Below are 56,533 nucleotides of genomic sequence, written 5' to 3' on the forward strand. Positions count from 1 at the left end.
GGTGTTCGCCGACGGCGACATCGACATGGCGCTGCTCGCGTTCGGCATCCTCGGCGACCAGGCACACGACGAGCGCGAGCCCGCACGCGCGGTCCGGGTCGCCCAGACCAACTACACCGGAGCCGTCTCGGCGGGCCTGGTCACCGCCCGCGCCCTCCAGACCCAGGGGCACGGCTCCCTGGTGGTCCTCTCCTCCGTCGCCGGCGAGCGGGCGCGCCGCGCCGACTTCATCTACGGCTCCAGCAAGGCCGGCCTCGACACCTTCGCCCAGGGCCTCGGCGACGCGCTGTACGGGACCGGCGTGCACGTCATGGTCGTACGCCCCGGATTCGTCCGTACCCGGATGACGGCCGGCCTGCCCCGTGAACCGTTCGCCACCACCCCCGAGGCGGTCGCCACGGCCATCGAACTGGGCCTGCGCCGCCGCTCGGAGACGGTGTGGGTGCCGGGCGCCCTGCGCCTGGTGACGGCGGCCCTGCGCCATCTGCCGCGGGCGGTGTTCCGGAGGCTGCCGCTCTGACGGCGTGCCAGGTCCTGTCGTCAAACTCCCGCCGTCCGCCCGAAGGGCGGGCCCTGCGGCGTCAGCCGCGTGCTCCGGGGGAGTGCCGGGCGTGGGCCCTCGTACTGGATGTACTCGGGTCTGCGCCCGGTGCGGCGAGTGGGGGTACCGCCCACGCCCTTAAGGCAGTGGCGGAACGTGCATGGCGCCGCGGGGCAGACGGGAGTTTGACGACAGGGCCTAGCGGCTGGCGATCGTCCCTCGTTCGGCATCGGCGTGGCTGCACTGCGGCGGCACCACGGATCCGCCGAACATGTACTCCCGCAGCTTGCGCCACACCCCGTCGGCGCCCTGCTCGTACAGCGCGAAGCCGGTGCACGGCCACTCGGCCTCGAACCCGGCCAGCTCCGCGAAGGCACGGTCCATGCCGGCCTCGTCGATGCCGTGCGCGACCGTGACATGCGGGTGGTAGGGGAACTGGAGCTCGCGCGCCACGGGCCCGGAGGCGTCCCGGATCCGCTGCTGGAGCCGGGCGCAGGCCTCGGTGCCCTGCACGACGCGCACATAGACGACCGGTGACAGGGGCCGGAAGGTGCCCGTCCCGGACAGCCGCATCGGGAACGGCCGGCTGCCCGTGGCGACGTGCGTGAGGTGGGCCTCGACCGCCGGCAGACAGGCCGCCTCCACCTCGGTCGGCGGCAGCAGGGTGACATGCGTGGGGATGCCGTGGGCCGCGGCGTCGCCGAAGCCCGCGCGCCGCTCCTGGAGCAGGCTGCCGTGAGGCTCCGGGACCGCGATCGACACGCCGATCGTTACGGTCCCCACGTCGTCTCCTGTCGTCGTGTGCAGTCTTCTCGGACGGCTTCGTCCCGGCCGCCGGATATCGACTGTACGGCCATGGATGTCCTGTGGGCAGGCGCAGCAGAAGTGATGTGCAGCGCTCTGCCCTCTCGGACATGTGTGCGGCGTGCGCCGCCGTGCTCCCGCGTGCCTCCGGGCGCCTTCGAGGTGCCTCCGGGCGCCCTCCGATGCCCCTGGTGGCCGCTCAGTGCTTCGCCGGCAGGAAGCCGACGCTGTCGTACGCCTGTGCGAGTGTCTCCGCGGCGACGGCACGCGCCTTCTCCGCGCCCTTGGCCAGGACCGAGTCGAGCGTCTCGGGGTCGTCCAGATACTGCTGGGTACGCTCCCGGAACGGCGTCACGAACTCGACCATGACCTCGGCGAGGTCGGTCTTGAGCGCACCGTAGCCCTTGCCCTCGTACTTCTCTTCCAGTTCGGTGATTCCCGCCCCGGTGAGCGTCGAGTAGATCGTGAGCAGATTGCTCACGCCCGGCTTGTTCTCCGCGTCGAAACGGATCACCGTGTCGGTGTCCGTGACCGCGCTCCGGACCTTCTTCGCCGTCGTCTTCGGCTCGTCGAGGAGGTTGATGAGGCCCTTCGGCGTGGACGCCGACTTGCTCATCTTGATCGACGGGTCCTGGAGGTCGTAGATCTTCGCCGTCTCCTTGAGGATGTACGGCTTCGGGACGGTGAAGGTCCGGCCGAAGCGCCCGTTGAAGCGCTCGGCGAGGTCCCGGGTCAGCTCGATGTGCTGGCGCTGGTCCTCGCCGACCGGCACCTCGTTCGCCTGGTACAGCAGGATGTCCGCGACCTGCAGGATCGGGTACGTGAACAGGCCGACCGACGCGCGCTCCGCGCCCTGCTTGGCGGACTTGTCCTTGAACTGGGTCATGCGGGAGGCCTCGCCGAAGCCGGTGAGGCAGTTCATGACCCAGGCAAGCTGGGCGTGCTCGGGCACATGGCTCTGCACGAAGAGGGTGCAGCGGTCCGGGTCCAGACCGGCGGCCAGCAGCTGGGCGGCGGCCAGCCGGGTGTTGGCGCGCAGGTCCGCAGGATCCTGCGGGAGCGTGATCGCGTGCAGGTCGACGACCATGTAGAACGCGTCGTGGGACTCCTGCAGGGCCACCCACTGGCGGACGGCACCCAGGTAGTTGCCGAGGTGGAACGAGCCTGCGGTGGGCTGGATCCCGGAGAGCACACGCGGACGATGCTGCATGGCGGAGCCATTCCCCTGAGGGTGGTGGTGGGCGACGGGCGGGCGGTCAGAGGCCATGTCCACCATTCTCTCAGGTGTTGGGGGCCGATCCCGAACTGGTCGGAAACCGATGGGAACCGAAGCGTCTCGCGCGCCGGCGCCTGCCCTCGGGCCGGGCGGCTTCCGGAAATGCCGCGCGGCGGCCCGGCGCGATGCCGGACCGCCGCGGGAGGAGCCTCGTCAGGAGCTGAATCGACCTGTGATCCCGATCGGTGGCCCCAGGGGGCGCACAGGTCAGCCCAGGTCGACTTCCGGGTACAGCGGGAAGCCCGCCACCAGGTCGGTCGCCCGGTGCGAGATCTCGTCCGCGACCTTCGGGTCCAGGATGTGCTGGGCCTTGGAGGGAGCGCCCTTGCTGGTGGTGCCGGGCTCGGTGGTGGTGAGGACGCGGTCGATCAGGCCGGCGACCTCGTCCATCTCCGCGGTACCGAGGCCCCGGGTGGTCAGGGCGGGGGTGCCGACACGGATGCCGGAGGTGTACCAGGCGCCGTTCGGGTCGGCGGGGATGGCGTTGCGGTTGGTGACGATGCCGGACTCGAGGAGGGCCGCTTCGGCCTGGCGGCCGGTGAGGCCGTAGGACGTGGCCACGTCGATCAGATTGAGGTGGTTGTCCGTGCCGCCGGTGACCAGGGTGGCGCCGCGCCTCATCAGGCCCTCGGCGAGGGCGCGGGAGTTGTCGACGATCCGCTGGGCGTAGCCCTGGAAGGAGGGCCGGCGGGCCTCGGCGAGGGCGACGGCCTTCGCGGCCATGACGTGCGGGAGCGGACCGCCGAGGACCATCGGGCAGCCGCGGTCGACCTGGTCCTTGAGGGAGTCGTCGCACAGGACCATGCCGCCGCGCGGGCCGCGCAGGGACTTGTGGGTCGTCGTGGTGACGATCTGGGCGTGCGGGACCGGGTCGAAGTCGCCGGTCAGGACCTTGCCGGCGACCAGACCCGCGAAGTGGGCCATGTCGACCATCAGGGTCGCCCCGACCTCGTCGGCGATCTCCCGCATGATGCGGAAGTTCACCAGACGGGGGTACGCGGAGTAGCCGGCGACGATGATCAGCGGCTTGAACTCGCGGGCCTGGGCGCGCAGGGCCTCGTAGTCGATCAGGCCCGTGGCCGGGTCGGTGCCGTAGGAGCGCTGGTCGAACATCTTGCCGGAGATGTTCGGGCGGAAGCCGTGGGTGAGATGGCCGCCGGCGTCCAGGGACATGCCGAGCATGCGCTGGTTGCCGAAGGCCTGGCGGAGCTGGGCCCAGTCGGCCTCGGAGAGGTCGTTGACCTGGCGGACGCCGGTCTTCTCCAGGAACGGTGCCTCCACCCGGTCCGCGAGCACGGCCCAGAAGGCGACGAGGTTGGCGTCGATGCCGGAGTGCGGCTGCACGTAGGCGTGCCGGGCGCCGAAGAGCGCCTTGGCGTGCTCGGCGGCCAGGGACTCCACGGTGTCGACATTGCGGCAGCCGGCGTAGAAGCGGCGGCCGATGGTGCCCTCGGCGTACTTGTCGCTGAACCAGTTGCCCATCGCCAGCAGGGTGGCCGGCGAGGCGTAGTTCTCGGAGGCGATCAGCTTGAGCATCTCGCGCTGATCGGCCACCTCCTGGCCGATGGCGTCGGCGACCCGGGGCTCGACGGCGCGGATCACGTCGAGGGCGGCGCGGAAGGCGGTGGACTCGGTGGAGAGAGGCGCGGAATTGGCAGGATTCTCAGGCATCGGGGACCTCCGGACGTGGCGTTCGGCGTGCTCGGTTCGGCCCAGGCGCACGGCACTGTTTCCCGCTCGGGCCGCTCCCTGATGGTCCGTCCCATCCCAGCGCGCCAGTCACGGCCCGGTGATCAGCCTACCGGGCGCGCCGGGACGGGCAGGTCCCGCGTCCACCATGCGAGCGACGATAGGAAGGGGCTCACCGTCGTATCCGGGAGAGGCCGTGACCACTGCTGAAGACCTCATCACCACCGCAGATGCGCACACTGCGCCCACCTACCATCCGCTGCCGGTCGTCGTGGCCACGGCGGAGGGGGCGTGGATGACCGATGTGGAAGGGAGGCGGTATCTGGATCTGCTGGCCGGTTACTCCGCGCTCAACTTCGGACACGGCAACCGGCGCCTGGTCGAGGCGGCCAAGCGGCAGCTGGAGCGGGTGACGCTGACGTCCCGCGCCTTCCACCACGACCGGTTCGCCGCGTTCTGCACGGAGCTGGCCGAGCTGTGCGGCATGGAGATGGTGCTGCCGATGAACACCGGCGCCGAGGCCGTGGAGAGCGCGGTGAAGACGGCCCGGAAGTGGGGCTACCGGGTGAAGGGGGTGCCCGGGGAGATGGCGAAGATCGTGGTCGCGGGCGGCAACTTCCACGGGCGGACCACCACGATCATCAGCTTCTCGACCGATCCGGAGGCCAGGGCGGACTACGGGCCGTACACGCCTGGGTTCGAGATCGTGCCGTACGGGGATCTGACGGCGATGCGGGCGGCGCTCACCGAGAACACCGTCGCCGTGCTGCTGGAGCCGATCCAGGGCGAGTCGGGGGTGATCGTGCCGCCGGCCGGTTATCTCCCGAGAGTGCGGGAGCTGACCCGTGAGCGGAACGTGCTCTTCGTCGCCGACGAGATCCAGTCGGGCCTCGGGCGGACCGGGCGGACCTTCGCGTGCGAGCACGAGGGGGTCGTACCGGACATGTACGTGCTGGGGAAGGCGCTGGGCGGCGGGATCGTGCCGGTGTCGGCGGTGGTGTCGAGCGCGGAGGTGCTCGGGGTGTTCCGGCCGGGCGAGCACGGGTCGACGTTCGGCGGGAATCCGCTGGCCTGTGCGGTGGCGCTGGAGGTGATCGCGATGCTGCGTTCCGGCGAGTTCCAGGCGCGGGCGGCGCAGCTGGGCGAGCGGCTGCACCATGAGCTGGCGGGACTGCTCGGCACGGGCCGGGTGACGGCGGTGCGGGGGCGCGGGCTGTGGGCGGGGGTGGACATCGCCCCGAAGCACGGCACCGGGCGGGAGGTGTCGGAGCGGCTGATGGACCGGGGGGTGCTGGTGAAGGACACGCATGGGTCGACGATCCGGATCGCGCCGCCGCTGGTCATCTCCGAGGAGGACCTCGACTGGGGGCTCGCCCAGCTGCGGGCGGTGCTGGAGGTCTAGGGCCCGTCGTCACGCTCCCGCCTTCCGCCCGCGGGGCGGGCCGCGGTGTCGGGCGGGAGTTCGACGACGGTACGGCAGGGCCTAGAGGATCACATGCGGCAGGAAGCGGGCGTACTCGTCGGTGATCAGGCCCGAGGACTCGCGGATGCCGAGGCCGGCCGGCTCGTCCTGGACGACCCAGGCGCCGAGGACGACGTGGTTGCCGTCGAAGACGGGCAGCGGGGCGAGCTGCTGGTAGCAGCAGGGCTCGTCCCGGGTGACGGCCGGGGTCCCGGGCTCATGGACGGTCACGCCCGCGCCCTCGCGGCCCAGCAGGGGCTTGGCGACGTAGCCGGCCGACTCGGCGAGGTCGCGCGGGCCGTCCAGGTAGGAGGGAAGGAGGTTCGGGTGGCCGGGGTACAGCTCCCAGAGGATCGCCAGGAGCGCCTTGTTGCTCAGGAGCATCTTCCAGGCGGGTTCGATCCACAGGGTGGTGCCGGTGCCGCCGCCGTTGTCCAGCGTGTCGAGGACGTGCCCGGCGAACGGGTCGGTGGTGAGCCACTCCCACGGGTAGAGCTTGAAGATGCTGCGGATGAAGCGGAGCCGCTGGTCCACGAAGCGGCCGGAGAGGGTGTCCCAGCCGATCTCCTCCATGGAGATCCAGTCGGTGGCGAGTCCGGCCTGTTCGGCGGTCTCCTTGAGGTAGGCGACCGTCATCAGGTCCTCGCCGAGTTCGTCGGCGGAGGAGTGGGCGAAGTGCAGGGGGCTGCCGGGCGGTAGGAGCCCGGCCTGCTTGCGCCAGGCGTCGACCAGGCGTTCGTGCAGGGAGTTCCACTGGTCGGCGCCGGGGAAGCGCTCCTCCATCCAGAACCACTGGGGGGAGGCTGCCTCGACCAGGGAGGTGGGGGTGTCGGCGTTGTACTCCAGCAGCTTCGCCGGGCCGGTGCCGTCGTGGCGGAGGTCGAAGCGGCCGTAGACGGAGGGGAGTTCGGCACGGCGGTGCCAGGCCTCGGTGACGGCACGGGCGACGCGCGGGTCGGTGATGCCGAGGTCGGCGAGGCGGTCCTGCGTCACGATGTGCTCTGCGGCCGCGAGACACATGCGGTGCAGTTCCCCGACGGTGTCCTCCAGCGCCTCGACCTCGTCCAGGGTGAAGACGTAGTAGGCGCTCTCGTCCCAGTAGGGGCGCAGCGAGCCGTCGGGGTGGCGGGTGAGTGGGTAGACGAGCCCCTGTTCCTCGACGGTCTGCTGCCAGCCGGGGCGGGGGGTGGTCGTACGGCGTTCCATGGCGCGGGTCCGGTCAGCCGCCGGAGCTGCCGTGGCCGCCGCCGAAGCCGCCGCGGTGGACCCCGTCGTGCGACGAGCCGCCCGAGCCCGAGTGCGAGCCGGAGCCCTTGCTCGACTTGGTGAAGGAGCCGCCCTTCACCCAGGAGCCCTTCTTCTTGCCGCCGTAGTACCAGGCGCCGTCGACGGAGGCCTTCGTCGTCTTGCAGTTCTTGTCGGAGACGACCTTGTAGCCCTTGGCGAGCCGGTAGCTGTCGCGGTCGACACAGCGCTTGTCGGGGGCGGAGGAGCAGGCGGTCAGGGCGGTGGCCAGGAGGCCCATGCCGCCGAGGAGGACGGTTCCCGAGCGGAGTCGTCGGCGTGCGGTGGCCATGCTGGTGTCTCCCCCGTTGGTTGGCCTGTTTTCGGCGGTCAGCCTAGAGACTGGTGAGAACGGGCACCACGTCGGGTCGCCGGTTCGCCCCTCGCCTAGAGTCACTTCGTGCTCTTTGGAATGGTGTGTGCCCTGGCCGCTGCGGTCTGTTTCGGTACGGCGACGGTGTTGCAGGCGATCGCCGCACGGCAGGCCGGTACGGGCGGGGGCGGCGAGGCCGCACTGCTGCTGCGGGCGCTCAGGCAGTGGAGGTATCTGGCCGGGCTGGCGCTGGACGGGCTGGGTTTCCTGTTCCAGATCGCGGCGCTGCGCTCGATTCCGATCTACGCGGTCAGCGCGGCCCTGGCGTCGAGTCTGGCGGTGACGGCGGTGGTCGCGGCGCGCCTGCTGCGAGTGCGGCTGAGCGGCACGGAGTGGGGTGCGGTGGGCGTGGTGTGCGCCGGGCTCGCGCTGCTGGGGGTGGCGTCCGGACCGGAGGGTGACCGGGAGGGGTCGGACGCCCTGAAGTGGGCGATGTTCGCGATCGCGGTCGCCATGCTGGTGCTGGCGCTGCTGGGCGGGCGGCTGTCCGGGCGCATGCGGGCGCTGGTGCTCGGGCTCGGGGCCGGTTTCGGGTTCGGGGTGGTGGAGGTGTCGGTCCGCCTGATCGACTCGCTGCGGCCGGCCGAACTGCTCACCAACCCGGCGACGTACGCCCTCCTGATCGGCGGAGGCGCCGCCTTCATCCTGCTGACCTCCGCCCTGCAGCGCGGTTCGGTGACGACGGCGACGGCCGGCCTGGTGATCGGCGAGACGATCGGTCCGGCGGCGGTGGGCGTGATCTGGCTGGGTGACCGCACCCGTGAGGGCTTCAGCTGGCTGGCGGTGCTGGGGTTCGCGGTGGCGGTGGCGGGGGCGCTGGCGCTGGCACGGTTCGGGGAGGCGCCGGTGGCGGCCGAGGAAGCCTGAGGCCGCCACCTCGGTCCGCCGTCCGCCGAGTGCCCGTGCTTCCGCACGGTCACTCCCGGTCCGCCGCCATCATGCCGACGCAGTCGTCGAGCGCCGCATGCAACGGCCGCACGAGGGCAGCGAGTTCGATGTCCGATGCCTCGCCCGCCTCCAGTACGGCGCCGACGAGTGCCACCAGGACGGCGGCGGTCTCCAGGGCATGCGCGTCGGCCAGCGACTCCAGGAGTCCGCCGGGGCGCGTGACCACGAACGCCTCCTTGCCGGTGGCCGGGTCGACGCCGAGGCTGCGGGGGCGCCACGCGCTCATACGGCGGCCTCCCACGGGCAGTAGTAACGCCGCTCCCGTTCGTCCCGCTCGCGTTCCCAGACGACGACGTAGGGCCGGACCAGTGGCAGACCGTCGGCGGAGATGACGTCCGTCGGGTACGGCCTCGTCCTGCGCACGGAGGTGAGTCGGTACGAGGGGACCGTCGGGCAGGCGAGGAGGGGAAGGGGCGGGGGCGTGTCGGCGCGGTGCGCTCCGTGAGAAGGCAGGAAAAGGCTTAAGAATGCGGCCAGTAGGCTGCGCATAGGTCGACTCCTGGTTCGTCGGCTCAGCCCCGGCATGGAAGCTCTCACCCTTCCCGCCGGGGCGTTTTCTTTGGCTCTCATGGTATCGCCTTGTATCGCTTCGACGCGAGACGTATCTGAAGGAGCATGCATCAGCGCACTTGCTTAGCGTCGACTTCATGAACCCTGACGCTGAGATCGATCACGGCGCACCACTGACGCCGTACCGGCAACTCGCCGAGATTCTGCGTGCACAGATCCGGCGCGGCGACTGGCAGCCAGGACGGATGCTGCCGAGTGAAGCCCAGCTCGTGCAGCGATACGGGATCGCACGGACGACCGTGCGGCGCGGGCTCGGCCTGCTGGCCGACGAAGGCTGGGTGTACGCCGTTCCCCAGCGGGGGGGGTTCGTCTCGGACTCTCTGCCGCCCCTCCCTGAAGCGGGGTCGGCTTCCTGAGGCCCGGCGCCAAAGCTATGGAGCTTGACCGGACGCGCCCGCTGTGGCGTCAGATTGCCGCGGAGATCATCCGGCGCATCAAGGACGGCACGTGTCCGCCCGGAAGCCGCGTGCCGTCCACCCTCGAAATCGCCCAGGAGTTCGGCGTGGTGAACGCGACGGCCGCGAAAGCCATGCGTCATGTACGGGAACAGGGCTGGACGCGGGGCGAAGTCGGACTGGGGACCTTCGCGGTCGCTCCTCTTCCGCCCTCCCCCGAAACCCCCGCCTAGCCGAAGCCCCCCTCACGGCAACACCCTGCACAACGCCTCCAACGCCCCCGCCCACGCGCTGTCCGGCGGCGTCCCGTACCCCACCACCAGCGCGTCCAGCGGCTCGGTGACGGCCTGGGGGTGGCGGTGGAAGGCGAGGCCGTGCAGGGCCAGCCCCTGCCAGGTGGCGGCCTGGATCACCGACTGCTCGGTGCCGGGCGGCAGCCGCAGTACGGCGTGCAGGCCGGCCGCGATTCCGGTGACCCGGACGTCGGGTGCGCGGTCGGCGACGGCGGCGGCGAGGGCGTCGCGGCGACGCCGGTAGCGCAGCCGGGACGAGCGCACATGACGGTCGTAGGCGCCGGAGGTGAGGAACTCGGCGAGCGTCAGCTGGTCCAGCACTCCGCAGGTGTCGATCTGCCCCTTGGCCGCGGCGGCCTCCTCCACCAGGGACGGCGGCAGCACCATCCAGCCCAGCCGCAGACCGGGGGCGAGGGACTTGCTGGCGGTGCCGAGGTAGACGACCCGTTCGGGGTCGAGGCCCTGGAGGGCGCCGACGGGCAGGCGGTCGTAGCGGAACTCGCCGTCGTAGTCGTCCTCCAGGATCAGCCCGCCGGTCCGCCGCGCCCACTCCACGACGGCGGTCCGCCGGTCGGGGTGCAGGGGCGTGCCCATCGGGAACTGGTGGGCGGGGGTGAGGAGGACCGCCCTTGCGTCGCCCAACGCGCCTGTGTCGGTGCCCAGTTCGCCGTAGGGCAGCGCGGGCGTCGCGAGCCCCGCGTTCCGCAGCAGTTGCCGGTGGACGTCGAGCCCGTACGACTCCACGGCCACCGTGCGGACCCCGCGGGCCCGCAGTACGGTCCCGAGAATGCGCAGGGCGTGCGAGAAGCCCGCCGTGATCATGATCGTGCCGGGGTCGGTACGGACGCCGCGGGCTCGGGCGAGGTAAACGGCGAGGGCGGTGCGCAGCTCCGGGCGGCCGCGCGGGTCGCCGTAGCCGAGGGCTTCGAAGGGGGCCGTGGCCAGGGCGCGGCGGGCCGCCTTGAGCCACTCGGTGCGCGGGAAGGCGGCGAGGTCGGGGGCGCCGGGCACGAGGCTGTGGGCGGGGAGGCCGGGTGCACGGCGCCGGGGTGCGGTGCCGGCGGGCCCGACGGCACTCCCGCGCCGCCCGTGAGGAGTGGCGGGTACCCCCGCCGCGACCCTGGTGCCGGAGCCCTGGCGTGCGGTGAGCCAGCCCTCGGCGACCAGGTCGGCGTAGGCCTCGGCGACGGTGTTGCGGGCGATGCCGAGGTCGGCCGCGAGGGTGCGGGAGGAGGGGAGCCGGGTGCCGGGGACGAGGCGGCCGGTACGGACCGCGTCTCGCAGCGCGTCGGTCAGGCCGCGGCGCAGGCCGCCGGAGCCGGCCGGTTCCAGGTGCAGGTCGACACCCAAAGTGGCCCATGAATTCGCCATGGAAATGGACCATACTCCTGGGCTGCCTCGTACCTAGAGTCGACCACATGAGTACTGCACAGGAAACCGCCGAGTACGCCACCGAACACGCCCCGCGGCTGAGCTGGGCCCAGCACGCGCCCGACGTCTACAAGGCGATGGTCCGCCTGGACTCGGCCGCCAAGCAGGGCCTCGACCCCAAGCTGTACGAGCTGGTCAAGATCCGCGCCTCGCAGATCAACCACTGTGCTTTCTGCCTCGACATGCACACCAAGGACGCGCTCGCGGCCGGCGAGAGTGTCGAGCGGATCGTGCAGCTCGGCGCGTGGGAGGAGTCGCGGCACTTCTACACCGAGAAGGAGCTGGCGGCGATCGAGCTGACCGAGGCGATCACCGTGCTGACCGACGGATTCGTGCCCGACGAGGTGTACGACAGGGCGGCCGGGCACTTCGCGGAGGCCGAGCTGTCCCAGCTGATCGCCGCGATCACGGTGATCAACGCGTGGAACCGCTTCGGTGTGTCCACCCGGATGACCCCGGGCCACTACCGGCCGGGCCAGTACAAGTGAGCCACCGGGTCCCACCGGAGGAGGACCGGCCATGAGCAAGGTGGACGTGTTCCGCGCCCTGCACCACAAGCGTCCCCAGGGTGACCCGCTGGTGCTGCCCGGACCCTGGGACGCGGCGAGCGCCCGGGTGTGTGCCGAGGCCGGATTCCCGGCGCTGGCCACGCCGAGCGCGGGCGTCGCCGCCTCCCTCGGGTACGCGGACGGGGCGACACCGGCGGACGAGATGTTCGCGGCGGTGGCCCGGATCGCGCGGGCGGTGGACGTGCCGGTGTCGGCGGACGTCGAGGGCGGCTACGGGCTCGCGCCGAAGGAGCTGGTGGAGCGGCTGCTGGAGGCGGGTGCCGTGGGGTGCAACCTCGAGGACTCCGACGGGGGTGTCCTCAAGGACCCGCACGAGCACGCCGAGTTCCTCGCCGAGGTCCGCTCGGCCGCCGCCGACCGGCTGTTCGTCAACGCCCGCGTCGACACCTTCGTCCGCGGGGACGGCGACCCGGAACGGGCCCTCGAGCGGGCCGCGTTGTACGTGGCGGCGGGCGCCGACTGCGTGTACCCGATCCTCGCGCCGGTCGGCGTACTGCCCCTGCTGCGGTCCGGGATCCGGGGCCCGATCAACATGGTGGCCCGGCTGGACGGCGAGGGCCCCTCGGCCGCCGTGCTCGGCGGACTCGGGGCCACCCGCGTCACCTTCGGGCCCGGGCTCCAGCAGCGGGCCACGGCCGCGCTGCGCGAGATCGCGGCCGGACTCCGGTAGAGCGGCTCAGGACAGCCACTCCTTCCACACCGAGGGGTGGCCGTCCACCCACTTCTTCGCGGCCTCCTGCGGCGAGAGCTTCTGGTCGGCGATCATCAGGGAGACCTCGTTCTGGTCCTCGGTCGTCCACTTGAACTTCTTCAGGAAGGCAGCCGCTTTGCCGCCGGACTTCGCGAAGTCGGCGTTGAGGTACTTCTGCAGCGGGGTGTGCGGGTAGGCGCAGGTGACCTTGGCCGCGTCCGCGTCGCAGCCCTCCTTGTACGGCGGCAGCTTCACCTCCGTCATGGGCACCTTCTTGAACAGCCACTGCGGCGTGTACCAGTACGTCAGGAAGGGCTTCTTCTCCTTGGCGAACTGCTTCATCTGCGTGATCTGCGCCGCCTCGGAACCGGCGAAGACGACCTGGTAGTCCAGCTTCAGGTTCTTCACCAGGGCCTTGTCGTTGGTGACGTACGACGGGGAGCCGTCCATCAGCTGGCCCTTGCCGCCGCTCTCCGCGGTGCGGAAGAGGGAGGCGTACTTGTTCAGGTTCTTCCAGTCGGTGATGTCCGGGTGCTGCTTGGCGAGATACGTCGGCACGAACCAGCCGATGTGCCCGGTCACCCCGAGGTCGCCGCCCGGGGCGATCGTCTTCTTGTCAGTGACGTACCGCTTCTCCTGGTCGGGGTGGCCCCAGTCCTCCAGGAGGGCGTCGACACGCCCCTGGCTGAGCGCGTCCCAGGCGGGCACCTCGTCCACCTGGACGGTGTCGACGCGGTAGCCCAGCTTGTGTTCGAGGAGGTACTGGGCGACGGCCACGTTGGACTGGGCGCCCACCCAGGACTGGACGGACAGGGTGACCGTCTTCGAGCCCTGGGCGTTCGCGAACGGCGAGGCCTGCTTGGTCATGTCGGCGGCACCGCAGCCGGTGAGCAGCGCCAGCGAGCCCACCAGGGCGGTCGCGGTCCCGGCAGTCGTACGGATGCGCATGTCAGGCTCCCTTCCTCGCGCGGCGTTCGGTCGGCTGGGTCACCCGGTCGAGCATCAGGCCCAGGCAGACGATGGCCGCGCCGGCGACCAGGCCGGTCGCCAGGTCGCCCTGGGCGAGACCGAAGGCGACGTCGTAGCCGAGGGCGCCGGCGCCGACCAGACCGCCGATGATCACGACGGCGAGGACCAGGACCACGCCCTGGTTGGCGGCGAGCAGCAACGAGCGCCGGGCGAGCGGAAGCTGGATCTGCCACAGCTGCTGGCGGCCGGTCGCGCCGAGCGAGCGCGCCGACTCCAGCGCGGCCGGGTCGACCTGGCGCAGGCCCTGCGCGGTGATCCGGACGACGGCCGGGAGGGCGTAGACGACGGCCGCGGCGACGGCGGGCGCGCGGCCCACGCCGAACAGGGCGACGACCGGGATCAGGTACACGAACTGCGGCATGGTCTGGAAGACGTCCAGGACCGGGCGCAGAGCGCGTTCGACACGGTCGCTGCGGGCGGCGGCGATACCGGTCGCGAAGCCGAGGACGAGGGTGACGGCGACGGCGGCGAGCACCTGCGAGAGCGTGTCGAGGGACGGCTCCCACACCCCGAGCACGCCGATCGCGGCCATGGCGAGGACGGCGGTCAGGGCGGTGCGCCAGGTGCCGATCAGCCAGGCCAGCGCGGCGACGATGAGCAGCACCGACCACCAGGGCAGCCACTGCAGGCCGCTGCGGACGGGGTCCAGGATCCAGGTGGTGAAGTGGCCCGCCCAGTCCGCGGTGCCGCCGACGACGGGAACACCGGAGTAGAGGTGGGCGGTCATCCAGTCGACGGCGCGGTTGACCGGTTCGGCGATGCCTACGGTCCAGCCGGCGGGCCAGTCGAGGCGGCCGAGGAGGCGGGTGGCCAGGGCGACGGCCACGGTGGCGGCGAGGGCATACGCCCAGCCGATGGTGCGGGGCCGCGGGGTGCCGCCTCCGGCCGCGCCGGTGACGCGGTCCAGGACGACCGCGAGCAGGACGATCGGGATGCCGGCGGCCAGGGCCGCGCCCACGTCGACGGAGGCAAGGGCCTGGTAGACGCGGTCGCCGAGGCCGCCGGCGCCGATGACGGAGGCGATGACGGCCATGGACAGCGCCATCATGATCGTCTGATTGAGGCCGAGCAGGAGTTCCTTGCGGGCCAGCGGGACACGGGCGGTCAGCAGCCGCTGCCGGGCGGTGGCGCCGAGCGACTCCACGGCCTCCAGGACCTCGGGGTCGGCGCCGCGCAGGCCGAGCGCGGTGAGGCGGGCCATCGGCGGGGCGGCGTAGACGACGGTGGCGAGGACGGCCGCGGGGACGCCGATGCCGAAGACCAGGACGACGGGGAGGAGGTACGCGAACGCCGGGAGCACCTGCATGGTGTCCAGGACCGGGCGCAGGGCGCGGTCCAGGCGGTCGGAGAGACCGGAGGCGAGGCCGAGCACGGCGCCTACGGCCACGGAGGCGAGGACGGCGACCACCATCAGCGCGAGGGTCTGCATGGTGGGCACCCACATGCCGAGCGCTCCGCAGGCGAGGAAGGCGATCGCCGTGCCGGCGGCCAGCCGGACGCCGCCGAGGCGCCAGGCCACGAGTGCGCCGAACGCCGTGACGCCCGCCCAGCCCGCGGCGAGCAGGGTGAGGTAGACGGCGCGTACGGCGAGGACGACCGCGTTGCTGATGTGGCCGAAGAAGTAGAGGAACAGGGGGTGGCTGTCCCGGTTGTCGATGACCCAGTCGCTGGCGTCGGCCAGCGGCTTGGAGAGGTCGACCGTCAGCGCGTGCGGCCAGGCGCCGCTGCCCCAGCGGCTGTTGAGCAGGGGGACGAGGACCGCGGCGGCGAGCGCGAGCAGGAGGAGCTTGGCCGCGGCGCGGTTCTTCAGGAAGCCGGGGAGGGCTGTGCGGGAGGTCGGGACGGTGAGCGTAGCCATCAGACGGCCTCCGTACCGGCGTCGGCGGCGGCATGTGTGCCGGCCACCACGCCCAGCAGCTGCTGGTGGTCGACCACGCCCACGCACTTCCCCCCGTCCATCACCCGTGCCGGGGCACCCGCGCGGGCCACCGCCTCGATGGCCTCGGCGACCGGGGCGTCCGGGCGGACCGCCGGGCCGCCCGCCGTCTCCTGCGGGAGCGCGGGCCGCATGGCCGTGCGGCAGGTGACGACGTGTTCGCGCGGGACGTCGCGGACGAACTCACGGACGTAGTCGTCGGCCGGGGAGGAGACGATCTCCTCCGGGGTACCGAGCTGGACCACCCGGCCGTCGCGCATCAGGGCGATGCGGTCGCCGAGCTTCAGCGCCTCGGAGAGGTCGTGGGTGATGAAGACCATCGTGCGGCCCTCCTCGCGGTGCAGGCGGGCCACCTCGTCCTGCATGTCGCGCCGGATCAGCGGGTCGAGGGCGCTGAACGGCTCGTCGAAGAGGAGGACCTCGGGGTCGACGGCGAGTGCGCGGGCGAGTCCGACGCGCTGGCGCTGGCCGCCGGAGAGCTGGCCGGGGCGGCGCTTCTCCATGCCCTCCAGGCCGACCTTGGCGACGAACTCGGCGGCCCGCTCACGCCGCTCGGATCTGCCGAGGCCCTGGATCTCCAGGCCGTAGGCCACGTTGTCCAGGACCGTGCGGTGCGGGAGCAGGCCGAAGTGCTGGAAGACCATGGCGGCACGGTGCCGGCGCAGTTCGCGCAGGCGGGCCTTGTCCATGGCGCGCACGTCCTCGCCGTCGATGGCGATGGAGCCGGCCGTCGGCTCGATCAGCCGCGTCAGACAGCGCACGAGGGTGGACTTGCCGGAGCCGGACAGGCCCATCACCACGAAGACCTCGCCTCTGCGGACGTCGAAGGAGACGTCCCGGACGGCGGCCGTGCAGCCGGTGCGGGAGCGCAGTTCGGCGGGGTCGAGCGTGCTGAGTCCGGGGTCGGCCGGGATGCGGTCGGCCTTCGGGCCGAAGACCTTCCACAGGCCGTCCACGGAGAAGACGGGAGCGTCGGTGGTGGGGGGCTTGCGGGTGGGAACGGTGAGCGTCATCGCGCATCACTTCCGATCAGGTCGACGGCTTTCTCCCCGACCATGAGCACCCCGATCATCGGGTTCACGGCGGGCATGGTCGGGAAGACGGAGGCGTCGGCGATACGGATGCCGTCGAGGCCGCGGATCCTCAGGTCCGGGTCCACCACGGCGAGTTCGTCGTCGACGGCGCCCATCCGGCAGGTGCCGGCCGGGTGGTAGACGGTGTGCGCGACCTTGCGGGCGTACTCGCTCAGCTCGGCGTCGCCCAGGATCTCGGGACCCGGGCAGACCTCGCGCTTGAGCCAGCCCGCCAGCGGCTCGGCCTCGGCGATCTCGCGGGCGATGCGGATGCCGTCGACCAGGGTCCTGGCGTCGTAGTCGTCCTCGTCGGTGAAGTACCGGAAGTCCAGCGCGGGCTTCACGGAGGGGTCGGCGCTGGTGAGGTAGAGACGGCCGCGGCTCTTCGGCTTCGGGATGTTGGGGGTCATCGAGACGCCGTACTGCGGGCGCTCGTAGCCGAGGCGCTCCGGATTGTCCGTGAACGGGATCTGGTAGAAGTGGAACATCAGGTCCGGGCCCGCGTGTCCGGGGTCCCGGCGCACGAACAGGCCCGCGTCGGAGTCCATCGCGGAGTTCTCCGGGATCGGTCCGTGGGTCTCCCAGACGATGACCGACTCGGGGTGGTCGACCAGGTTCTCGCCGACACCCGGCAGGTCGTGCACGGCGGGGATGCCGAGCGCCTCCAGGTCCTCGCGGGGGCCGATGCCCGAGTGCAGCAGCAGGCGGGGCGTGTCGACGGCGCCCGCGCACAGGACGACCTCGCCCCGGGCCCGTATCAGCAGGTCCTCGCCGTCCTTGGTGCGCACGTGCACGCCCTCGGCGCGGGTGCCGTTCAGCTCCAGCCGGTGCGCCCAGGTCTCCAGGAAGAGGTGGAGGTTCGGGCGCTCGTCCATCACCGGGTGCAGGTAGGCCACCGAGGCGGAGGAGCGCTTGTTGTTCTCGGGGTGGTAGGCGAGGTCGAAGAAGCCGACGCCCTCGGCGAAGGGCTTGCGGTTGAAGCCCTCGACGCGCGGGACTCCGAGCGCCGACTGTGCGGCGTCCACGAAGTCGCGGGCGATGGCGTTCCGGTCCTTCTCGTCCACGGAGACGATGTTGTTGAGGAGGCGGGCGAAGTAAGCCTCCATCGGGACGGCACCCCAGCCCTTGGCACCGGCCGACTCCCACTCGTCCCAGTCGGAGGGGAGCGGCTTGAAGGAGATCAGGGTGTTGTGGGAGGAGCAGCCGCCGAGGACGCGGGCCCGGCTGTGCCGGATGTGGGAGTTGCCGCGGGGCTGTTCGGTGGTCGGGTAGTCGTAGTCGAGGTCGCCGCCGAGCAGGCCCATCCAGCGGCGCAGGGTGAGCACGTCGTCGCGGTCGACGTCGCTGGGGCCGCCCTCGATGACGGCGACGGTGACGTCCGGGTTCTCGGTGAGGCGGGAGGCGATGACGGAGCCTGCGGTGCCGCCGCCGACGACGACGTAGTCGTACAGGTGGGGGGTGTGGGACATGGTGGTGCCTACTCCGGAAGCTCGAAGGGGACGGGGGTCAGCCGGCGAACCAGCGCACGGGCTTCGGCGCCAGGTTCTGGTACACGTGCTTGGTCTCGCGGTATTCGGCGAGCCCGGCCGGCCCCAGCTCGCGGCCGGTGCCGCTCCTGCCGAAGCCGCCCCACTCCGCCTGCGGCAGGTAGGGGTGGAAGTCGTTGATCCAGACGGTGCCGTGGCGCAGCCGGCCCGCGACCCGCCGGGCCCGGCCGGCGTCGGCGGTCCAGACGCCGCCCGCGAGCCCGTACTCGGTGTCGTTGGCGAGGAACACCGCCTCCTCCTCCGTGCGGAACGTCTCGACGGTGAGGACCGGGCCGAACACCTCCTCGCGTACGACCTTCATCTCGCGGTGGCAGTGGTCGAGGACGGTCGGCTCGTAGAAGTAGCCGGACTCGGGCCTGGCCTCGCCGGGCGAGGGCCGCTTGCCGCCGCAGCGCAGCACCGCGCCCTCGGCCAGCGCGGCGGCGACGTACCCCTCGACCTTGGCGCGCTGCTGCTCGGAGACGAGCGGGCCGCACTCGACGCCGTCCTCGGTGCCGCGGCCGAGCCTGATCTTCTGGGCGCGGCGGGCGAGTTCGGTGACGAAGCGGTCGCGGACGGACTCCTCGACGATGAGGCGGGCGCCGGCCGAGCAGACCTGGCCGCTGTGGATGAAGGCCGCGTTGAGAGCCTGGTCGACGGCGGTGTCGAAGCCCTCCTCGGTGGCACAGGCGTCGGCGAAGACCACGTTGGGGTTCTTGCCGCCGAGTTCGAGGGCGACCTTCTTGACCGTCGGGGCGGCCGCCTGGGCGACCTTGGTGCCGCTGACCAGACCGCCGGTGAAGGAGACCAGGTCGACGCCGGGGTGTTCGGCGAGGCGGGCGCCGACGGTGTGGCCCGGTCCGGTGACCAGGTTGGCGACCCCTGCGGGCAGGCCGGCCTCGGTCAGCAGGTCGATCAGCGCGATCGTCGTCAGCGGGGTGATCTCGCTGGGCTTGATCACGAAGGTGTTGCCGGCGGCGAGTGCCGGGGCGATCTTCCAACTGGCCTGGAGCAGCGGGTAGTTCCAGGGCGTGATCAGCGCGCAGACGCCGACCGGCTCGTGGACGACGACGCTGTGGATGTCGGGCGAGCCCGCGTCGACGACCCGGCCGGGGGCCTCGGCGGCGACCAGGTCGGCGAAGTAGCGAAAGGCGTCGGCGACACAGTCGATGTCGATGCGGCCCTCCTCGGCTGTCTTGCCCGCGTCCCGGCTCTCCAGCAGGCCGAGTTCCTCGCGGTCGCGCACGAGGAGGTCGGCGACGCGGCGCAGCAGGGCGGCGCGCTCGGCGACGGGGGTGCCGGGCCAGGGGCCGCGGTCGAAGGCCTGCCGCGCGGCCGTCACCGCACGTTCCGCGTCCTTCTCGTCACCTTCCGCCACCACGGCGAACGGCCGGGCGTCCGCAGGGTCGAGGATCTCGCGCGTCGCGCCGGAGGTTGCTTCCAGCCACTCGCCCCCCGCGTGGATGGTCGCCCGGGCCTGTCGTTCCGCTCTGTCCGCCATGATCGGTATTGCCTTCCGTTCCTGTTCAGTGCCCCTGCGTCACAGACGTGTCACGCTCGGGGACCGTGACCGCCTGCCCCGGTCCTTCCCGTCGCATGCGCAATCAATGGCCGAAAGTGTGGCGCGTCACTGAAAATGCGGGCGAAAAGGTACAAAAGTAGGCTGGAGAGGGGAGCTTGGGTTGATCACGGAGGTACCGCGATGGCCGGACGACCCGCGACGGCCGCGCTGATCGGTGCGGCGGCAGGCGTGACCCTGTTCCTCTCTCCCGCCGTGGCGACGGCGGCCACCAGGGACGACACCGGCGATCCGGGCGCAGGCGCCCTCGCCCGCGAGGCGCAGTCCCACTTGGTCCACACGCAGTCGCTCCACATGGCGTGGACGGACCGGGCCGCGGCCGCGAAGAAGGGGGAAGTGAAGTCCATGGACCTGTCCCTGGACGGGGACGGCAACTGCGTCGGCACGGTGTGGATGGGGGCCGACGGCGGTCGCGTCCAGATCGTCAAACAGGGGGACGAGGTGTGGATGAAGGCCGACAGCGCGTACTGGAAGGCCGAACTTCCCGGCCGCGAGGGCACCGCGGCGGCCGAGCTCTTCAAGGACCGGTACATCCACGGCACCACGCACGACAGCGACCTCAAGGACTGGGCCGACGTCTGCGACCTGCACGCCCTCCAGAAGGACCTGACCGACGCGTCCGTGGAAGAGTCGCTGACCAAGGGCGACGAGACCACGGTCGACGGCATCCCGGTGATCCCGCTGTCCGGCAGGGAGGACGGTGAGCCGTTCACCGTGTACGTCACGACGGACTCGCCGCACCTGCTGGTCGAGGGCACCCAGAAGGGCGACGACACCGACCTGACGGTGAAGCTGTCGGACTACGGAGAGCCCGTGCCGTCCGCCACCCCGTCCGCGAGCGAGTCGGTGGACGTGTCCAAGCTGGAGGATCTGGAGAGCGCCTGAAGCAGCGGCCATGGACCCGCAGCAGTCCTTTGACTAAAGTCAAAGAATGACCGCAGCAGCGTCGGCGGAGCAGGTCGCGGCCTTCCGCCGTTTCAACCGCTACTTCACGCGCCGCATCGGCGCCCTGGACGATCACTACCTGGGGCAGGACCGCCCGCTGGGCGAGGCCCGGCTGCTGTTCGAGATCGGCGAGGGCGTCGCCCTGCGCCAGCTCAGGAAGCGGCTCGGCCTGGACGCCGGCTACCTCAGCCGCATGGCGAAGGCACTGGAGGCCCAGGGCATGGTCCGGGTCGGGGTGCCTCCGCACGACAACCGGCTGCGGGTGATCGAGCTGACCCCGGCCGGCCGCGCCGAGGTCGGCGAGCAGAACCGGCGGGCCGACGCCCTCGCCGCCGGACTCCTCGACGGGCTCACCCCGGACCAGCGGACCGAGCTGACCGGGGCGATGGCGACCGCGCAGCGCCTGCTGCGGCTGGCGGGGATCACCGTTGCGGCCGTGGACGGCGCCTCGCCCGACGCCCGGGCCTGCCTGGAGGCGTACGCGGCCGACATCGACGCCCGTTTCCCGGAGGGCTTCGACAAGGCCGCCCTGGTCCGCCCCGAGGAGGTGACCGGGGGCACCGGCGCCTTCCTGGTCGCCTACGAGGAGGGGCGGCCGGTGGGCTGCGGGGCCCTCCGGCGGCTGCAGCCGGGAGCGGGCGAGATCCGGCATGTGTGGGTGCACCCCGCGGCCCGGCGGCTGGGTCTGGCGCGACGGCTGCTCGACGGGCTGGAACGGGCGGCGCGGGCACGTGGCCTGGACGTCGTACGGCTGGACACCCACACCGTGCTCACCGAGGCGCAGGCGCTGTACCGGGCGTGCGGGTACAGCGAGATCCCGCGCTACGACGACAACGTGTACGCCGGCCACTGGTTCGAGAAGCGGCTATCCCCTCCGGCCGGCTGACCACTCCCGCACCAGATCCCGGACACACGTCCGCAGCCACGCGTGTGCCGGGTCCGCCTCGTGGCGCGGATGCCAGGCCAGCCCGAGCCGCAGCGGCGGCAGGGGTACCGGCACCGGGAACGTCGCGAGACCGAGTGCCGACACCAGCGGCTCGGCCATGCTGCCGATCATCCCCACCAGATCGGTGTCGCGGATGACGAAGAGGGAGGCGGGGAAGGTTCCCACGCTGCCCACCACCCGCCGCCTCAGGCCGAGTTCGGCGAGCGCGCCGTCAACAGGGCCGTACAGCCGCCCCCGGCGCGAGACGGTGATGTGAGCGGCCTCCGTGGCGAAACGGTCCGGTGTCATCTCCCCCTCCAGCAGGGGGTGCCGGGCACGGACGACGCCGACCATCCGGTCCTCGGCGAGCGCCTCCACGCGCACCTCGGGCGCCACCGTGTCGATCACCCCCACTTCCAGGTCGGCGGTGCCCTCCCGCAGGAACGGCGCGTCCACATGACTCTCCGTCAGGAAACGGATGCGGATACCGGGCGCCTCCCGGGCGGCGCGGGCGAAGAGGGCCGGGCCGTGGGACGCGGCGACCGTGTCGTGACCGAGGATGGTGAAGGTGCGTTCCACCGTCCCGGGGTCGGCGTCCCGGCCGGGCCGGAACAGCGCGCGGGCCCGCTCCACCACCGCGCTCACCTCGGCCCGCACGGCCAGTGCGTGCGGCGTCGGCACCATCCGCCGCCCGGCCCGGACGAGGACCGGGTCGCCGAGCGCCTTGCGGATCCGGCCGAGGGTGCGGCTCATCGCCGGTTCGGACAGATGCAGCCGGCGTGCGGCGCCCTGGACGCTCTGTTCCTCCAGCAGAACGTCCAGGGCGACGAGCAGGTTCAGGTCCAGCCCTGTGGATTGCGTCATGCGCAAGTATCCCTTGCAAAGGTTGCACTGGAGTGCAGGTCGGGGGCGAGCCTACGGTGAGAGGGCATCCCACACCAACCGCCCAGCTCCCGGGAGGAGCCGTGCCCGCGCACGCCCTGAAACGCCCCACCCTGCTCGCGCTGTGCGCCTGTGTCCTGGTCGCCCAGAGCATGGTCGCCGCCATCAACCTGCTGATCCCACAGTTGAGTTCGTCCTCCCTGCACCCTTCGCACAGCGAGATCCTGTGGACGGTCGACGCCTACGTCATCGCCTTCGCCGGACTCCTCATACCGGCCGGCGCGCTCGGTGACCGGCACGGCCGCAAGGGCGCGCTGCTCGCCGGGCTCGGCCTCTTCGCCGCCGGGGCCGCGACCAGCGCCTTCGCGCCCGACCCCGCCGTACTGATCGCGGGACGAGGGCTGTCCGGCGCCGGGGCCGCCCTCATCACCCCCTCCACGATGTCGATCATGATCCAGCTGTCCGCCCCCGAACACCGCGCCCGGACCATGGCCGCCTGGACCCTGTCCATCGGCCTGGGCGGCGCGGCGGGCAACCTGGGCGGCGGCCTGGTCGGCCAGTACCTGACCTGGCGTGCCCTGTTCGCGGCGATGATCCCGCTGGCCGCGCTCCTCGCCCTCGCGGTGGCCGTCACCACCCCGCGCACCGACCGCTCCGAGCACAGCAACCTCGACCCGCTCGGCACCGTCCTGCTCACGGCGGGCCTGGTCGCGGTCCTCTTCGGCATCATCGAGGGACCGGCGTACGGCTGGAGCTCGGCGCGCATCCTGGGCTCGTTCGGGGCGGGCGGTCTGCTGGTCGCGTTCTTCACGGTCCACGCCCTGCGCTCGCCCGAGCCCCTCTTCGACCCGCGGGTCTTCGCCTCCGCCCGGCTGCGCGCCGCGTCCCTCGGCACGGCCACCGGCTTCTTCGGCCTGTTCGCCCTCTTCTTCGTCAACTCGCAGTACCTGCAGGGCATCAAGGGCTTCGACGCGGCCCTCACCGGTGTCGCGATCATGCCACTGACGTTCGGCATGGCGCTCGTCCCGAAGCTCTCCGCCCGCTGGGCCGGCCACCCGCGCGCGGTCGTCGGCGCCGGGCTCGCCCTGATCGGCCTCGGCCTGCTCGCCGCGTCCACCGCCGACGCGGGCACACCGTACTGGACGTACACCTGCTGGCTGCTGGTCATCTCGGCCGGCACCGGGCTGTCCATGCCCGCCCTGACCCTCGGCGTCCTCACCTCGCTCCCCGCCCACCAGGCGGGCCTCGGCTCGGGCCTCGGCACCACCGCCCGGGAGACCGGCGCGGCCCTGGGAGTCGCCGTCACCGGAACCGTGCTGTCCGCGCACACCGACCTGACCCACGGCATGGGCCCGGCACTGCGCACGGTCGGCCTGGTGGTCCTGGCGGCGACGGCCCTGGTGGTCGCGGGCTACGGCACCCGGACCACCACCCGCACGACCCCCGCGGCTTGCGAGGACCGGGCACCCTTACCGCCTCGCCCCGGCCGCTCCTGACGCCCTGTCCGCACTCCCTATCCGCAGGACGTGTCCGTGGGGCAGAAGGAGGCCAGGGCCGCGGTGAGCGGCGCGCGGACCAAGCCGTCGGACAGGTGCTCCGGGCCGCTGGAGCGGATCGCGTACAGCGTGCCGTCGGCCGCCCGGAAGCGGTGGTCGACGACCCGGCGGGCGCCCTTGTCCAGGTCGTCGTAGCGGTACGACAGCTCGGCCCAGGTGTCCGCGGAACGGCGGCCCAGGGCCCGGTAACCGGGCTCGCGGGAGTAGCCGTAGCCCGGGTCGTTCTCGGCGAGGTCCAGGGACTCGGTCACGGTGGACTCGGCCAGCCGGAAGATCTGCAGCTGGCGGCCGTCGGACGGGGAGTCGTAGAAGACCACCGCCGCCTTCTCGCCCTGCTTCTGCCGCCGGGTCCAGCCCTCGGGGACGGCGAGGGTGTAGCCGACGGGGTCGCGCACCAGGCGGTAGCCCGCGGGGATCCCCACGGACGGGGACGGAGACGGGGGCAGGGAAGAGGCGGCGGCGGACGAGGCCGAGACCGGGGCGGAGGCGGTGACGCCGGTGGCCGGAGCGGACGCGGAGGGGGAGCCGGGGCCGCCGCGGTCACGGCCGAGGTACCAGACCACGAAGCCGGAGCCGGCGCCGACCAGGACCATGGCGACGACCAGCGCGATCAGCCGGCCGCCCCGGACCCGCCGAGGCGCGGGGACGGGGTGGTACGACGGTGGGGGCACCGGGGCCGGTACGGGCGGGCCGCCCGCATGGGTGGGCGCGGTGGCCCAGGGCGGCGGAGGCGGTGGGGGGTCGGCGGGTGCGGGCCCGGGCGGGCGAGCCGGGGCCGTGCGCGTCTCCTCGTACGCCCAGGGCGGCGGAGTGCCCGGGGTCCCGGGCGACCAGGCCGCCCTGCCTCTGTCCTCACCGGGCCCGGATGCGTGCCCCTCGTCGCTGTTCCACCCGCTCCAGCCGCTCATCACGAACCCCCCGAATCACCCTTCCCTGCACTGCTTCTGACGGTAGCGGTGAAAAGGGGCGCGGGCCCCGCTCCGGACAGAACCGGAACGGAGCCCGCACAGGCTCGCGGCGAAGGCGCCGGAGTCGGACTCAGATGAGGCCCAGGGAGCGAACCGCCTCGCGCTCCTCCTCGAGCTCCTTGACGGAGGCCTCGATGCGGGCGCGGGAGAACTCGTTGATGTCCAGGCCCTGGACGATCTCGTACTTGCCGTCCTTGGTGGTGACCGGGAACGAGGAGATCAGGCCCTCCGGAACGCCGTAGGAGCCGTCCGACGGGATGCCCATGGAGGTCCAGTCCCCCTCGGCGGTGCCGTTGACCCAGGTGTGGACGTGGTCGATGGCGGCGTTGGCGGCGGAGGCGGCCGACGAGGCGCCACGGGCCTCGATGATCGCGGCACCGCGCTTGGCCACGGTCGGGATGAAGTCCTCGGCCAGCCACTTCTCGTCGCTGACGACCTCGGCGGCGTTCTTGCCGGCGACCGTGGCGTGGAAGATGTCCGGGTACTGGGTGGCGGAGTGGTTGCCCCAGATGGTCAGGCGCTTGATGTCGGCGACCGTGGAGCCCGTCTTCTTCGCGAGCTGGGTCAGCGCGCGGTTGTGGTCCAGGCGGGTCATCGCGGTGAAGCGCTCGGCCGGGACGTCCGGCGCGGCGGCCTGGGCGATGAGCGCGTTGGTGTTGGCCGGGTTGCCGACGACGAGGACCTTGATGTCGTCCGCGGCGTGGTCGTTGATGGCCTTGCCCTGCGGCTTGAAGATGCCGCCGTTGGCGGAGAGCAGGTCGCCGCGCTCCATGCCCTTGGTGCGCGGGCGGGCGCCCACGAGCAGGGCCACGTTGGTGCCGTCGAAGGCCACGTTCGGGTCGTCCGTGATGTCGATGCCCTGAAGCAGCGGGAACGCGCAGTCGTCCAGCTCCATGGCCGTGCCCTCGGCGGCCTTCAGCGCCGGGGTGATCTCCAGGAGGCGCAGCTTGACCGGCACGTCCGCGCCGAGCAGCTGGCCGGAGGCGATGCGGAAGAGCAGGGCGTAACCGATCTGGCCGGCCGCGCCGGTGACGGTGACGTTCACGGGAGTGCGGGTCATGGCGTTCTCCGTATGACAGCTGGCGGTGGGGCGTCACTGCCCCGGCGGATGATCGATCTCTTGGCGTCAAGAGAATCCAGCGGTCAGGCTATCGCGCATCCGGCATGCGAGACGTCCGGGGCCCTGTGGCTCACCCCACAAGTCGGACTCGGGCCTTGCAAAAAAAGGCGGCCGCCCGTCCGGGAGAGGAGGACGATGACGGCCGCCATTGGGGGGTACCGGCTGACCGGACTCCCGTGGGGGTACCGTTCGCGTGCCCGGGATCCGGCGAACCATGCCTGCTCTCCCGGAATTCCACCCGGATCGGTTCGCCCCCCTCTCCTTCCTGCCTACTTGGTGCACCCCGTCTGCCCGGAGGCGAGCGTCGCGCAGGCCTTGGCCTCGGCCGCGTCCTTCACCGCGACCATCGGCGTGTAGGCGATGGCGTCCCCGGCGGCGGTGATGTCACCCGTCTGGCGGGCCTTGCCGGCCGAGACCTGGACCTGGTCGCCCTGGGCCCCACCGGTGATCCGCCCCCAGGCCGTGCCGCAGGTCTTGCTGTAGCGGACCTCCAGGGTGGCGGTGCCGACGGTGGCGGTCTTGGCGGTGGTCACCAGCTTGCCGCTGCAGCCCATGGCCTCCGCGTCCTTGCCGGTGCAGGCGGAGCCGCTGCACTTGACCCCGGCGGGCAGGCCGGGATCGGTGCTGGCGGTCGGCGAGGGCGACTTGGCGGCGCCCTCGTTCTTGCCGCCGCGACCCTGATCGGTGAAGAAGTAGACCGCTCCGACGACGACAGCGACACCGACGACGCCCGCGAGGAACATCGTCAGCCGCCGCTTGCCCCCGGCCCCCCGGCCGGAGGTACCGCCGGCGGGCCGCGGCGCCTGCGGCTGCGGCTGCCCGTCGTACGGGTTCGGGGCCCCCGGGGTCCAGCCCGGACCGTCCGGCGGGGACGCGGGCCGCGCGCCGGCGACGGGCCGGCCGCTCGCCGGCGACGGGCCCTGATAGCCCGCCAGCCTCCAGGAGTTGACCCCGGAGTCCGTACCGCTGTCGGTGTTCTCACGCCCGTCGGCGTCGGACGCCGTCGGCTGCGGCGGAATGGTCGGTGCGACGCCCGCCGGACCGGCGACCCCCGGGGCCGCGGTGGTGCCGGCGTCTCTACGGGCCGTCTTGGTGCCGCTGGCCCCCTCGGCCTCGGCCGCGCCGAACTCCCCGAGCGCGGCGCGCGCCTGGGAGATACGGATCTGCTCCATGGTCCGGTCGTGTCGCATCTCCGCCCGGCTCCAGGCGCGTTCGGCCAGCTCCCACATGGTGGTGAGATGGACCGGATTGGTGCCCGTGACCTCGGCGAGCGCGACGATCGCGCCCTTGGGCGCGAGGAGCCGGCCACCCAGGTAACGCTCCCAGGACGTCTTGCTGTAGCCGGTCCGGTCGGCCAGCGCCGCGATGCTCAGGCCGCTGCGGTCCACGAGCCGCCTCAGCTGGCTCGTGAACTCCTTGATCTGCGGATCCAGCTCATCCGGCAAGGCTTTCCATCGAGGCATTGCTTCCCCCCTCTTTCCCCCCGGTTGGTGCTGTCGGTTCCCCGCGCCGTTCCCCGCACGTGACCCTCGCGCCGGTCCGGTCCCCCCGGCGCGGCCCCCTCTGGCTACCCACAGGGATGCGCTGACTAAGGATCCCAGTTCCCGGAGTGGGGGCGCACAGGAGCATCGCTCCTGTCGGTTGTGCACCGTCGCACGCCGACCGCCCCACGGTCCACCGGACCGTCCCGATTGGGCACCTTGAACACGTTAGCCCGGTTCTACGGGGTCTTCTTAACCTATCCCCGAACTGTCAACACATCGACACGGCGGACACACATGTGGCAGTGCGCGGACACCGTAGCGGAACGGTCACTTCCGTGCCACAGCGCACGGCCGGCCGTTGAACAGGCAGTTCACAGCAGGGAAGGCTGGATCCCGACGGCGGCTCGTCCTTACTCGGGGGAGGGGACGGGCCGCCGTCGCGGGCAGCTGCCGCGCGGGCGGCGCTACTTGGTGACCGTGAAGTGCAGCGTGTCCTTCAGGAACGGGATCTCCAGCCACGGCCTCGGCTGGGCCATCAGCGCCAGCAGGACGATCGCGAGGCCGAGGATGCCGTAGGTGGCTATGTCCGTGAAGCGCGAGCGGACGGCGAGCATGCCGACACCGGGCAGGATCCAGCGCATGACCGCGCCGGCCAGCAGGGCGGCCCCGATCAGCAGGGTGCCGTAGCGGAACACGTCGAGGGCGGTCAGCAGCAGGCCGAGCGCGACCGCGGACAGCACGACGAGCATGGGCCACTGCCGGGCGGGCGCCGGGGCGCCGCCGCGGGCGGCCCGGCCGCCGCCCTCGGGGCGCGCGGTGTCCCTGGTGAACAGCGGGAAGCGGCGCGTGACCCGCCGCGGGCGCCCCTCGACGTCGGGGGCGCTGATCGCGTCGCGCGCGGTCGGCTGAGTGCCGTGCGTGTCCTCAGCCGGCACTGCGCTCCGCCGCCTCGACCACGTTGACCAGCAGCTGGGCGCGGGTCATGGGGCCCACACCGCCCGGGTTCGGGGAGATCCAGCCGGCCACCTCGGCCACGGCCGGGTCGACGTCGCCGACGATCTTGCCCTCGGCGCTGCGGGAGACACCGACGTCCAGCACGGCCGCGCCCGGCTTGACGTCCTCCGGCCGGATCAGGTGGGCCGACCCGGCGGCCGCGATGATGATGTCGGCCCGCTTGAGGTGGGCGGACAGATCACGGGTGCCTGTGTGGCACTGGGTCACGGTGGCGTTCTCGCTGCGCCGGGTGAGCAGCAGCGGCATCGGACGGCCGATGGTCACACCGCGGCCGACGACCACGACCTCGGCGCCCTTGATCTCCACGCCGTAGCGGCGCAGCAGGGTGAGCACTCCGTTGGGGGTGCAGGGCAGCGGCGCCGGCTCGTTCAGGACGAGGCGGCCGAGGTTCATCGGGTGCAGGCCGTCCGCGTCCTTGTCCGGATCCATCAGCTCCAGGATGCGGTTCTCGTCGATGCCCTTGGGCAGCGGGAGTTGGACGATGTAGCCGGTGCAGGCCGGGTCCTCGTTCAGCTCGCGGACGACCGCCTCGATCTCCTCCTGGGAGGCCGTGGCCGGCAGCTCGCGCTGGATGGAGGCGATGCCGACCTGGGCGCAGTCGCGGTGCTTGCCGGCGACGTACTTCTGGCTGCCGGGGTCCTCCCCGACCAGGATCGTGCCGAGGCCGGGCGTGACGCCCTTATCCTTCAGCGCCGCCACGCGGGCGGTCAGATCGGACTTGATCGCGGCTGCGGTGGCCTTGCCATCGAGAATCTGGGCGGTCATGACACCATCCTCGCGGATGACCGGCCCCGGGTTCCAATCCGGGGCCCTGCCGCCCGACACCCGGGGGAGGCCCCGGACACCCTCCCGGATGTCCGTACATGATCGGTGATGTTGCACTTGCACAACGCATTGCGAATCCGGCTGGACAAGAACTCGCCTCTCCTACGACGATGAACGGCGCAGTATCGCGGTCCGGTTGGGGGGCAAACCGCTCATATCCTGACGTTCCTCCGTTCCTTCCGCGTCGTCCCCGCAGTGTCAACGGAGGAAATCCGCCATGAGTTTCGGCTCGCCCAACTCGCCCTACGGTCAGCCGCAGGATCCCCAGCAGGGCTACGGCTACCCGCAGCAGCAGCCCGGCTACCCCCAGCAGCAGCCCGGCTACCCGCAGGCCCCGCAGGGCGTCCCGCCGCAGCAGGGTTACGGCTACCCGCAGCAGCCGGGCTACCCGGGCTACCCGCAGCAGGGCGGCTACGGCGCCCAGCCGCCGTACGCGAACTGGGGTCAGCGTTTCCTCGGCACCCTGGTGGACGGCCTGGTCTTCGCGGTCCCCTACATCCTGGTGATCGTGGGCAAGGACACCCCCGCGCTGGCGGCGATCGGCGGGCTCGCCCTGATCGCGATCGCGATCTGGCAGCTGATCCAGGAGGGCCGTACCGGCCAGACGATCGGCAAGAAGGCGCTGGGTATCCGCCTGGTCAAGGAGGACACCGGCCAGCCGCTGGGCGTCGGCATGGCCTTCGTGCGCCGTATCGCGCACATCCTGGACAGCCTCGCCTGCTACCTGGGCTGGCTGTGGCCGGCCTGGGACTCCAAGCGCCAGACGTTCGCCGACAAGGTGTGCGGCTCGATCGTCATCCGCTCGCAGTGAGCTGAGCGCCTGAACGGAAAAGCGGCCTCCGGCCCCTGCGAAGGGACCGGAGGCCGCTTTCCGTTGCCCTGCGGGCTCAGGCTCAGTGGAAGAAGTGGCGCGTGCCCGTGAAGTACATGGTCACGCCCGCCTTCTTGGCGGCCTCCACGACGAGCTCGTCACGGATCGAGCCGCCCGGCTGGACGATCGCCCGGACGCCGGCCTCGATCAGGATCTCGGGGCCGTCGGGGAAGGGGAAGAAGGCGTCGGAGGCGGCGAAGGAGCCGCGGGCACGCTCCTCGCCCGCCCGCTCGACCGCCAGCTTGCAGGAGTCGACGCGGTTGACCTGGCCCATGCCGACGCCGACCGAGGCGCCGTCCTTGGCGAGCAGGATCGCGTTGGACTTCACCGCCCGGCACGCCTTCCAGGCGAAGGCCAGCCCGGCCAGCTCCCGCTCGTCGAGCGGCTCGCCGCTGGCCAGCGTCCAGTTGGCCGGGTCGTCGCCGTCGGCCTGGAGGCGGTCGGTCTCCTGCAGCAGCACGCCGCCGTCGATCGCCTTGACCTCGACCGAGCCGGCCGGACCGTTCGGGGCCTTCAGCACGCGGATGTTCTTCTTCTTGGCGAGGGCTTCCAGGGCCCCCTCCTCGTAGTCCGGCGCGACGATGACCTCGGTGAAGATCTCCGCGACCTGCTCCGCCATCTCCTTGCTGACCGGCCGGTTCACGGCGATGACCCCGCCGAACGCGGACAGCGGGTCGCAGGCGTGCGCCTTGCGGTGCGCCTCGGCGACGTCCGCACCGACAGCGATGCCGCAGGGATTGGCGTGCTTGATGATCGCGACGCACGGCTCGTCGTGGTCGTACGCGGCACGGCGGGCGGCATCCGTGTCCGTGTAGTTGTTGTACGACATCTCCTTGCCGTGCAGCTGCTCGGCCTGCGCGAGACCGCTGCCGGCGGCGTCGACGTACAGGGCGGCGGGCTGGTGCGGGTTCTCGCCGTAGCGCAGGGTGTTCTCGCGCTCCCAGGTGGCGCCCAGGAAGTCGGGGAACGGCGACTCGTCCGCCGGGGCGTAGGAGGAGGCGAACCAGGAGGCGACGGCCACGTCGTAGGCGGCCGTGTGCTGGAAGGCCTCGGCCGCGAGCCGCTTGCGGGTGACGAGGTCGAAGCCGCCGCCCTGCACCGCCGCGAGGACGTCGGCGTACCGGGCGGGGCTGGTGACCACGGCCACCGAGGGGTGGTTCTTGGCCGCGGCGCGGACCATCGACGGGCCGCCGATGTCGATCTGCTCCACGCACTCGTCGGGCGAGGCACCGGAGGCGACGGTCTCCCGGAACGGGTAGAGGTTGACGACGACCAGGTCGAACGGCTCGACACCCAGCTCGGCGAGCTGCTCACGGTGGCTGTCCAGCCGCAGGTCGGCGAGGATGCCCGCGTGCACCTTCGGGTGCAGGGTCTTGACCCGGCCGTCGAGGCACTCCGGGAAGCCGGTCAGCTCCTCGACCTTGGTGACGGGGACACCTGCGGCGGCGATGCGGCCCGCCGTGGACCCGGTGGAGACGAGCTCGACACCGGCCTCGTGCAGCCCGCGCGCGAGGTCTTCCAGCCCGGTCTTGTCGTAGACGCTGACGAGCGCCCGGCGAATGGGCCGCTTGGTGCCTTCGGCGGTGGCGGTCACTGGATAACTACCTTTCGTCCCTCAATGCGATGGCCGTTGCGGGCGAGCCGCCCCACGACCTCGACGAGCAGCCTTCGCTCGACTTCCTTGATGCGCTCGTGCAGAGCGCTCTCGTCGTCCTCGTCCCGGACCTCGACCACGCCCTGCGCGATGATCGGCCCGGTGTCGACGCCGTCGTCGACGAAGTGGACGGTGCACCCGGTGACCTTGGCGCCGTACGCGAGCGCGTCGCGCACGCCGTGGGCCCCGGGAAAACTGGGCAGCAGGGCGGGGTGGGTGTTCACGAACCGCCCGCCGAACCGGGCGAGGAACTCCTTGCCGACGATCTTCATGAACCCGGCGGAGATCACGAGGTCGGGCTCGTACGCGGTGACGGCCTCGGTGAGGGCCGCGTCCCACTCCGCGCGGGTGGCGAAGTCCTTCACCCGGCACGCGAAGGTCGGCAGCCCGGCCCGCTCGGCGCGGTCGAGCCCCTCGATTCCGGTGCGGTCGGCCCCGACGGCGACGATCCGCGCGCCGTACGACTCGGCTCCGGTGCGCTCGATCTCGTCCAGGAGCGCCTGCAGATTGGTGCCGGATCCGGAGACCAGCACGACAAGGCGCTTGACCGCTTGGCCAGCGGGGGTGGCGGCCACGGTGGGGCCCTTTCTCGGGGAAGCGATATGTCCAGCCGGCGGTTTGTACAGTCGTACGAATGCATCGCGCCCCGGAATACGGGGAAGTCTACGAAGCGGCCGACCGTCAGCAACGATACCGGCACTCCGGACAGCCCCCACGGGACGGGGGCGTGGCCGGAAGGTAGCGTTCGGGAGGAATCACGAAGGAGCAGCCTCGGGAACGCGGTCGTCGTGCGGTGCGTTCACGAGGTGGAAGCTCACGTCGGACTGACGCAGTCACCTAGGGGAAGACGCTCTTTTGATGCCCGATCGCACCCTGCGACTCCTCACGCTCCCCCCGCGCCCGGCCCAGGGCGGCGAGCGTGCCGCCGTGCTGCTGCGGGAGCGGCCGGCCTCGCCGCCCGAGGCGGCCCCGGGCGGGCGCGACGGCGACGGGCGCGGCGGTGAGCAGCAGGACGACAACCCGTTCGCGCCGCCGCCGGAGGGCACCCCCGACCGGCCGTGGCAGCCCCGCCGCCCCGAGGGGTCCTCGGGCTCCGGGGGCGGTTCCCACTGGGGCGGCCAGTGGAGCGACCGCCAGCCCGGCCGCTCCCCCGGCGGCTTCGGCGAGCGGCCCGGCGGCGGCCCCGAGGGCCCGGGCGGGCCGACCGGCCCCGGCATGCGCTGGGACCCGACGGACCCGGCCCAGCGCCGTGCGCGCTATGCACTCCTGTCCGGCATGTGGGCCGTCTTCTTCGTCCTCTTCGGCTGGCCGTACGTGGCCCTGCTGCTGGGCGCACTGGCCCTGTACTGGGGCATCAGCGCCCTGCGCGCCAAGCCCCGCACGCCGCCCGGCCCGGACACCCCGGCGCCCGCGCCCTCCCAGGGTGCCCGCCCGCAGACCACGGCGGCGATCGGCGGCCTGGTCACGGCCTCCCTGGCGCTGGCCCTGGTGGGCACGACCTTCACCGTCCAGTTCGTCTACCGCGACTACTACACCTGCGTGAACGACGCCCTGACCCACGAGGCCAAGCAGTCGTGCGACCAGCTCCTGCCGAAGGAGCTGCGGGGACTGCTGGGAGTCGGCGACAGCTGAGGGCCGCGCCTGCCGGGGCGGCCTAGGGCTGGCCTAGGGCCTGTCGTCACATTCCCGTCGTCGCCCGAAGGGCGGCCAGGTCAATACACCTAGGGGGCGGTGCCCTCCGAGCCGGGGGCACCGGTGCCGGGGCGGTGCGTGTCCGTGGGGGACGCGGGCTCCGGCAGGGACTCCGCCGGGGGCCCGTCGTACGCGGCGGGTGCGGCGGTTGTGTCCGAAGGCGTGGAGACCTCTCGCAGGGCCGCCCAGCGGGAGGCCCGGGCGAGGTCGTCGTGCCAGGCCGGGGAGAACGGGTCGGGGGCGGGCAGGAAGTCGTACAGCTCGTCCTCGTCGGGATCGGTGGCGGTGTGCGAGGGTTCGCTCCGGCGGGCCGAGGCCTTCGCGGCTTTCCCCGACGAGTCCTGCGCCGTCTCCTTCGCAGCGCCCTTCGGCTCGTTCGCAGACTCCTTCGCCCCAGCGATCGGCGCATCCTCGGCGGCCTCCCCGGCTTCGCCCTTCGCCGCCTCCTTCGCCGCGTTGTTCCCCGTCTCCGTGCCCTGCTTGCCCCCCGGTGCCGTCCCCTGGCCCGGGACCGTGACCCGCGTGCGCCGCTTCCGCATCCACATCCGCCACGCCCGTACGGTCAGCGTCACCGGCGCCCCGACCGTCACCGTCCAGAGCCCGGCCGCTCCCGCGCTCTGCCACCACAGGGGGCCGAAGCGGGCGAGGGCGGCCACCCCCAGCGGGCCTCCGGCCAGCCCGGCGAGGAGGGCGAAGAGCGCCGCGCACACCAGGGCCGCCAGCACGAGCACCCCGAGGGTCCGCCCGGCCGACCAGGGCACCGGCGGCTCCGCGGCGCCCTCCGACTGCGTCTGCGCCTGCGCCCGCTCGCCGCGCGCCACGGCCGCCCGCGCCACGAACCAGGCCACCGTCACCGCGGCCGCCACCGGTACCACTCCCGCCGCCCAGTTCAGCCGCGTCCCGATGCCCGGGTCCGGCACCGCCGCGAGCAGTGGGAAGGGGGGCAGCAGCGGGGCGGGGTCGGAGGCGAGGGGGTGCACCAGATGCCCGGTGCCGAGGGCGAAGCCGGGGCCGAGGGCGTAGGACGCCGACCACACGGCTGCGTTGGGGATCAGCGCGATCCCGAGGAGCAGGACGGCGAACCGGCCGGTCCAGCCCTCCGTCAGCTGCAGGAACGACGCGCGCGTCGCCGCGCCGTGCAGGACCAGCGAGACACAGAGCAGCAGCGTTCCGCCCCCGAAGAGCACCGTCGTCCCGGCCCCGGCGGCCCGCACGGCCGCTCCCAGCCGCGACCGTGCGTCCGGCCCGGACACCAGGCGCCGGACCGGCCCCGGCAGCACCCTCAGCAGGCCGAGCGCCGGCTCGTGCGGGCGGCCGTACGCGGACCACACCCCGGTCGCCGCCGCGCTCGCCGCGACAGCCGGCAGGCACACCGTCACCCAGCCCCACACGGGCCGGAGTTCGCTGCCGGAGCAGTACAACGCGGCCGCGACGCCGACGCCGAGGTAGCCGAGGACGACCCCGGTCCATGCCGTGTGCGCCGGGACCGGTGGCGGACCGTCGGGCTCGGCGGACACGTCCGTCGCGTCCCGGCCCGCCCGGTACAGCAGCCACAGCGGCAGCGCGAGAAGCAGCAGCGGGGTCAGGCCCACCGGCAGGGGCGCGCCCGAGAGCGTGTCGGTGCGGACCAGTTCGACCCCGTGCCCCAGCAGCCACAGCGCGGCGGCGACATGCAGCGCGCCGCCAGGCCCGCTGTCGGGGTACGGCGAGCTGATCCACAGCCCCAGCACGAGCACGGCGATCGAGCCGAGTCCGAGGCCGGCGGCGAGCACACCGCCGAGGACGCTCTCGCCCAGTCCGGGCGAGTGGTCCCGCAGCCGGTGGAGCAGGAGCGACAACGACGGTCGGCGAGCGGTCATCAGAGTCACGCCGCCATGCTCCCAACGACACGCGCTTTCCCGGCGTAACGGGCGAACTCCCGTAGTGTCGCTCAATATATGTTTATGTTCTTTTTCGTACGAAGGGGTGTACTGTGACGGAAACTCCGGCCAGCCCGTTGCCCTCACCGAAAGAACGCCGACGCCTGCGCGAGTCACGGTCGCTGACGCAGACTCAGGTCGCCGCGCAGGTCGGCGTCGGCCGCGCCACGATCCGCGCCTGGGAGCGCGGGCGCAGCACCCCGAGCGGCCGGGAGGGCGAGGCGTACGCGCGCCTGCTGTCCGGGCTCGGGTCGACCTCCGGGCCGCCGGCCGTCCTGACCCCCGATCAGACCTTCGACGCGCTCTACGCGTTCTGCGCCCCCGCCCTCGTACGCCAGACCTACCTGCTCACCGGGCGCCGCGAGCTGGCCCGGGAGGCCGTGGAGCGGGCCTTCCAACTCGCCTGGCAGCGCTGGCCGGAGGTGGCCCGGGACCGGGACCCGGGCGGATGGGTGCGGGCGACGGCGTACGAGTGGGCCCTCTCCCCCTGGCACCGCTTCCGCCCGAGCCACCGGCCCCCCGAGCCCCTGCCCGCCGACCCCGCCGACCGCGCGCTGCTGCACGCCCTGCTGGAGCTTCCGCCGTCGTACCGGCGCACGCTGATCCTGTACGACGGCGTCGGCCTCGACCTGCCGGAGACGGCGGCCGAGACGGAGGCGAGCACCCCCGCCGCCGCCGGCCGGCTGACCCACGCCCGGGAGGCCGTGGCCGCCCTGGTCCCGGAACTGGCCGACCCCGCCGCACTGCACCAGCGGCTGCTGGAACTGGCCACCCGGGAGCACCTGAGCGCCGCCAAGCCGCCCACGGTCCGCACGTGCGGCGAACGCCGGAACGTGTTCTGGACGCGCGCGGCCATCGCCTTCACGATCGCGATCATCGGCGCGACGAGCCTGACGCTGCGGACAGCGCCGACGCACTACGAACCGCCCGTCGCCCCGGCCCAGGCGGTACACGGGGTGCCCTCACCGGCGGCTCTGGGCCCCCTGTCCCAGACGGAGCAGGCCCTGCGCGCGAAACTGCACCGGGAGGCCGACGGCCCGGAGCGGCTGGCGCCGGCGGCACGGTGAGACGCCGGGGCCGGAACGCCGGTGGGCCCGCCCCAGCCAAGGGAACGGGCCCACCGGACGTGCGGTCAGGAAGCTCAGGCGCTCAGGATCTCCCGGGCCAGCTTCGCCGTCTCGGTCGGGGTCTTGCCGACCTTGACGCCCGCGGCCTCCAGGGCCTCCTTCTTCGCCTGGGCGGTGCCCGACGAACCGGAGACGATGGCACCGGCGTGGCCCATCGTCTTGCCCTCGGGCGCGGTGAAGCCCGCGACGTAGCCGACGACCGGCTTCTTCACGTTCTCCTTGATGAACGCGGCGGCCCGCTCCTCGGCGTCGCCACCGATCTCACCGATCATCACGATCAGGTCGGTGTCGGGGTCGGCCTCGAACGCGGCGAGCGCGTCGATGTGCGTGGTGCCGATGATCGGGTCACCACCGATGCCGACGGCGGAGGAGAAACCGATGTCACGCAGCTCGTACATCATCTGGTACGTCAGCGTGCCGGACTTCGAGACCAGGCCGATACGGCCCGGCTTGGTGATGTCGCCCGGGATGATGCCGGCGTTCGACTGGCCCGGGGTGATCAGACCGGGGCAGTTCGGGCCGATGATCCGCGTCTTGTTGCCCTTGGACACGGCGTACGCGTAGAACGCGGCCGAGTCGTGGACCGCGATGCCCTCGGTGATGACGACCGCGAGCGGGATCTCGGCGTCGATCGCCTCGACCACGGCGGCCTTGGCGAAGGCCGGCGGCACGAAGAGGACGGATACGTTCGCGCCCGTCTTCTCGATCGCCTCGGCGACCGTGCCGAAGACCGGGATCTCGGTGCCGTCGACGTCAACGGTGGTGCCCGCCTTGCGCGGGTTCACGCCACCGACGATGTTCGTGCCGTCGGCGAGCATGAGCTTGGTGTGCTTCATGCCCGTGGAGCCGGTCATGCCCTGGACGATGACCTTGGAGTCCTTGTTGAGGAAGATAGCCATGGCTGTGTGTCCCTCGTCCCTTACTTCGCAGCCGCGAGCTCGGCGGCCTTGTCGGCCGCGCCGTCCATGGTGTCCACGCGCTGCACCAGCGGGTGGTTGGCGTCGGAGAGGATCTGACGACCCAGCTCGGCGTTGTTGCCGTCCAGACGCACGACCAGCGGCTTGGTGACGTCCTCGCCGCGGTCCTCCAGGAGCTTCAGCGCCTGCACGATGCCGTTGGCGACCTCGTCGCACGCGGTGATGCCGCCGAAGACGTTGACGAACACGGACTTGACGTCCGGGTCGCCGAGGATGATCTCCAGGCCGTTCGCCATCACGGCCGCGGACGCGCCGCCGCCGATGTCGAGGAAGTTGGCGGGCTTGACGCCACCGTGGTTCTCACCGGCGTACGCGACGACGTCCAGGGTGCTCATGACGAGACCCGCGCCGTTGCCGATGATGCCGACCTCGCCGTCGAGCTTGACGTAGTTGAGGTTCTTCTCCTTGGCGGCGGCCTCCAGCGGGTTCGCGGAGTCCTTGTCCTGGAGAGCCTCGTGCTCCGGCTGACGGAACTCGGCGTTCTCGTCCAGGGAGACCTTGCCGTCCAGGGCGATGACGTCACCGGAGGCGACCTTGGCCAGCGGGTTGACCTCGACCAGGAGGGCGTCCTCCTCGACGAAGGTCTTCCACAGGGTGACCAGGACGTTCGCGACCTTGTCGGCGACCTCGGCCGGGAACTTCGCGGCCTCGACGATCTGGCGCGCGACGTCGGGGGTCACACCCACGTTGGCGTCGATCGGCGTCTTGGCGACGGCCTCGGGGCGGGTCTCCGCCACCTCCTCGATCTCCACGCCGCCCTCGACGGACGCGATGGAGAGGAAGGTGCGGTTGGCACGGTCGAGGAGGAAGGAGACGTAGTACTCCTCCAGGATCTCCGGGGCCGTCTCGGCGATCATCACCTTGTGGACCGTGTGGCCCTTGATGTCCATGCCGAGGATGTCCGTCGCGCGGGCGACGGCCTCGTCCGGGGTGGCGGCGAGCTTCACGCCACCGGCCTTGCCACGGCCGCCGACCTTCACCTGGGCCTTGACGACAGACTTGCCACCGAGGCGCTCGGTGGCTGCGCGGGCCGCCTCAGGCGTGTCGATGACTTCACCGGCCAGCACCGGTACATCGTGCTTGGCGAAGAGGTCCCTCGCCTGGTACTCGAACAGGTCCACGCGCTTCCGTCCCTATCAGTGATCTCGCGGTTCGTTGGATGCGTGGGCGTGCCGCGAAGGGCAACGTGACGTCCGCTTGTCACTAGGGGGGCGCACACGGTGTCCGAGCGCGCGGCATGTCCGTCTCGCAGGTTATCTCTGGTTGCGGGAGGCCTCTAAATCGCGGGTCACACCTGAGCGGTGATACCTGTCACATGATGCCGGGATCGGTGACACGGAGTGCCGCGATCGGGGAGATGTGCGAGGCCTCACCGGGCTGGGGTTGACCCGGTGAGGCCTCTGGGACGGGCCCCGAGGGGGCCCTGGGCGGTTGATCCCCACCCCAATGGGGACCACTCACCCCGTCCCGCGGGGGTCCGGCCGGACGTACCGACGGCGTTCGGCCGTCCGGGGCCACTCACCCCCGCGGAGCTGTTGCGGGCGCTCGACCGTAGTGCCGGATGCCCTACTGCCGGATGCCCGGCTGCCTCATGCCCTACTGCCAGATGCCCGGCTGTGCGTCCTGCACGCTGTGCGGGTACGTCAGGTCCTGGATCTGACCCGGGGCGACGGACCGGGCGACCGACTCGGCGCCGGCGACGGCATGCCCGGCCAGCGGACCGCCGGTGGTCCGCACCGTCCCGCCGAGATCCTGGACGAACGGCCCGGCCTGCCGAGTGAGCGGCACGGTCTCCCCGACGACCCCGCCCGCGAAGGGAACGGCCTCGCCGGCCACGCCGTACGCCAGTCCGCTCGCGCTGCCGCCGACACCGCCCACGACGGGCCGCACGGTCCCGGTGGCCGTGCCGACGACGGGCTGCACGGCACCGGTGGCCGTGCCGACGACAGGCTGCACGGTCCCCGTGACTCCGGCCGCGACGGGCCGCACGGCACCGGTGGCTCCGGCCGCGAACGGCGGCACCTGCCCGGTCACGCCCTCCGCGAAGGCACCGGTCCGCCCGGTCACCCCATGGGCGAGCGGCGGTACGGCTCCCACGACACCGCCGGCGAAGGGGCGCACGTCACCGGTCACACCGTGGGCGAGGCCCTCCGCGTCCGTGACTGCCTGCCCGGCGATCGGCACGACGCCGTGCACAGCGGTCCCCGCGACGGGCGGCAGCACGGCGTCCACGGTGCCGTGGGCGACCTGACCGACCAGCCCGGTGGCATACGGCGGCACGTCCGCGAGGGCGTCTCCGGCGAGGGGCAGCGCGTCACCGAGGGCACCGGTGGCGACACCGTGCACGCCGGCCGTGGCCCCCGTGGTGGCCCCGTACACATCGGCTGTGGCGCCCGTGGTGGCCCCGTACACATCACCCACCGCTCCGGTGGCGGCACCATGCACGTCACCCACCGCTCCGGTGGCAACGCCGTGGACGCCGGCCGTGGCGCCCGTGGTGGCCCCGCGCACGCCTGTCGTCGCGTCCGCGGCAAGCCCGTGCACATGGGTGACGGCGGCCACGGTCGTCCGGTGCACACCCGCGACCGCGCTCGTGGCGGTGCCCTGCGCACCCGTCACCGCGCCCGAGGCGGTCCCCAGGACGCCCCCGACCGCGTACCCGGCGGTGGGCACTACGCCCGTCACCACGCCCGAGGCGGTGCCCGGGACGGTGGCAACCGCGCCCGAGGCATCGCCCTGGACGCCCCCGACCGCGTATCCGGCGGAGGGCACTACGCCCGTCACCGCGCCGGAGGCGGTGCCGTGCACGCCCGCGACCGCGTGCCCGGCCGTCGGCAGAACGCCCGCCACCGCCTCGTCGGCGACCGGCAGCGCTCCGGCCACGGCGGCGGAGGCCACCGGCGGGACGGCCGCGGCGGTCGTCCCGTCCACGACGGGAGCGACGCTGCCCGGCACGGCCCGGACCGTGCCGACGGCCCGCTGCTCGACGCCGGCGGCCGTGCCGGTGACGTGCGCGGGTACGGAGGCGGCGGTGGCCTCCGCGGCACCGGTCGCCCGTGCCGCCTCGCCCCCGGCGAGGGCGGCCGCACCGGCGGTCCGGCCGTGCGCCCCGCCAACGGTCTGCTGTGCCGTCGTCCGTACGGCGCCCTGGACACCCGTGGCCCGCAGGCGCGCGGCCGACTGGGTGGCCCGGAGCTTGGTCTGGGCGGCGGCCAGGGCCTCCTCCACTTCGGGGGCGAAGGAGGAGAGCGGCCCGAAGAGGTAGTCGATCTCGTCCTGGGGGGAGGGCACAGCGGGCGCGGAGAAGGCGGAGAAGTGGGTGGCCGTGTGGTGGACGGCGTGGGTCGCCGCGGAGGCCTCGGCGGTGGTCCGGCCGGTCACCCGGGCGCCCAGTGCCTGCGCCTGGCCCTCGTGCGCCTCGGTCCGTGCCTGGGCGGCGCGGGCGGCCCGGGCACCGTGCACGGCCTGGCCGCCCCTGATCCTCGCGGCGGCCGGAACCTCGGCGTCGGCGTGACCGCGGGTCCGGTCGGCCGCACCGGCGACGGGCCGGTTCTGCTGCTGTGCCTCGGCCGCCGTGGCGGAGACGGTCGTGGTGGCCGCCCCGGTCACGTCGGAGACGGTGTCGTGCACGTCGGTGAGGACACCGTCGACGGTGTCGGCGAGGGTTCCGGCGGTGCTGTCGGTGTCCGGCACGGACACCGCCGGGGTGGTCAGCTCGTCGGCGCTGGCCGCGGCCGAGCCGAGTGCCCAGGCGCCGGTGACTCCGGCGGCTATCACGATCGAGCGGCGGATGTTCCTGTTCATGCGTGCGTTGTTCATGCGTGCGTTGTTCATGCGTGCGTCGAGTCCTTCGGAAAACGGCTGGTGGGTTCCGTCCGGAGAGCGCCGTCGGAGACCGACGGGTCCGGCGGAGCGGGCAGACCTGTTCCGCCCCCGCGCGACAGGTCCGTGGCGGGGAGGTCGGCCCGGTGGCTAGCCGGGGAAGACGGGGATGTCCCGGTGCCGTTCCCGGGTGCGGGGCGCATCGACGCGCGCGGCGGCGCCGGGCGGGAGCCGCAGGGGTGCCCGGCCGTCGGGGGTGACGGCATGCGCGTCACCGTGACGGGTCGCGGTGCCGTCGGCCGCCTGCTTGCCGAGCACGCCGTCCGGGTCTCCGGTGGGCGCGGGCTGGGCGGGGGCGTCGACGGGCGCGGTGGTGGGGCGGGCGGGGGTGTGTGCCGGGGCCTGGGGAGCGTGTGGGGCGTGGGCGGAGGTCGCGAAGTCCGGTCCGTACGCGGTGGCCGACGACCCTGCCGGTACGGCGGTACGGGCCTCGGTACGCGCCTCGGTGCGGACTCGGTCAGCCTTGTCCGACGGCGGCGCCGCCCTGTCGTGCCGGTGCGGCCGGGGGTCCGGGGTGACCGGTACGGGCAGCGGAGGAACGGGCACTTCGGAGGCGCCGGGGAGCTCCGGCACGGGCACGGACGGGGCGGTGGGCGGCGTCGGCGCCTCGGCCCGCGTCTGCTCGACGGCACCGGAGGCCGACTGCACGACCTCTCGCACGGGGGTGACGACCCGTTCGGTGACCGTGCGTACCGCGTCCGCCTGCCCGGCCACCGGGCGCGGTGAACTCACCGGCGCGATCGGTGTCCCCTCGGCCGCGTGGGCCTGCTCCCCGCTGAGGAACCCGAGCAGGAACAACCCACCCACCAGCAGTGCCAGTTGCAGCGCACGCCGCCCGGCCGTCGTACGCGGCAGGCGCACAGCGGTACCGAACAGAGCGGCTGGCAGGGTCAAGAGACGAGGCTTCCTGAGGTCGGCACGGCGGGGGGAGGCTTCGATCCTCGCACGCTCGGCCCGAGGGAGCGCAACCCCCTGTTACCGATGGGTAGCCATGTCCCTTTTCTGGCCCGGCGTCACACGGTGTCCGGTATCGGCAGCGGCCGTTTCTCGATCGCCGCCGCCATCACCTCCGGAAACAGGTCGGGCGTACAGGCGAAGGCCGGTGCGCCGAGCGCCCCGAGCGCCGCCGCGTGCTCACGGTCGTAGGCCGGCGCCCCCTCGTCCGACAGCGCGAGCAGGGTCACGAACTGGACCCCGGACGCCTTCATCGCCGCGACCCGCTTGAGCATCTCGTTGCGTATACCGCCCTCGTACAGATCGCTGATCAGCACGAACACCGTCTCGGCGGGCCGGGTGATCTGCGACTGGCAGTAGGCGAGCGCCCGGTTGATGTCCGTGCCGCCGCCGAGCTGGGTGCCGAAGAGGACGTCGACCGGGTCGTCCAGCTGGTCGGTGAGGTCCACGACCGCCGTGTCGAAGACGACCAGCCGGGTGCTGATCGACCGCATGGAGGCGAGCACCGCCCCGAACACGGACGCGTAGACCACGGACGCCGCCATCGACCCCGACTGGTCGATACAGAGGATGACCTCCTTCTTCACGGACTGTGCGGCCCGCCCGTACCCGATCAGCCGTTCCGGCACGATCGTGCGGTACTCGGGCAGGTAGTGCTTGAGGTTGGCCGCGATGGTGCGGTTCCAGTCGATGTCGTGGTGGCGCGGGCGGTTGATGCGTGCGCTGCGGTCCAGGGCGCCGGTGAGGGTGGCCCGGGTACGGGTGGCGAGCCGCTTCTCCAGATCCTCGACCACTTTGCGCACGACCGCCCGTGCCGTCTCCTTGGTCGTCTCCGGCATCGCCTTGTTCAGCGAGAGCAGCGTGCCGACCAGGTGTACGTCGGCCTCCACCGCCTCCAGCATCTCCGGTTCCAGCAGCAGCGAGGCCAGCCCGAGCCGGTCGATGGCGTCGCGCTGCATGACCTGGACGACGGAGGAGGGGAAGTAGGTGCGGATGTCCCCGAGCCAGCGGGCCACGGACGGCGCCGAGGCACCGAGGCCCGCCGAACGGTCCCGCCCCGTCCGCGGCTTTTCCCCCTTGCCGTACAGCGCGGCGAGTGTGCCGTCCATCGCCGCGTCGCGGCCCGACAGGGCGCAGCCGGTGCCGTCGGCCTGCTCGCCGCCGAGCACCAGCCGCCAGCGCCGCAGCCGCTCGCGCGCGGGATCACCGGTCCGGGCCGGTGTCGGTTCGGTTGTCATGTGCCCACCTCCGCAAGGCTGTTGTCGTCGGCCGGTTCCCGGTCCGCCGCTCTCTGGCCCGCCGCGTGCCGGCCCGTCGCCTGTTGGCCCGTCGCCTGCCGGCCCGTCTCCGCGGCCGGGCCGAGCAGCAGCCGCAGCACCGGCAGCACGGCGTCCGCGCGCTCGGCGTCCGGTTCCGCAGCGAAACCGGGCAGCCCGGCCGCGGGACCAGCCGGGCCGGTGGCCCCTCCGGGCCCGCGCCGCACGAGTTCCCCGAGGGTTCTGCGCACTCCGGGCTCGTACGCGGAGAACGTGCGCCGCAGCAGCGGCAGTACGTCCGTGAAGGCCTCCGCTGGCACCCCCGTCAGCCAGGTGTCGACCAGGCCGAGCAACCGCTCGTCGTGCACCAGCAGCATGCCGCCCCCACCGCCGACGAAGCCCTCGATCCAGGCGGCCGCGTCCGCGGGCGGTGTTCCCGGCGAAAGCACCAGACCCATCAGCCGGGCCGCCTCCTCGGGGCCCAGCTCTCCGTCGTCCAGCAGCAGCCGTACGGCCCGGCCCCGCACGACGCCCGGCACGGTGTCCCGCAGGGCCAGGGTCCGCAGCACGGACCGCCAGCGGCCGCGCAGATCTGCCTGTCCGGCGTCCCGGGCGGCGGCTCCCTGCTCGGCGCCCCGGGTGCCGGTCAGTGTCTCCGCGAGGAGTCCCACGGCGCCGTGCACGGCGCCGACATGGCCGCGCATCTCCTCCGCCGCGTCCGCGTCCAGGGCGGCGCAGGCCGCCGGGAGGCCGACGAAGACACGCTCGGCGAGGCCCGCCGCGACACCGGCCAGCGCGCCGGTGTCGGTGCCTCGCACATCGCCGTAGCGCAGGGAGCGGACGAGAGCGGGCAGCGCCTGGGCGAGGTGGCCGACGTCCGTGTCGAGGGCCGCCCGGTCGGCGAGCACCCGCATCACCACCGGCAGTGCGTCCGGCAGCCCGGCGAGCAGGCAGTGCTCGGCGAGCGCGGTGACCTCGGCGAGGGCTCCCGCACCGGCCGCGTCGGCCTCGGCCCTGGCCGTGGCCGCGCCGAGCACGGTCGTCCCCCACACCCCCGCCTCGGCGACCCGCACCGACAACTCCGGCTCCCAGCGCAGCCGCCAGGTCTCCCGGAACGTGCCCGTGCTCCCCCGCGACTCGGCCGGTTCGCCCCAGCCGACGCCGAGCAGCCGCAGTCGGTGCAGCAGCCGGCTGCGGCCGGTGTCGGTCTCCTTGCGCAGATCCAGTTCCAGCTCGCGCTCCAGCGCCTCCGGCCTGAGCCGCAGCCGGCGCTGCTCCCGGGCCATGTCACGCTGCAACGGCACGGCGGGCGCCGCCTCCGGCACCTCCCCCAGCACGTCCCCGACCACGAGCCGGTCCTGCACCAGCGCCAGCGGGACATCCGAGCCGTCGCACATCACCGCCCGCACGGCGTCGGTGGTCTCGCTGAGGCCCGGCAGCGGGCGGCCTCGCATGGCCGCGAGGGTCTCGGCGAGCCGCACCGCCTCGATGACATGGGCGGAGGAGACGACCCGGTCCTCCTCGCGCAGCAGGCCCGCCACCTTGGTGAGCCACCGCTCGACCGGCCGGTCCCGCGCCCGGAACAGATGCCCGTACCAGCCCGGCGAGTCGATTCCCGCGCCGTACCCGCTCGACCGGGCCAGCCTGCGGTGCGTCCACGGCACCCAGGTCAGATCCGCCTTGATCCTGGGCAGCCCCTTCAGCAGCGCCCGGTCGGCGGTGACGGCGGCCTTCTCCCGCAGTGCGGGCACATGCCACGCGCCGCACACCACGGCCACCGCATCCCCGGACTCCTTGCGCGCGGCCCGCAATTGGAGCCGCATGTGGGCCTCCCGCACCAGGTCGCGGGGCCGCCCACCGACGCCGTACCGCTCCCGCAGCGCCGTCATGGCCTCCTCCAGGGCGGCGAACGGCGCGAGGGGGTCCCGCTCCCCGGTCCCCCGGTGCTCCACGACGTCCTCCCACCAGCGCTCGGGATCGTCGTACCCGGCGGTCTCGGCGAGCACGGCGAGAGGGTCGACGCGCAGCTCGTGCGCGGGGCCCGGCTCGGCCTCGGGGTCCGCGGCGGACGGCGCCTCCGCCTCGGCGTCCCAGGCCAGCGTGTGGGTCGCGGGCAGGTCGATGAAGCGGGCCGGGACGCCCCGTTCGAGGGCCCAGCGGAGGGCCACCCACTCGGGGCTGAACTCGGCCAGCGGCCAGAACGCCGAGCGGCCGGGCTCGTCGACGGCGTGGGCGAGGAGGGCGACCGGGGGCCGCATGTCCGGGTCGGCGGCCAACGGGATCAGTGCGTCGGCCTCGGGCGGCCCCTCGATCAGGACGACGCCGGGCCGGGACGCCTCCAGAGCGGCCCGAACCGCGCGCGCGGATCCGGGCCCGTGGTGCCGCACGCCGAGCAGCAGCGGCCCGGAGGCGTACGTCACGCCCCACGAGGAGTCGTCGCTCACACGCCCACCTCCCGGCAGGCCCGGTAGAAGTCCTTCCAGTCGTCGCGCTCGCGGACGACCGTCTCCAGGTACTCCTGCCAGATGACGCGGTCGGCCGCCGGGTCGCGCACGACGGCGCCGAGGATGCCGGCGGCGACGTCGCCGGGGCGCAGCACGCCGTCGCCGAAGTGGGCGGCCAGCGCGAGGCCGCCCGTGACGACGGAGATCGCCTCCGCGGTGGAGAGCGTGCCGCTCGGCGACTTCAGCTTCGTACGGCCGTCGGCGGTCGTGCCGTCGCGCAGCTCACGGAAGACCGTCACGACGCGGCGGATCTCCTCGATGCCGTCGGGCACGGCCGGCAGGTCGAGCGAACGGCCGATCTGCTCGACCCGGCGCGTGACGATGTCGACCTCGGCGTCGGCGCTCTCCGGCAGGGGCAGCACCACGGTGTTGAAGCGCCGGCGCAGCGCGCTGGAGAGGTCGTTGACCCCCCGGTCGCGGTCGTTGGCGGTGGCGATGAGGTTGAAGCCGCGGACCGCCTGTGTCTCCTGGCCGAGCTCCGGGATCGGCAGGGTCTTCTCGGACAGGATCGTGATCAGCGTGTCCTGCACGTCGGCCGGGATACGGGTCAGCTCCTCCACCCGGGCCGTCATGCCTTCGGCCATGGCTCGCATGACGGGGCTGGGCACGAGGGCGTCGCGGCTGGGGCCGTGGGCGAGCAGTTGCGCGTAGTTCCAGCCGTACCGGATCGCCTCCTCCGGTGTGCCCGCCGTGCCCTGCACGAGCAGGGTCGAGTCGCCGCTGACGGCGGCGGCCAGGTGCTCCGACACCCAGGTCTTGGCCGTGCCGGGCACGCCGAGCAGCAGCAGGGCGCGGTCGGTGGCGAGTGTGGTGACGGCGACCTCGACGATGCGGCGCGGGCCCACGTACTTCGGCGTGATCACCGTGCCGTCCGGCAGGGTGCTGCCGAGCAGATAGGTCGCCACCGCCCACGGCGACAGTTTCCAGCGGGCTGGGCGCGGGCGGTCGTCCTGGGCGGCCAGCGCGGCGAGTTCGGCTGCGAAGGCGTGCTCGGCATGCGGTCGCAACGCCTGCTGCCCCTGGCCTCCGCTCGCTTCGACGGACGTCGGTTCCACGGACACAGTCATGGCTGAGGTCCCCTCCAGCTCGGCCGGTTCGGATCTGGCATCCACCGTGCACCACACCACTGACAATCGCTCTGACCTGCACAAATGCGCCCGCAGGGTCGATTGTCAGTGGGGGGATCTACCGTCGTTCACATGACTGAGCAGGGGGTGCGCTGGACCGCGGAACAGGTGCTGGCACTGGCGCCTGACGCGGCGTCACGCAAGGCGGGAAGCAAGCTGGGCGCGGCCGGGCCGTGGTCCGGGGCCGGCAGCGGAGAGGGGACGGTGTGGGGGCTGTGCAAGGGCAGTGGCAGCAGGCCGTACCAGACGGTGGTGGACCTCGCGGACGCGGCCGGACCGGGATACAAGTGCAGTTGTCCGAGCCGGAAGTTCCCGTGCAAGCACGCGCTCGGACTGCTGCTGCTGTGGGCGGAGGGGGACGGCGCGGTGCCTGCCGTGGCCGAGCCGCCGAACTGGGCCGAGCAGTGGCTCGCGGGCCGGCGCACACGCGCGGAGAGCAAACGGGCGGAGGACGGCGGGAGTTCCGCTCCCGGATCCGCTGATCCGGAGGCGGCACGGCGCCGGGCGGAGCGCCGGGCCGAGCGGGTCACGGCGGGCGCGACGGAGCTGGAGCAGCGCCTGGCGGACCTGCTGCGCGGCGGCCTGGCCTCGGCCGAGCAGGCGGGGTACGGACTGTGGGACGAGACGGCGGCCCGCATGGTCGACGCGCAGGCTCCCGGACTGGCCGCACGGGTGCGGGAGTTGGGGGCGATTCCCGCCTCCGGGCCCGGCTGGCCTGCGCGCCTGCTGGAGGAGTGCGCTCTGCTCCATCTCCTCGACCTGGGCTGGCTGGGCCGCGACCGGCTGCCGGACGCCCTGGCGGCCACGGTCCGCTCCCGGCTCGGCCTGCCCGGCTCGGCGGACGGCCCGCCGGTGCGCGACCGCTGGCTGGTCCTCGCCCAGTACGACACGGTCGACCCGAAACTGACGACGCGCCGGATCTGGCTCCACGGCGCCGAGTCCGGCCACACCCGGCTGCTCCTCTCCTACGGCGCGGCCGGCCGGGCACCGGAGCTTTCCCTGCCGGTCGGCCTGGCGCTGGAGGCCGACCTGTCCGTGTTCCCCGGCGCCGGGCAGGTGCGGGCGGCCCTGGGCGAGCAGCACGCCCCGCCCGCACCCGTCGCACTCCGCCCGCAGGGCGTGACCACGGCCCGGGCGGCGGACCGCTACGGCGAGGCCCTGTCCGCGGACCCCTGGCTGGACTCGGTCCCGGTCACGCTCGACCGCGTCATACCGGCGCCGGACACGCGCCCGGGCTCCTGGCAGCTGGCCGACGCCGAAACGGACTCGGCACTCCCGCTCACCCCGTCCGCCTGCTCCCGCCCCGGTCTGTGGCGCCTGGTCGCCCTCTCCGGCGGGGCCCCGGTCAAGGTCTTCGGCGAGTGCGGCCACCACGGCTTCACCCCGCTGACGGCGTGGCCGGACGGCCCGGGCGAGCCGGTGACGTTGTGCTGACCGGGCCGGCCTCTCAGGAACAGAAAGGGAAGGGAACGTGATGATCGGAACCTCGACCGCGAGGGACGGCCAGGCCCTGGTCCCGCCCTCCTGGGACGACCTCGTCACCACCGCTCTCCTCGGCACCGACCGGCGCCCCCCGGCGGTGGCCGCGTCCGGCAGGGAAGCCCCCCTGGCGCTGCTGGACGCTGCCGCCGTGGCCACGGTGCGGCGGCGGGCCGGGCTGCGGCCGGGGCGGGCCGCACGGCGGCCGGAGCCCGCCCCGGAGGACTCGCGTCCGGCGCTGCCGGCCCCAGCGGCGCGCCGGCTGGCGATGCTGCTGGCCGACCGTTCCGGCGGCGGAGGCGGCAGGCGAGGCGGCTCGCCCGACCTCATGGAGCTGCTCCCGCAGTGGCTCGCGGCGGCCAACGCCCACGGTTACGCGGCGCCCCCGCAGGCACTGCCCGCGCTGCTCGACGCGGCCCGGGGCCGTACCGACCTGCGGCCGGCAACACTGGCTTTCGCCGGTCCGCGGGCGCTGTGGCTGGCCCGGCTGAACCCGGACTGGCGGTTCGCCCGGCGCTCCGCGCCGGGCGGCGGAGCGGCACTGCCCGACCCGGAGGACGGCGAGGCGGTGCAACGGCTGTGGCAGGAGGGCCTGTTCGCCGAGCGGGTCGCCCTGCTGGCCGCGCTGCGCGCCCGCACGCCCGCCTTCGCCCGCGAGCTGCTGACGGCGACCTGGGCGACGGAGCGGGCGGAGGACCGGCTGATGTTCCTCGACTCGCTGCGCACGGGCCTGTCCCCCGGGGACGAGCCGTTCCTGGAGCAGGCTCTGGGCGACCGGAGCCGTAACGTCCGGGCGACGGCCGCGGAGCTGCTGTCCGCACTGCCGGGTTCGGCGCTGGCCACGCGGATGGCGGTGCGGGCCGCGGCCTGTGTGGCCCTCGACCGCACGGGGGACGCGCCCGCGATCGCCGTGGAGGCACCGCCCGAGTGCGACGCGGGCATGGAGCGGGACGGCGTGGTGGCCAAGCCGCCGGCCGGTCGAGGGGAACGGTCCTGGTGGCTGGGCCAGTTGGTGGAGGCGGCTCCGCTCGGTACGTGGCACGGGCGGCTCGGCGGACGCACCCCGGAGCAGATCGTGGCGCTGCCGGTGGCGGACGGCTGGCAGGGCGAGTTGCACGCGGCCTGGTGCCGGGCGGCGGTGCGGCAGCGGGACGCCGCGTGGTCGAGAGCACTGCTCGGTGCGCCGTCGGCGCCGGAGGCCGGCGGGCCCGGGGCGGTGTCCCTGGCGGAGCGGGCGAAGTTGCTGGCCACGCTGGAGGCCGGGGAACGCGCCGAGTGGGTGGCCGGGTTCATCGCGACGCACGGCCTGTCGGAGGCGTTCCAGCTGCTCGGGGTGTGCGCGGTCCCCTGGGCCGCCCCGCTCGGCCGGGCCGTGGTGGACGCCCTCAACATCGCTCGGGACGCGGGCAGTTACCCCTGGAGCTTCAGCGGGGTGATGGGGCTGGCCGAGCGCTGCCTGGACCCGGCGGAGGCCGCACGCCTTGACGGCCTGCTGGCGATACCCGACGAGCGGGAGGACGCCTCGCCGGGGGCGGGAGGGTACTGGGCGGAGGCGTTCCAGCGGCTGATGGCCACGCTGAGGCTGCGGGCGGCGATGGCCCGGGAATTGGCGCCGGTCGGCGCCGGCAGCCGGTCCGGCGAGTGAGGCACAGGGCGTTCGGGCCGAAGCGGAGCCAGGAGGCTCCGGCCTCCGGTGGCCGGCGCCGCGGCTCAGTTCCCGGAGGCGGCCGGCTGACGCACGTTCTCCCGCACCCACTCCACGATCGCCGTGGTGGTCGCTCCCGGCGTGAAGACCGCCGCGACGCCCTTCTCCTTCAGCGGCGGAATGTCCTCCTCGGGGATGATGCCGCCGCCGAAGACGAGGATGTCCTCGGCGTCGCGCTCCTTGAGGAGGTCGATGACGGCGGCGAAGAGGGTGTTGTGGGCTCCCGAGAGGATGGACAGGCCGATCGCGTCGGCGTCCTCCTGGACAGCGGTGTCGACGATCTGTTCCGGGGTCTGGTGAAGCCCGGTGTAAATGACCTCCATGCCGGCATCGCGCAGCGCCCGCGCGATGACCTTGGCCCCGCGATCGTGGCCGTCGAGCCCCGGCTTGGCCACCACCACGCGGATCGGACCGGCTGCCACACCCATCACTGCCTCCATCAAGCGACCACGGAAGCGACCGCTTCCGCCCGTACCGACAAGTACCGCACATCTGGCGCGTTCCGCCACCCGTCGGCAAGTGAACGAACGTTATCTCCAGCATCCCGCAACCGGCGGTTTTACGGTGCGGAGCGAGGGGGAAATCACACGGTGGGACATGAGGGCACACGGGGGATCGAGCCGTCCCCCTGCGTGCCGACAGGAGGTCGGCCCATGAAGGTCACCGGGGTACTGCCGCTCTTCCTCCCGTTCTACCGGCGCCTGTGGCCCGGCAGACTGGCCGATCTGTCCATGGCCCTCCTCAAGGCGACCGCGCTGGAGGCCGCGATCCTGGCCGGCCATCTGCTGCTGTATCCGACCGGCCTCACCCAGGAGCGCCGCACCCCCGCACTCCCCGCCCGGGACGACGCCACACCCCTGCCCGGCCGCCCCGGCACGCCGGTCGTCCTGCTGCACGGCTTCATCGACAACCGCTCGGTCTTCGTCCTGCTGCGCCGCAGCCTCGCCCGGAACGGCAGGCAGCGCATCGAGTCGCTCAACTACTCTCCGCTGACCTGCGACATACGCGCCGCAGCCGAACTGCTCGGCCGGCACGTCGAGGAGATCTGCGAGCGCACCGGAAGCTGCCGGGTCGACATCGTGGGACACAGCCTCGGCGGGCTGATCGCGCGCTATTACGTACAGCGCCTCGGCGGTGATCTGCGGGTGGGCACGCTCGTCACCCTGGGCACCCCGCATTCAGGCACCCGGGCCGTGCCGCTGGCCAGCGCCCATCCGATCGTGCGGCAGATGCGGCCCGGCTCGGAGGTGATCGAGGAGCTGACCCGGCCCGCGCCCGGCTGCCGTACGCGGTTCGTCAGCTTCTGGAGCGACCTCGACTCCGTGATGGATCCGCTGGAGACGGCCTGCATCGACCATCCCGACCTGGATGCGCAGAACGTCCGGGTGACCGGGATCGGGCATCTCGCACTGCCGGTGCACCCCGCCGTCGCGGCCGGGATACACGAGGCGCTCGACACCGCCCACCGCGAGGACCGGCTCAGCGACGACCTGACGGTGGCCTGAGCGCAGCCGTCGGATCGGAGACCGAAAGCACCCCACAGGCGGGGCACAGCCCTTTCACCGATGACACACCGTCACTCGGTATCGAACATTCTTCGAACACAAGGCCAAACTCGCGCCCGGCGTCCCCCAAAACACGGCTGATTGCCCGTTTCCGGCCAACGCGAAACCAGCTGAAGATTGTCGCGCCCGCGTACCGCCGGGTACAGTCGCCGCACTGCTCTGGCAGCCCCTGTTGTCGAGGCGAAAGAGAAGTTGGTGAACGACCGTCACCCGTCGGGGATCATGACCACCCCGGCTCCGGCTTCCGACGCCTCCGCCGCGCACTACGCGCCGTACGGGGCACAGGAAGCCCCCTATGACGACCTCACCACGTACGGCGGCTACGACGCCAACGGTTTTGCGGCCGGCACCACCGGCGCCTTCGCCACCGACCCGCTCTTCGGCAGCCTCCCCGGCAATGAGCAGCACACCGGCGCGTACGACAGCACGCAGTGGCAGACCGGCACCGGGCAGACCCTGAACTACGACCCGTACGCGGCCCAGCACCAGACGGGCCACGACTCGGGCGCGTACGACACCACCGCCTGGACGTTCCCCGCACAGCCCACGGGGAACGACGTCAGCGGCCAGTGGGACGCGAACGCCTGGCTGCAGCCCGACCAGTCCACCGGCGCCGCCCCCACCCAGCACTGGGAGTGGGGCACCCAGACGTTCGACACGGGCACGTACGACGCCACGCAGTGGAACTCCGACGGCACGGCCCTGCAGCACGAGCAGGTTGGCGAACCGTTCGACCAGCAGGCCACGGCCACGTTCGAGCAGGTCGGCGACCCGCACTCGACCGCAGCCTTCGAGCAGCTGTCGTACGAGAACGCCACCTACGGCGAACCGGGCGAAATCGACGAGTTCACCGAAACGCACGCCGAGAACGGCGAGTTGGGCGACACGGGCGAGCTGCCCGCCGTACCGGCCCTGCTCGACGACCAGGAAGAGACCACCCCGGCCCCGGCGACCCGTGCCGGCTCCCGCAGTGCGGCGCGTTCCCGGCGCCGTACGCCCCCCAAGCGCTCCGCACTGCTGACCGTCGCCGTGCCCTCGGCCTGCGTGATGGGGGTGGCCGGGATCGCCGCCGCCTCCGTGGGCAGCCTGACCGACGGCGGCAAGGACACCACCGCTTCGGCCCCGGACGCGCAATCGGTGAAGCCGTCTGTCGCCAACAGCAAGCTGGACGCCCAGCTCAAGACGCTCTCCGCGGGCGCCGACGACTTCGCCCACCGGGCCAGCCGTACGCAGGAGCGCATCGACCTCAAGGCGCAGCAGGCGCTGCAGCAGAAGAAGGCTGCCGCGGAGGCCGCGCTCAAGGAGCGACTGCGCCCCAAGTTCGCCCTGCCGGTCGCACAGCGGGGGCTCAGCGCCTACTTCGGCCAGGCCGGTGTGAACTGGATGTCCGTGCACACGGGCATCGACTTCCCGGTCTCGTACGGCACCACGGTGATGTCCGCCACCGACGGTGTGGTCTCCACGAAGTGGAACAGCGCCTACGGCAACATGATGATCGTGACGGCGAAGGACGGCACGGAGACCTGGTACTGCCACCTCTCCAGCTACCGCGTCGCCTCCGGCACGGCCATCAAGGCCGGCCAGCCGATCGCCTACTCCGGCAACTCGGGCAACTCCACCGGCCCGCACCTGCACTTCGAGGTACGGCCGGCCGGCGGGTCGGCCATCGACCCCCTGCCGTGGCTGCGCAGCCACGGCCTGGACCCGACCTGAGTCCTGCATGCAATGAGCCCCGCCGATCCGGCGGGGCTCACTTCGTCTACAGCTTCTCCACCGGCGCGTACCGCAGCAGCAGTCGCTTCGGTTTGGTGTCTCCGAAGTCGATCGTCGCTTCCGCGTTCGCGCCCGTGCCCTTCACGGCGACGACCGTACCGAGACCGAACTGGTCGTGGGTCACCCGGTCCCCGACGGCCAGCCCCACCACCGGCTTCTCCGTGGACCGCCGGGTGGCGAACCCGGACGCGCCCGACGCGGAGGAGCGGGAGCGGGTCGAGGACAGCGAGGCCGCCACGCCGGCCGCGGGGCCCGACGACACCGGAGCGGTCGCGCCCGTCCGCTTCCACTCCATATGGGCGGCCGGGATCTCCTCCAGGAAGCGGGAGGGCGGGTTGTACGACGGCTGCCCCCAGGCGCTGCGCACCGCCGACCGCGTGAGGTAGAGCCGCTCCCGCGCGCGTGTGATGCCGACGTACGCCAGGCGCCGCTCCTCCTCCAGCTCCTTGGTCTGGCCGAGCGCGCGCATGTGCGGGAAGACGCCGTCCTCCATGCCGGTCAGGAAGACGACCGGGAACTCCAGGCCCTTGGCCGTGTGCAGGGTCATCAGGGTGATGACTCCGGAGCCGTCCTCCTCGTCGTCCGGGATCTGGTCGGAATCGGCGACCAGAGCGACCTTCTCCAGGAAATCGGACAGCGCCACGGACTCGCCCTCGCCGCGCTCCTGCTCGAACTCCAAAGCCACGGCCGCGAGTTCCTGGAGGTTCTCGATGCGGGTCTCGTCCTGCGGGTCGGTGGAGGCCTGCAGCTCGGCGAGATAGCCGGTGCGCTCGAGAATCGCCTCCAGGACCGTCGCCGGACCGGCGCCCGACTCGACGATCGTCCGGAGGTCCTCCATCAGCGTATTGAACCGCTTCACGGCGTTCGTGGAGCGCGCGGCCATGCCGTACGCCTCGTCGACGCGGCGCAGCGCCTGCGGGAAGCTGATCTTCTCGCGCTGGGCGAGAGCGTCGATCATCGCCTCCGCGCGGTCGCCGATGCCGCGCTTGGGGACGTTGAGGATGCGGCGCAGCGGCACCGAGTCCTCGGGGTTGGCGAGGACACGCAGGTAGGCCAGGACGTCCCGGACCTCCTTGCGCTCGTAGAAGCGGACGCCGCCGACGACCTTGTAGGGCAGGCCGACGCGGATGAAGACCTCTTCGAAGACACGGGACTGGGCGTTGGTGCGGTAGAAGACGGCGACGTCCCCGGACTTCGCCTCTCCCGCGTCCGTGAGGCGGTCTATCTCGTCGGCGACGAACTGGGCCTCGTCGTGCTCGGTGTCGGCCACGTAGCCGGTGATGCGCGCGCCCTGGCCGGCGTTGGTCCACAGGTTCTTGGGGCGGCGGGACTCGTTGCGCTCGATGACCGCGTTGGCGGCGGACAGGATGGTCTGCGTGGAGCGGTAGTTCTGCTCCAGCAGGATCGTCGTCGCGTTCGGGTAGTCCTCCTCGAACTGGAGGATGTTGCGGATGGTCGCGCCACGGAAGGCGTAGATCGACTGGTCCGCGTCACCCACCACGCACAGTTCGGCGGGCGGCAGGTCGTACTCGCTCGGCGGTACGTCGGATCCGCCGGCGCGTTCGCCCGTGCCCACCAGCTCGCGCACCAGCGCGTACTGGGCGTGGTTGGTGTCCTGGTACTCGTCCACCAGGACGTGCCGGAAGCGGCGGCGGTAGTGCTCGGCGACGTCCGGGAAGGCGCGCAGCAGGTTGACCGTCGTCATGATCAGGTCGTCGAAGTCGAGCGCGTTGGCCTCGCGCAGCCGCGACTGGTAGAGCGCGTAGGCCTGGGCGAGGGTCTTCTCGAAGCCGTCTGCGGCCTGGGCGGCGAAGTCCTCCTCGTCGATCAGCTCGTTCTTGAGGTTGCTGATCTTGGCGCTGAAGGACTTGGGCGGGAAGCGCTTGGGGTCGAGGTCCAGGTCGCGGCAGACCAGGGCCATCAGGCGCTTGGAGTCGGCGGCGTCGTAGATGGAGAAACTCGACGTGAAGCCGAGCTTCTTCGACTCGCGCCGCAGGATCCGTACGCACGCGCTGTGGAAGGTCATGACCCACATCGCGTTCGCGCGCGGGCCGACGAGCTGTTCGACGCGCTCCTTCATCTCGCCCGCGGCCTTGTTGGTGAAGGTGATCGCGAGGATCTGGCCCGGGTGCACGTTCCGCTCGGCGAGCAGGTGGGCGATGCGGTGGGTGAGCACGCGGGTCTTGCCGGAGCCGGCGCCGGCGACGATGAGCAGCGGCGAGGCGGCATGGACGACCGCGGCGCGCTGGTTCTCGTTCAGCCCCTCCAGGAGCGCTGCCGCGTCGATCGCGGGGCGCGGGGCGCCGTCGCGGTAGTACGCGTCCCGGTCCGGCGGTGCGTCGAACTTCCCGCCGAACAGATCGTCCGGAAGCGGCTCCGGAGCGTGATCGTCCTCGGGCGGCGGCGGGGATTCCTCCTCGCGCCCGCGAGGGCTCTGGAGGTCCGCCAGGAAGCTGTCGTCAAAGAGGCTGCTCATCGCTCTCCGAGTTTAGGGCGCCGCACCGACAACCGGCCGCCACCCCGGGAACATGGCCGGTTTCCCGAAGAGTTGATCAACGCACCCGCGGGTGCCCTCCGAGCCCTCACGCTGCGGAAGCGCCTTGTCACACGCGTATGAAAGTGCCCTCAGGTCACGGAAATGTATCGGACATATGGCACACCAACCTTCACAGGAGTCACACCAGTTGGCTAGGTTGCCGTCAGGCCGCACGAACCCTTCCGGCGAACGTCGCCGAGCGCCGCGGCCTCCGCCGAGTCCGGTGCGCCTTCAGGGCAGCCGGAGCCGGGGACCCACCGATCCTGGGGTGAATCGGCCGACTCCCACCCGGGACGACGCCGTAGGGCAACCCTTCCGAAGCAC

Annotated in this window: 48 protein-coding genes and 2 riboswitches (2 of these 50 only partly in view); of the genes, 17 read left to right on the top strand and 31 right to left on the bottom strand. The window is 72.6% G+C overall.

The features are described 5' to 3' along the window. Positions 1–520, top strand: the 3' portion of a protein-coding gene (locus ACIRU3_RS01050; protein ID WP_404049571.1) for a decaprenylphospho-beta-D-erythro-pentofuranosid-2-ulose 2-reductase. Its footprint begins 236 nt before the window's first position; only the last 520 of its 756 coding nucleotides appear in the window; its start codon lies off the left edge, out of view; the stop codon is at positions 518–520. Positions 521–739: 219 nt separating this feature from the next. On the opposite strand, the gene ACIRU3_RS01055 is transcribed toward ACIRU3_RS01050, so the two are convergent. From ACIRU3_RS01055 to ACIRU3_RS01065, 3 genes are all read right to left on the bottom strand, one after another. After that, a complete protein-coding gene (locus ACIRU3_RS01055; RefSeq protein ID WP_404049574.1) occupies positions 740–1,324 on the bottom strand; it encodes a 2'-5' RNA ligase family protein in 585 nt (194 codons plus the stop codon). Between the two features lie 220 nt (positions 1,325–1,544). Further along, on the bottom strand, positions 1,545–2,555 hold the full coding sequence (gene trpS / locus ACIRU3_RS01060; protein ID WP_404049577.1) for a tryptophan--tRNA ligase: 1,011 nt from the start codon (positions 2,553–2,555) through the stop codon (positions 1,545–1,547). 273 nt (positions 2,556–2,828) lie between these two features. Continuing rightward, positions 2,829–4,292, bottom strand: coding sequence for a glycine hydroxymethyltransferase (locus ACIRU3_RS01065; protein WP_404049580.1), 1,464 nt, complete (start codon positions 4,290–4,292; stop codon positions 2,829–2,831). A gap of 32 nt (positions 4,293–4,324) precedes the next feature. Continuing rightward, positions 4,325–4,414, bottom strand: a riboswitch (ZMP/ZTP riboswitch). 92 nt (positions 4,415–4,506) lie between these two features. Between ACIRU3_RS01065 and rocD the strand changes: the two genes are divergently transcribed. Next, positions 4,507–5,712: an ornithine--oxo-acid transaminase gene (gene rocD / locus ACIRU3_RS01070; protein WP_404049582.1), complete on the top strand. Its 1,206-nt coding sequence runs from the start codon at positions 4,507–4,509 to the stop codon at positions 5,710–5,712. A gap of 81 nt (positions 5,713–5,793) precedes the next feature. On the opposite strand, the gene ACIRU3_RS01075 is transcribed toward rocD, so the two are convergent. After that, positions 5,794–6,978: a glutathionylspermidine synthase family protein gene (locus tag ACIRU3_RS01075; RefSeq protein ID WP_404049584.1), complete on the bottom strand. Its 1,185-nt coding sequence runs from the start codon at positions 6,976–6,978 to the stop codon at positions 5,794–5,796. 13 nt (positions 6,979–6,991) lie between these two features. Beyond that, the gene (locus tag ACIRU3_RS01080; protein ID WP_404049587.1) at positions 6,992–7,348 is read right to left on the bottom strand and encodes a hypothetical protein; all 357 of its coding nucleotides are present in this window, start codon (positions 7,346–7,348) and stop codon (positions 6,992–6,994) included. A gap of 120 nt (positions 7,349–7,468) precedes the next feature. Here ACIRU3_RS01080 and ACIRU3_RS01085 point away from each other — a divergent pair, with 120 nt between their 5' ends. Beyond that, positions 7,469–8,296, top strand: a complete 828-nt coding sequence (locus ACIRU3_RS01085; protein ID WP_404050517.1) for a DMT family transporter — start codon at positions 7,469–7,471, stop codon at positions 8,294–8,296. A 49-nt stretch (positions 8,297–8,345) separates the two neighbouring features. On the opposite strand, the gene ACIRU3_RS01090 is transcribed toward ACIRU3_RS01085, so the two are convergent. After that, entirely contained in the window at positions 8,346–8,603 is a 258-nt protein-coding gene (locus ACIRU3_RS01090; protein WP_404049590.1) for a hypothetical protein, read from the bottom strand. Then, a complete protein-coding gene (locus ACIRU3_RS01095) occupies positions 8,600–8,740 on the bottom strand; it encodes a hypothetical protein (RefSeq protein ID WP_404049593.1) in 141 nt (46 codons plus the stop codon). The genes ACIRU3_RS01090 and ACIRU3_RS01095 overlap by 4 nt, the downstream gene beginning before the upstream one ends. Positions 8,741–9,024: 284 nt before the next feature. On the opposite strand from ACIRU3_RS01095, the gene ACIRU3_RS01100 reads away from it, so the two are divergent. Further along, positions 9,025–9,303 (top strand): GntR family transcriptional regulator, encoded by a 279-nt coding sequence (locus tag ACIRU3_RS01100; protein WP_404049596.1) that lies wholly within the window; start codon positions 9,025–9,027, stop codon positions 9,301–9,303. A 17-nt stretch (positions 9,304–9,320) separates the two neighbouring features. Next, complete coding sequence (locus ACIRU3_RS01105) at positions 9,321–9,575, top strand: GntR family transcriptional regulator (protein WP_404049599.1); 255 nt, start codon at positions 9,321–9,323, stop codon at positions 9,573–9,575. 12 nt (positions 9,576–9,587) lie between these two features. Here ACIRU3_RS01105 and ACIRU3_RS01110 read toward each other — a convergent pair whose 3' ends face one another. After that, positions 9,588–11,006, bottom strand: coding sequence for a PLP-dependent aminotransferase family protein (locus tag ACIRU3_RS01110; RefSeq protein ID WP_404049602.1), 1,419 nt, complete (start codon positions 11,004–11,006; stop codon positions 9,588–9,590). Positions 11,007–11,053: 47 nt separating this feature from the next. On the opposite strand from ACIRU3_RS01110, the gene ACIRU3_RS01115 reads away from it, so the two are divergent. Both ACIRU3_RS01115 and ACIRU3_RS01120 read left to right on the top strand, forming a co-directional pair. Next, the gene (locus ACIRU3_RS01115; protein ID WP_404049605.1) at positions 11,054–11,554 is read left to right on the top strand and encodes a carboxymuconolactone decarboxylase family protein; all 501 of its coding nucleotides are present in this window, start codon (positions 11,054–11,056) and stop codon (positions 11,552–11,554) included. 31 nt (positions 11,555–11,585) lie between these two features. Beyond that, positions 11,586–12,305, top strand: a complete 720-nt coding sequence (locus tag ACIRU3_RS01120) for an isocitrate lyase/phosphoenolpyruvate mutase family protein (protein WP_404049608.1) — start codon at positions 11,586–11,588, stop codon at positions 12,303–12,305. 6 nt (positions 12,306–12,311) lie between these two features. Here the strand turns inward: ACIRU3_RS01120 and ACIRU3_RS01125 are convergent, their stop codons facing one another. The 5 genes from ACIRU3_RS01125 to ACIRU3_RS01145 are packed head-to-tail and all read right to left on the bottom strand — an operon-like array spanning position 12,312 to position 19,391. Further along, positions 12,312–13,274 (bottom strand): ABC transporter substrate-binding protein, encoded by a 963-nt coding sequence (locus ACIRU3_RS01125; protein ID WP_404049610.1) that lies wholly within the window; start codon positions 13,272–13,274, stop codon positions 12,312–12,314. Between the two features lies 1 nt (position 13,275). Continuing rightward, positions 13,276–15,213: an ABC transporter permease gene (locus ACIRU3_RS01130; protein WP_404049612.1), complete on the bottom strand. Its 1,938-nt coding sequence runs from the start codon at positions 15,211–15,213 to the stop codon at positions 13,276–13,278. Next, positions 15,213–16,304, bottom strand: a complete 1,092-nt coding sequence (locus tag ACIRU3_RS01135) for a glycine betaine/L-proline ABC transporter ATP-binding protein (RefSeq protein ID WP_404049614.1) — start codon at positions 16,302–16,304, stop codon at positions 15,213–15,215. Before ACIRU3_RS01135 ends, ACIRU3_RS01130 begins: the two co-directional genes overlap by 1 nt. After that, entirely contained in the window at positions 16,301–17,833 is a 1,533-nt protein-coding gene (locus ACIRU3_RS01140) for a GMC family oxidoreductase (protein ID WP_404049615.1), read from the bottom strand. Before ACIRU3_RS01140 ends, ACIRU3_RS01135 begins: the two co-directional genes overlap by 4 nt. 37 nt (positions 17,834–17,870) lie before the next feature. Continuing rightward, entirely contained in the window at positions 17,871–19,391 is a 1,521-nt protein-coding gene (locus ACIRU3_RS01145) for an aldehyde dehydrogenase family protein (protein WP_404049618.1), read from the bottom strand. Between the two features lie 201 nt (positions 19,392–19,592). On the opposite strand from ACIRU3_RS01145, the gene ACIRU3_RS01150 reads away from it, so the two are divergent. Next, entirely contained in the window at positions 19,593–20,354 is a 762-nt protein-coding gene (locus tag ACIRU3_RS01150) for a hypothetical protein (RefSeq protein WP_404049620.1), read from the top strand. A 46-nt stretch (positions 20,355–20,400) separates the two neighbouring features. Then, entirely contained in the window at positions 20,401–21,300 is a 900-nt protein-coding gene (locus ACIRU3_RS01155; RefSeq protein WP_404049623.1) for a GNAT family N-acetyltransferase, read from the top strand. On the opposite strand, the gene ACIRU3_RS01160 is transcribed toward ACIRU3_RS01155, so the two are convergent. Beyond that, positions 21,280–22,203 (bottom strand): LysR family transcriptional regulator, encoded by a 924-nt coding sequence (locus ACIRU3_RS01160; RefSeq protein ID WP_404049626.1) that lies wholly within the window; start codon positions 22,201–22,203, stop codon positions 21,280–21,282. The genes ACIRU3_RS01155 and ACIRU3_RS01160 overlap by 21 nt on opposite strands. A 101-nt stretch (positions 22,204–22,304) precedes the next feature. Between ACIRU3_RS01160 and ACIRU3_RS01165 the strand changes: the two genes are divergently transcribed. Further along, on the top strand, positions 22,305–23,717 hold the full coding sequence (locus ACIRU3_RS01165) for an MFS transporter (RefSeq protein WP_404049628.1): 1,413 nt from the start codon (positions 22,305–22,307) through the stop codon (positions 23,715–23,717). Between the two features lie 17 nt (positions 23,718–23,734). Here ACIRU3_RS01165 and ACIRU3_RS01170 read toward each other — a convergent pair whose 3' ends face one another. From ACIRU3_RS01170 to ACIRU3_RS01190, 5 genes are all read right to left on the bottom strand, one after another. Next, complete coding sequence (locus tag ACIRU3_RS01170; protein ID WP_404049631.1) at positions 23,735–24,685, bottom strand: hypothetical protein; 951 nt, start codon at positions 24,683–24,685, stop codon at positions 23,735–23,737. A 130-nt stretch (positions 24,686–24,815) separates the two neighbouring features. Beyond that, complete coding sequence (locus ACIRU3_RS01175) at positions 24,816–25,805, bottom strand: malate dehydrogenase (protein WP_404049634.1); 990 nt, start codon at positions 25,803–25,805, stop codon at positions 24,816–24,818. Between the two features lie 329 nt (positions 25,806–26,134). Then, complete coding sequence (locus tag ACIRU3_RS01180; protein WP_404049637.1) at positions 26,135–27,310, bottom strand: DUF2690 domain-containing protein; 1,176 nt, start codon at positions 27,308–27,310, stop codon at positions 26,135–26,137. A gap of 503 nt (positions 27,311–27,813) precedes the next feature. Further along, the gene (locus ACIRU3_RS01185; RefSeq protein ID WP_404049640.1) at positions 27,814–28,284 is read right to left on the bottom strand and encodes a DUF3017 domain-containing protein; all 471 of its coding nucleotides are present in this window, start codon (positions 28,282–28,284) and stop codon (positions 27,814–27,816) included. Then, a complete protein-coding gene (locus tag ACIRU3_RS01190) occupies positions 28,274–29,128 on the bottom strand; it encodes a bifunctional methylenetetrahydrofolate dehydrogenase/methenyltetrahydrofolate cyclohydrolase (RefSeq protein WP_404049643.1) in 855 nt (284 codons plus the stop codon). The genes ACIRU3_RS01185 and ACIRU3_RS01190 overlap by 11 nt, the downstream gene beginning before the upstream one ends. A 277-nt stretch (positions 29,129–29,405) precedes the next feature. On the opposite strand from ACIRU3_RS01190, the gene ACIRU3_RS01195 reads away from it, so the two are divergent. Beyond that, positions 29,406–29,999, top strand: a complete 594-nt coding sequence (locus ACIRU3_RS01195) for an RDD family protein (protein ID WP_404049646.1) — start codon at positions 29,406–29,408, stop codon at positions 29,997–29,999. 82 nt (positions 30,000–30,081) lie between these two features. Here ACIRU3_RS01195 and purH read toward each other — a convergent pair whose 3' ends face one another. Both purH and purN read right to left on the bottom strand, forming a co-directional pair. Continuing rightward, the gene (purH, locus tag ACIRU3_RS01200) at positions 30,082–31,653 is read right to left on the bottom strand and encodes a bifunctional phosphoribosylaminoimidazolecarboxamide formyltransferase/IMP cyclohydrolase (protein ID WP_404049649.1); all 1,572 of its coding nucleotides are present in this window, start codon (positions 31,651–31,653) and stop codon (positions 30,082–30,084) included. Further along, positions 31,650–32,288 carry a phosphoribosylglycinamide formyltransferase gene (purN, locus tag ACIRU3_RS01205; RefSeq protein WP_404049651.1) on the bottom strand — a complete coding sequence of 213 codons (639 nt, stop codon included), beginning with the start codon at positions 32,286–32,288 and terminating at the stop codon, positions 31,650–31,652. The genes purH and purN overlap by 4 nt, the downstream gene beginning before the upstream one ends. A gap of 283 nt (positions 32,289–32,571) precedes the next feature. Between purN and ACIRU3_RS01210 the strand changes: the two genes are divergently transcribed. Further along, positions 32,572–33,345, top strand: a complete 774-nt coding sequence (locus tag ACIRU3_RS01210) for a hypothetical protein (protein WP_404049653.1) — start codon at positions 32,572–32,574, stop codon at positions 33,343–33,345. A gap of 89 nt (positions 33,346–33,434) precedes the next feature. Here the strand turns inward: ACIRU3_RS01210 and ACIRU3_RS01215 are convergent, their stop codons facing one another. Then, positions 33,435–35,264: a DUF6350 family protein gene (locus ACIRU3_RS01215; protein WP_404050520.1), complete on the bottom strand. Its 1,830-nt coding sequence runs from the start codon at positions 35,262–35,264 to the stop codon at positions 33,435–33,437. Positions 35,265–35,377: 113 nt separating this feature from the next. Between ACIRU3_RS01215 and ACIRU3_RS01220 the strand changes: the two genes are divergently transcribed. Then, entirely contained in the window at positions 35,378–36,391 is a 1,014-nt protein-coding gene (locus ACIRU3_RS01220; RefSeq protein WP_404049656.1) for a helix-turn-helix domain-containing protein, read from the top strand. A gap of 74 nt (positions 36,392–36,465) precedes the next feature. On the opposite strand, the gene sucD is transcribed toward ACIRU3_RS01220, so the two are convergent. The 7 genes from sucD to ACIRU3_RS01255 all read right to left on the bottom strand — a co-directional run bounded on the left by sucD (position 36,466) and on the right by ACIRU3_RS01255 (position 47,091). After that, entirely contained in the window at positions 36,466–37,350 is an 885-nt protein-coding gene (gene sucD, locus ACIRU3_RS01225) for a succinate--CoA ligase subunit alpha (RefSeq protein ID WP_359072088.1), read from the bottom strand. A 20-nt stretch (positions 37,351–37,370) separates the two neighbouring features. Continuing rightward, a complete protein-coding gene (gene sucC, locus ACIRU3_RS01230) occupies positions 37,371–38,549 on the bottom strand; it encodes an ADP-forming succinate--CoA ligase subunit beta (protein ID WP_404049661.1) in 1,179 nt (392 codons plus the stop codon). A gap of 475 nt (positions 38,550–39,024) precedes the next feature. After that, a complete protein-coding gene (locus ACIRU3_RS01235; RefSeq protein ID WP_404049664.1) occupies positions 39,025–41,262 on the bottom strand; it encodes a hypothetical protein in 2,238 nt (745 codons plus the stop codon). 138 nt (positions 41,263–41,400) lie between these two features. Continuing rightward, positions 41,401–42,204 (bottom strand): hypothetical protein, encoded by an 804-nt coding sequence (locus tag ACIRU3_RS01240; RefSeq protein WP_404049666.1) that lies wholly within the window; start codon positions 42,202–42,204, stop codon positions 41,401–41,403. A gap of 119 nt (positions 42,205–42,323) precedes the next feature. After that, positions 42,324–43,502, bottom strand: a complete 1,179-nt coding sequence (locus ACIRU3_RS01245; protein WP_404049668.1) for a VWA domain-containing protein — start codon at positions 43,500–43,502, stop codon at positions 42,324–42,326. After that, positions 43,499–45,964: a DUF5682 family protein gene (locus ACIRU3_RS01250; protein ID WP_404049670.1), complete on the bottom strand. Its 2,466-nt coding sequence runs from the start codon at positions 45,962–45,964 to the stop codon at positions 43,499–43,501. Before ACIRU3_RS01250 ends, ACIRU3_RS01245 begins: the two co-directional genes overlap by 4 nt. Further along, the gene (locus ACIRU3_RS01255; protein WP_404049672.1) at positions 45,961–47,091 is read right to left on the bottom strand and encodes an AAA family ATPase; all 1,131 of its coding nucleotides are present in this window, start codon (positions 47,089–47,091) and stop codon (positions 45,961–45,963) included. Before ACIRU3_RS01255 ends, ACIRU3_RS01250 begins: the two co-directional genes overlap by 4 nt. 132 nt (positions 47,092–47,223) lie before the next feature. On the opposite strand from ACIRU3_RS01255, the gene ACIRU3_RS01260 reads away from it, so the two are divergent. Together ACIRU3_RS01260 and ACIRU3_RS01265 are read left to right on the top strand one after the other, a co-directional pair. After that, positions 47,224–48,585, top strand: a complete 1,362-nt coding sequence (locus ACIRU3_RS01260) for an SWIM zinc finger domain-containing protein (RefSeq protein WP_404049674.1) — start codon at positions 47,224–47,226, stop codon at positions 48,583–48,585. Positions 48,586–48,625: 40 nt separating this feature from the next. Beyond that, positions 48,626–50,275 carry a DUF5691 domain-containing protein gene (locus tag ACIRU3_RS01265; RefSeq protein WP_404050523.1) on the top strand — a complete coding sequence of 550 codons (1,650 nt, stop codon included), beginning with the start codon at positions 48,626–48,628 and terminating at the stop codon, positions 50,273–50,275. Between the two features lie 65 nt (positions 50,276–50,340). Here ACIRU3_RS01265 and ACIRU3_RS01270 read toward each other — a convergent pair whose 3' ends face one another. Then, positions 50,341–50,763 (bottom strand): cobalamin B12-binding domain-containing protein, encoded by a 423-nt coding sequence (locus ACIRU3_RS01270; protein ID WP_404049677.1) that lies wholly within the window; start codon positions 50,761–50,763, stop codon positions 50,341–50,343. 225 nt (positions 50,764–50,988) lie between these two features. On the opposite strand from ACIRU3_RS01270, the gene ACIRU3_RS01275 reads away from it, so the two are divergent. Further along, entirely contained in the window at positions 50,989–51,840 is an 852-nt protein-coding gene (locus tag ACIRU3_RS01275; protein WP_404049679.1) for an esterase/lipase family protein, read from the top strand. 255 nt (positions 51,841–52,095) lie between these two features. Continuing rightward, the gene (locus ACIRU3_RS01280) at positions 52,096–53,613 is read left to right on the top strand and encodes a M23 family metallopeptidase (RefSeq protein ID WP_404049682.1); all 1,518 of its coding nucleotides are present in this window, start codon (positions 52,096–52,098) and stop codon (positions 53,611–53,613) included. A 46-nt stretch (positions 53,614–53,659) separates the two neighbouring features. On the opposite strand, the gene pcrA is transcribed toward ACIRU3_RS01280, so the two are convergent. Further along, positions 53,660–56,149, bottom strand: a complete 2,490-nt coding sequence (gene pcrA, locus ACIRU3_RS01285; protein WP_404049684.1) for a DNA helicase PcrA — start codon at positions 56,147–56,149, stop codon at positions 53,660–53,662. Between the two features lie 262 nt (positions 56,150–56,411). Next, a riboswitch (cyclic di-AMP (ydaO/yuaA leader) is annotated at positions 56,412–56,533 on the top strand; it runs 49 nt beyond the window's last position.

The sequence above is a fragment of the Streptomyces sp. NPDC101151 genome (assembly GCF_044768335.1).
Taxonomy (GTDB): Bacteria; Actinomycetota; Actinomycetes; order Streptomycetales; family Streptomycetaceae; genus Streptomyces.

What these genes read in the sequence shown, in the direction of transcription:
- ACIRU3_RS01145 (WP_404049618.1), bottom strand. Translation starts at nt 19,391, where the DNA reads ATGGCGGACAGAGCGGAACGACAGGCCCGGGCGACCATCCACGCGGGG.
- ACIRU3_RS01160 (WP_404049626.1), bottom strand. Translation starts at nt 22,203, where the DNA reads ATGACGCAATCCACAGGGCTGGACCTGAACCTGCTCGTCGCCCTGGAC.
- sucD (WP_359072088.1), bottom strand. Translation starts at nt 37,350, where the DNA reads ATGGCTATCTTCCTCAACAAGGACTCCAAGGTCATCGTCCAGGGCATG.
- ACIRU3_RS01115 (WP_404049605.1), top strand. Translation starts at nt 11,054, where the DNA reads ATGAGTACTGCACAGGAAACCGCCGAGTACGCCACCGAACACGCCCCG.
- ACIRU3_RS01100 (WP_404049596.1), top strand. Translation starts at nt 9,025, where the DNA reads ATGAACCCTGACGCTGAGATCGATCACGGCGCACCACTGACGCCGTAC.
- pcrA (WP_404049684.1), bottom strand. Translation starts at nt 56,149, where the DNA reads ATGAGCAGCCTCTTTGACGACAGCTTCCTGGCGGACCTCCAGAGCCCT.
- ACIRU3_RS01275 (WP_404049679.1), top strand. Translation starts at nt 50,989, where the DNA reads ATGAAGGTCACCGGGGTACTGCCGCTCTTCCTCCCGTTCTACCGGCGC.
- ACIRU3_RS01245 (WP_404049668.1), bottom strand. Translation starts at nt 43,502, where the DNA reads ATGACAACCGAACCGACACCGGCCCGGACCGGTGATCCCGCGCGCGAG.
- ACIRU3_RS01170 (WP_404049631.1), bottom strand. Translation starts at nt 24,685, where the DNA reads ATGAGCGGCTGGAGCGGGTGGAACAGCGACGAGGGGCACGCATCCGGG.
- ACIRU3_RS01080 (WP_404049587.1), bottom strand. Translation starts at nt 7,348, where the DNA reads ATGGCCACCGCACGCCGACGACTCCGCTCGGGAACCGTCCTCCTCGGC.
- ACIRU3_RS01090 (WP_404049590.1), bottom strand. Translation starts at nt 8,603, where the DNA reads ATGAGCGCGTGGCGCCCCCGCAGCCTCGGCGTCGACCCGGCCACCGGC.
- ACIRU3_RS01195 (WP_404049646.1), top strand. Translation starts at nt 29,406, where the DNA reads ATGAGTTTCGGCTCGCCCAACTCGCCCTACGGTCAGCCGCAGGATCCC.
- ACIRU3_RS01105 (WP_404049599.1), top strand. Translation starts at nt 9,321, where the DNA reads ATGGAGCTTGACCGGACGCGCCCGCTGTGGCGTCAGATTGCCGCGGAG.
- ACIRU3_RS01110 (WP_404049602.1), bottom strand. Translation starts at nt 11,006, where the DNA reads ATGGCGAATTCATGGGCCACTTTGGGTGTCGACCTGCACCTGGAACCG.
- ACIRU3_RS01150 (WP_404049620.1), top strand. Translation starts at nt 19,593, where the DNA reads ATGGCCGGACGACCCGCGACGGCCGCGCTGATCGGTGCGGCGGCAGGC.
- ACIRU3_RS01155 (WP_404049623.1), top strand. Translation starts at nt 20,401, where the DNA reads ATGACCGCAGCAGCGTCGGCGGAGCAGGTCGCGGCCTTCCGCCGTTTC.
- ACIRU3_RS01065 (WP_404049580.1), bottom strand. Translation starts at nt 4,292, where the DNA reads ATGCCTGAGAATCCTGCCAATTCCGCGCCTCTCTCCACCGAGTCCACC.
- ACIRU3_RS01190 (WP_404049643.1), bottom strand. Translation starts at nt 29,128, where the DNA reads ATGACCGCCCAGATTCTCGATGGCAAGGCCACCGCAGCCGCGATCAAG.
- ACIRU3_RS01255 (WP_404049672.1), bottom strand. Translation starts at nt 47,091, where the DNA reads ATGACTGTGTCCGTGGAACCGACGTCCGTCGAAGCGAGCGGAGGCCAG.
- ACIRU3_RS01120 (WP_404049608.1), top strand. Translation starts at nt 11,586, where the DNA reads ATGAGCAAGGTGGACGTGTTCCGCGCCCTGCACCACAAGCGTCCCCAG.
- ACIRU3_RS01210 (WP_404049653.1), top strand. Translation starts at nt 32,572, where the DNA reads ATGCCCGATCGCACCCTGCGACTCCTCACGCTCCCCCCGCGCCCGGCC.
- ACIRU3_RS01135 (WP_404049614.1), bottom strand. Translation starts at nt 16,304, where the DNA reads ATGACGCTCACCGTTCCCACCCGCAAGCCCCCCACCACCGACGCTCCC.
- ACIRU3_RS01125 (WP_404049610.1), bottom strand. Translation starts at nt 13,274, where the DNA reads ATGCGCATCCGTACGACTGCCGGGACCGCGACCGCCCTGGTGGGCTCG.
- ACIRU3_RS01235 (WP_404049664.1), bottom strand. Translation starts at nt 41,262, where the DNA reads ATGAACAACGCACGCATGAACAACGCACGCATGAACAGGAACATCCGC.
- ACIRU3_RS01260 (WP_404049674.1), top strand. Translation starts at nt 47,224, where the DNA reads ATGACTGAGCAGGGGGTGCGCTGGACCGCGGAACAGGTGCTGGCACTG.
- ACIRU3_RS01175 (WP_404049634.1), bottom strand. Translation starts at nt 25,805, where the DNA reads ATGACCCGCACTCCCGTGAACGTCACCGTCACCGGCGCGGCCGGCCAG.
- ACIRU3_RS01085 (WP_404050517.1), top strand. Translation starts at nt 7,469, where the DNA reads ATGGTGTGTGCCCTGGCCGCTGCGGTCTGTTTCGGTACGGCGACGGTG.
- ACIRU3_RS01140 (WP_404049615.1), bottom strand. Translation starts at nt 17,833, where the DNA reads ATGTCCCACACCCCCCACCTGTACGACTACGTCGTCGTCGGCGGCGGC.
- ACIRU3_RS01265 (WP_404050523.1), top strand. Translation starts at nt 48,626, where the DNA reads ATGATCGGAACCTCGACCGCGAGGGACGGCCAGGCCCTGGTCCCGCCC.
- trpS (WP_404049577.1), bottom strand. Translation starts at nt 2,555, where the DNA reads ATGCAGCATCGTCCGCGTGTGCTCTCCGGGATCCAGCCCACCGCAGGC.
- ACIRU3_RS01075 (WP_404049584.1), bottom strand. Translation starts at nt 6,978, where the DNA reads ATGGAACGCCGTACGACCACCCCCCGCCCCGGCTGGCAGCAGACCGTC.
- ACIRU3_RS01130 (WP_404049612.1), bottom strand. Translation starts at nt 15,213, where the DNA reads ATGGCTACGCTCACCGTCCCGACCTCCCGCACAGCCCTCCCCGGCTTC.
- ACIRU3_RS01215 (WP_404050520.1), bottom strand. Translation starts at nt 35,264, where the DNA reads ATGACCGCTCGCCGACCGTCGTTGTCGCTCCTGCTCCACCGGCTGCGG.
- ACIRU3_RS01270 (WP_404049677.1), bottom strand. Translation starts at nt 50,763, where the DNA reads ATGGGTGTGGCAGCCGGTCCGATCCGCGTGGTGGTGGCCAAGCCGGGG.